This window comes from Nocardiopsis ansamitocini (assembly GCF_030268225.1).
GTDB lineage: Bacteria > Actinomycetota > Actinomycetes > Streptosporangiales > Streptosporangiaceae > Nocardiopsis_D > Nocardiopsis_D ansamitocini.
In genome coordinates, this window is sequence record NZ_BSQG01000003.1 from 112,607 (window position 1) to 158,892 (window position 46,286).

The following is a 46,286-nucleotide window of genomic DNA, read 5'->3' on the forward strand; positions in this document are numbered from 1 at the left end:
CGGAATCCAAGATCAGCCGGGTCGAACTCGGTCGGGTCGGTTTCAAGATCCGCGATGTCGAAGACCTGCTCACCTTCTACGGTGTCACGGACCAGTCCTTGCGCGAGGCGTATGTCAGCCTGGCCAAGGAGGCCAACGAACCCGGTTGGTGGCAGAAGTACGGCGACGCCCTGCCCGGCTGGTTCCAGTCCTACGTCGGGCTGGAAGAGGCCGCCACCCAGCTCCGCGTCTACGAGAGCCAGTTCGTGCCCGGCCTGTTGCAGACCGAGGACTACGCGCGTCAGGTCATCACGCGCGCGGGCAAAGTGCGCCTCGACCACGTGGCCCACGGCCGGATCGCCACCCGTATGCGGCGACAGCACAGGATTCGGGACAACTCCAAGGTCAAACTCTGGGTCATCATCGACGAGCCGGCGGTCCGTCGTCCCGTCGGCGATGCCGAGGTGATGCGCGGTCAGTTGGAGCACCTGAAGAAGCTCAGTCAGGAACCCAACATCACGTTGCAGATCGTGCCGTTCAGCCAGGGAGTGTTCGCCGCGGAGACCGGGTCGTTCACCATCCTGCGCTATCCCGAGTACGACCTGCCCGACGCCGTGTACCTGGAGCAGCTCACCGGGGGCAATCTCCAGGACCGGCGCGACGACGTAGAGGCCTACACCATGGCCTTCGAGTGGCTCGCCGTGGTGGCCGACCATCCCGAGCTGAGCCGGGCGCGGCTCGATCAGTTCATCGCTGAACTGGGCTGACCTCAAAGCGGGACAGCGTTCTCGCCAGCCGATCGGGAAGGGCCCCGTCGTTGTCAATGGCGGAGCCCGGTGTCGGCGTTAACCCAGCAGGTTGTCGAAGTCGCCGTCTTTGGCGCCGAGGATGAGGGCGTCGATCTCGGCCTGTGTGTAGACCAGTGCCGGGCCGTTGGGGAAGCGCGAGTTGCGCATCGCGATCGCGCCGTCGGGCAGCTTCGCCATCTCGACGCAGTTGCCGATCGAGTTGCTGCGGCGGCTCTTCTGCCAGGCCACGTCACCGAGCTCAGTGGCCGAAATGCCGTTGTACGTGCTCATGTACAAGCTCCCTCTTGCAGCCCTGTGTGGAACAGTACTTCGCGCGTGCTTTTGCATTCTCGAATGCACGTGCATGCGCACTGTAGTTTGGAGGATAGCGTATGTCTCTGGGAAAAATCCGAGAGGGCGGGAGCATGTAGGCGCTATGTAAGCAAGGCGGATTGATCCGACGCACGTACGCGAAAGGGTCCCGCCGAAAAACATCCGGGCGGGACCCTTCGGGCGGACTCAGGAGCAGTCGAGGGCGCTCCGCAGCGTTTCCAGGTTGGCGCGCATGACCGAGGGGTAATCCGTTCCGGACGACTCGTCGGTGATGCCTTCCAGTGGATCCAGTACCGCCGTCTGCACCCCTGCCTCCTCGGCGATGGTCTGTGCAACGGCCGGACTGACCAGCGTCTCGGTGAAGACGGTCGAGACGTCGCGTTCCTTGACCAGGCGGGCGACCTCGGCCATGCGGGCCGGAGAAGGTTCGGTATCGGGTTCGATCCCGGTGATAGCGGTCTGCTGAAGGTCGTAGTTGTCGGCCAGGTAGCCGAACGCCGCGTGGCTGACGACCATGTCCCGGGTCGCGCACTGTGCGAGGCCGCTCCGGTAGTCCGCGTCTATTTCGGTCAGTTCGGTCGCCACGCCGGCCGCGTTGGAGCGGTAGGTGTCAGCGTTGTCCGGGTCCACCTCTGCCAGCCGCTCGCCCAGTCCTTCGGCCACGGTCGACAGTCGATTCGGATCCAACCACATGTGCGGGTCGAGGCCGCCGCCGTTCTCCTCCGGGACCTCGCGCAACTCCACCAGATCGTTGACCGCCAAAGCGGCGTCGGCCGCTTGTTGGTGTACCGCGTCGTCCACTGCCGGCTGCATACCGTCGATGAAGAAGACGATGTCGGCCGAGCCCAATGAGCCGACCTGGCGGGCGGTCAGCTCCAGATCGTGCGGGTCGACCCCCGGCTGGGTGAGGTTGCTCAGCGCCACGGAGTCGCCGCCCACCCGCTCGGCCAGCCATTCCAGCGGATAGACGGTCGTGATCACGGACACGCCGTCGGAAGATTCTCCGCCGGTGGCCGAACAGCCGCCGACCGTACCGGCGGCCAGTATTCCGACCGCGCCGACCGCGGCCGCCCTCAATATCCCAGATCGCATGCCGTCCATCATGTGGACGGTGAAAACGATTGTCAATTCAGGATGGTTCGTCCGCTACCGCCCGTTCCCGGCGGTGGCGTTCAGCCCAACTCGGCAAAGCGTTCCACGGCGTCGGTCTTTCCGGCCACGATGATGATGTCGCCCTTCTGGGGAACCGTGTCCGTCGTCGCGTAGGTGAACGCCTCGCCGTGGCGCTTGATGGAGACCACGGTGATGCCGTGGGCCGAGCGCACCCTCGTCTCGCCGAGCCTGCGTCCGATGATCTCCTTGGGGGCGCGTGTCTTCCCCAGGGCGAAGTTCTCCTCGATCTCCACATAGTCGAGCATGCGACCGGAGACCAGGTGTGCTACGCGCTCGCCCATGTCGTGCTCGGGCAGCACCACGTTGTGGGCCCCGATCTGCTGCAGGATCCGCCCGTGGCGTCGGCTGATCGCCTTCGCCCAGATGTGCGGCACGCCCATGTCCACCAGCAGGGAAGTGGTGAGGATGCTCTCCTCCAGGTGAGTGCCGATGGCCACTACCGCGCGGGTGAATTCGTGCGCACCCAATTGGCGCAGGGCCTCGTCGTCAGTGGTGTCGGCGACCACGGTGTGGGTCAGTGAGTCGGCGTACGCCTGGACCCGGCGCGGATTGTTGTCCACCCCCAGTACCTCCCAGCCGTGGGTGACCAATTCTTCCGACAGGGAGCCACCGAACCGGCCGAGCCCGATCACCAGGACCCGTTTGTCATTTGTCTTGTTACGCGGCACTGCGTCCTCCTGGCGGGGCGGGGTCACCCGATGATCGGTCGGGCCTCGGGCAGGTCATAGCGCCGGGTCCGCTCGCGCAGGGCCAGGGCGGAGGCAAAGGTGATGGGGCCGATCCGGCCGGCGAACATCAGTATCACGAGCAGTACCTGGACGTCTTCTGGAAGGTGGGGGGTGATGCCGGTCGACAGGCCCACCACTCCCGAGGCCGAGACCACCTCGAACATTACTTGTTCGAGTCCGTAGGAGGTCCGGATCAGCAGGTAGATGGTGGCGGTGGCGATCACGGTCATGGACAGGAAGGTCAGGCTGAGTGCCTGGCGGATCGCCCCGGAGGAGACCCGGCGTCCGAAGGCGTGCACGTTCGGGTGGCCGCGGATCTCGGCCCACACCACCAGTCCGATCACCGCGAAAGTGGCGGCCTTGATGCCGCCCGCCGTTCCGGCGCTGCCACCGCCCACGAACATCAGCATGATGGTGCAGAAGAGGGTGGAGCTCTCCATCGCGCCCACGTCGACCACGTTGAAGCCCCCACTGCGCGGCATGATTCCGTGGAAGGCCCCGTCGAGGAGCTTCTGCTGCCAGGGCATCGGTCCCAAGGTGTGCGGATTGCTCCACTCCAGCGCGGTCACCGCGATCATGCCGCCACCGAACAGGAGGGCGGAGGCGCAGACGGTCATCTTGGCGTGCAGGCTCCAGCGCTGCGGTGACGTCAGGTGCCGCCGCAGTTCCAACAGGACGGGGAAGCCCAGCCCGCCCAGCACGCTGGCCACAGCGGTGGGGACGAGGATCAGAGGATCCCCCGCGAACCGCGTCAGGCTGTCGCCGTAGAGGGACAGCCCCGCGTTGTTGAAGGCCGAGACCGCGTGAAAGGTTCCGCTGTACAGCGCGGTGTCCAGCGCCATGTCGTGGCCCAGCCACATCTGCGGTACGAGGATCGCCGCGGTGACCGCCTCGCACGCCAGGCTCACCTTGAGAATGCGCACGACTATGCCGCGGGCGTCGCCGACGTTGAGCGTGCGCGACTCGGTCTGCACGCTCAATTGCATTCGCAGGCCGAACCGCCGAATGACCACGAGCCCCAGGACCGAGGCCAGCGTCATGATTCCCAACCCGCCGATCTGGATCAGCGTCAGGATGACGAGCTCGCCGAAGACCGACCAGTGCGCGCCGATGTCCACCACCGCCAGTCCCGCGACGCACAGGGCGGACACGGCGGTGAACAGCGCCTGCACCACGGTGGCGCCGTTCTCCTCCCCGTGGGCGATCGGCAGCAGCAACAGTCCGGTGCCGATGAGGGCGACGGTGCCGAAGAGCATCACGAAGACCCGTCCCGGTTTGCTCCAGGACGAGCGGTGCCCCACGATTCCGGGCGGGGTCTCCGCACGCTCTCGGTGCAGTAATCGCATCAGCCAGCTGCGCAGGCCGTGCAGTCGGTCCCGCATGATCAGTCCGCCATCCCTCGTGTCGCGGCCCCCCGGCCAACCGGTCCACGGATGTCGAAGTTAGCGTCGGGGCGTTCGACACGCGAGCCGAACTGCGGAACCGAGTCGCTCTCGGGAGATCATCGCGGGTGCGAGGTGAAGATTCGGTCAGCCGGTCGGTGTGTGCGCGGTGCCGGCGTGCTTCCTGCGGTAGTGGGCGTTGCGGGTCAGAAGTACGCCGGAGGCGAGAACGGTGGCGATCAGCGAAGCGATCAACACCCCGCTCTTGGCGTGTTCCAGCACTGCTCCATCGGTGAAGGAAAGCTCGGTGATCAGCAGGGAGACGGTGAAGCCGATTCCGGCGAGCAGCGACATCCCGGCCAGGTCGATCCAGCTCAGAGCGGGGTTCAGTTCGGCCCGGGTGACCTTCGTGGTGATCCAGGATCCGCCGAGGATACCGATGAGTTTGCCCAACACCAGCCCGAGGATGATCCCGATGGCCGCGGTGTCGGTGAACACCGTGCCCAGTCCGTTGAAGACGACTCCGGCGGACATGAGCGCGAAGACCGGCAGGGCGATCCCGGCCGACCACGGGCGCAGCAGGTGCTCGACCCGATGGCTCGGCGACTCGGAGGCTCCGTCGAGTGGCACGGTACGCATCAGCATGCCCATGGCCACACCCGCGATGGTGGCGTGCACGCCACTGGCGTGCATGAGCGCCCAGATGGTGAAGGCGAGAGGGAGATAGACGACCCAGTTGGGCAGCACCGAACGGTCGAGGGCTGCGGCCAGGCCCCGGCCCCGTTGGAGGTAACCGAACACCGCCAGAAGCGCGAGGGCGCCCAACAACGGGAGAAAGGAGAGGCCGCTGGTGTAGAAGACGGCGATGACGACGATAGCGCCGAGGTCGTCGACGATGGCAAGGGTGAGGAGGAAGGTGCGCAGCGCGGGAGGCAGGTGTCGTCCGATCACCGCGAGGATCGCAACAGCGAAGGCGATGTCGGTCGCCATGGGGATCCCCCACCCCTGAAGCGTCTCGGGGTGGTTGATGTTGACCAGGGCGTAGATGATCGCGGGGACGGCCATTCCGCAGATCGCGGCGATGATGGGGAGCATGGCCCGGCGGGGGTCGCGCAGCTCCCCGTGGGTGAACTCCTGTTTGAGCTCGTTGCCCACGATGAAGAAGAAGACCGCCAGCAGCCCGTCGGCCGCCCACGCCTGTACCGACAGGTTCAGGTGCAGTGAATCGGGTCCGAAGGTGAAGGACCGTACGGCCTCGTAGGTCGCGCCGAACGCGGAGTTGGCCCAGAGGAGGGCGACCACTGCGGCGGCGATGAGGAGGAATCCGCCGACCACGTCCCTGCGCAGCAGGTCGGGGATCGTACGAAGGCCGTACTGCTTGTGCTCGGTCATGGTGCTCCTGGAGAAGGGCATGGGCGATCCAATCGCCGACCAGACTTCCCGGCACACCAGGTGCGTGATGGCACGATCGCGGCCACCTGCGCAAAGGTCCGTGATCGGACCCTCAGGAGACTATGCCAGGCGTGCTCCTCGCTGTCCACGTCGGCCCCGGACCGACGGCATTCCGTGGTGCGTGACGCCGGATCACGTGTGCCGGGCGCCCTCGTGCGCATCGTGCCCGGCGGGCTCCAGCTGGAGGGTGGAGTGTTCGACGTCGAAGTGCCCGGAAAGGCACTCGTGCAACTCGTCCAGGATGCGGCCGGTGTCGGTGAGCCGTTCGTCCTCGACCACGACGTGTGCGGAGAGCACCGGCACACCCGAGGTGATCGTCCAGGCGTGCAGGTCGTGCACGCCCAGCACTCCCGGCTGCTTCAGCAGATGGTCGCGCACCTCGTCGAGGTTCATGCCGCGCGGCACGGCTTCCAACAGGATGTGCAGCGCCTCGTTCAGCAGGTTCCAGGCGCGCGGCACGATGAAGGCGGCGATGGCCAGCGACACGACGGAGTCCGCCCGCTCCCAGCCGGTGGTCCAGATGATGGCGCCGGCGACGAGGACACCCACCGACGACAGCATGTCGCTGAACACCTCCAGGTAGGCGCCGCGCATGTTGAGGCTCTCGCCCTGCGCCCGTTGGAGCACGACCAGGCCCACCACGTTCACCGCGAGACCCAGCGCGGCCACGACCAGCACGATCGGTCCGGACACGGGGTGCGGGTCGAGGAGACGGTTGATCGCCTCGTAGGCGATGTAACCGCAAAGGACGAAGAGCAGGATCGCGTTGGCCGCCGCGGCCAGGATCTCCGCGCGCTGGAAACCGAAGGTGCGCGTGGAATTGGAGGGCCGGGCGGCGATCCACACGGCGAACAGCGCCAGCACGATACCGAACGAGTCGGCCGCCATGTGCCCGGCGTCGGCCAGCAGCGCCAGACTGCCCGCGCTCACCCCACCGATGACCTGGACGACCATCACGCTGACAGTCAGGCACAGGACGAGTACGAGTCGTCCGCGATGTTTGGCCGCGGCTGTCTGGTGCCCGTGTCCGTGGTCGCCCATGGGTCCTCCCGAAGTGGCCGCCGGGAACGTCCTGTACCCGTGACTGTTCAGCCTCCACTGTTTATACAGCCCCGACTGTCAATACAGCAATTCGTGTACAATGATTTTCATGTTGACCTCCGAGCAGCGTCTCTCCGCGATCCAGCGTCTCGGCCGGGCCCTGGCCGATCCCACGCGGTGTCGTCTGTTGTTGGCGCTCTTGGACGGGCCCGCCTACCCGGCCCAGCTGGCGGACCAGCTCGGCCTCACCCGCCAGAACGTCTCCAACCACCTCGCCTGTCTGCGTGAATGCGGGCTAGTCAGCACGGCGGCGCACGGCCGGCAGACGAGTTATACCCTCGTGGACGATTCGTTGCGCCACGCGTTGGATGATCTGCTTCGCGTGGTCTGGGGCGTGGCGGCCGAGCACGTGCCGCCGGGGGAGGCGGAACCGGTCGTCACCGGTTGAACGGTCCGCCCGGCTCCGGCGTGCGGCAAGGATGCGGCGACCCGCTTCGGTACCGTCTGCCCGCTCCGCGTGGCCTGGCCTTTCCGCCGGGCCGGTAGTCGCCGGACGCGTCGGGGGAGACCTCAGGACGGCAGGTCGTCCCCGGTGCACTGGGCCTCCATGGCAGCGTGCAGCGCCGCTACGCCGCGGACCAGTCCGCGCAGCGTCTCCACGTCGAGCGCACTGAGCGCGCTCCAACTCCGTTCCTGGCCGGTGCCCCACATCTCCGCGATCAGTGCGCGTCCCTCCTCGGTCAGGTCGATGCGGCGCACCCGTCGGTCCCTGGCATCCTCGCGTCGGACGACCAGCGACCGTGCGGCGAGCCTGTCGACTATCCCGGTCAGTGTGGCGACCCCCACACCGATGCCCTCGGCGAGTTCGTGTGCGGGCATGTCCCCGTCGATGGAGAGCAGGACCAGCACCTTCAGCTGCTGGATGGTCAGGGTCGTGGTCAGCAGGGGAAGCGACCGGTCCCGTGCGAACCTGCGGACCTGACGCAGCTCCAAGTCCCTGAGCTGGGAAATCAGCTCGTTCTTGATTGCAGCGGCGTCGTTGCCCGTGGTCATCTTTGTCGCGCTCATCCCTGATATGTCGGCGGTTGTCCCTGACTTACCCCTGATTTCTATCATTCAGGTCAGAAGTTCAATGTGACACGAAGTATTCTGAGTGATGCGTGCCCGGCAAATCACCACGAACATCCGTAAAAGGACTGCGTGGAACGCGGCGTTCCCCACCGCTCTGCCGCTCGTCGAAGCGGCGCCGCGTCCACCGCGAACACTCTTGTTGAGGAGCACACTCTCATGTCCAGATTGGCCAAGCTCAGCCTTGGCAACCGGGCGCTCATCCTGTTGATCACCCTCTCCTCGATCGTCTTCGGCGTCATCGCCGCGGGATCGATGAAGCGTGAGCTGCTGCCGTCGCTCGAACTGCCCATGGCCGTCGTGGCCGCCCAGTACCAGGGCGCCTCGCCCGAGGTCGTGGAAACCGAGATCACCCAGACACTGGAACAAGCGGTCAAGGGCGTCTCCGGGGTCACCGGCTACACCTCGACCTCCAGCACCGGGTCGGCCCAGGTGATCGCCGAGTTCGACTACGGAGATTCCACCGACGACGTCATCCGCTCCCTGCAGCAGGCCGTCGACCAGGTCCAGCCGATGCTGCCCGACGACGTGGACCCCGTCGTCCGCGCCTTCAGCATCGACGACTTCCCGGTCGTCACCCTGGCCGCAGGGGCGGGGGACGGTGATGAACAGGCCCTCGCCGAGCCGATCCAGGAACAACTCGTCCCCGAGCTCGAGTCCATCCCCGGCGTGCGTGGCGTCGACGTCTCCGGTGTGCGCGACTCCACCGTCGTCATCACCCCCGACGAAGACGAGTTGACCGACGCGGGTTACACCGTCAACGACCTCACTTCTGCTCTCCAGGCCAGCGGTTCGCTCTCTCCGGGCGGGCAGCTGACCGAGGACGGCAGCACCCTCAGCGTCACCACCGGGGGGAAACTGAACTCGGTCGAGGACGTCGAGAACATTTGGTTGGCCCCCACGTCCGCACCCGCACCCGCGATGCCCGGAGCGCCTCCCGCAGCGGCTCCCGACCCGGTCCGGCTCGCCGACGTCGCCGACATCGACCTCGTTCTCGACGAGGTCACCAGCATCACCAGGACCGACGGGCAGCCCAGCCTGGGTGTGTCCATCACCAAAACCCCCGAAGGCAACACCGTCGAGATCTCCGAGGCGGTCCGGGACAAGATCGACCAGCTTCAGGAGCAACTCGGTTCCGAGGCGACCATCACCGTCGTCTTCGACCAGGCCCCGTTCATCAACGACTCCATCGTCGCCATGGCAGAGGAAGGGCTCCTGGGCCTGGCCTTCGCGGTCATCGTCATCCTGGTGTTCCTGCTGTCGATCCGTTCCACGGTCGTGACGGCAGTGTCCATCCCGGTTTCGCTGCTGATGGCGCTGCTGGGGATGCAGTTGTTCGGCTACAGCCTCAACATCTTCACCCTGGGCGCGCTCACCGTCGCCGTGGGGCGGGTCGTGGATGACTCGATCGTCGTTCTGGAGAACATCAAACGCCACCTCGGCTACGGCGAGGAAAAGTACACAGCGGTGTTCACCGGCGTGCGCGAGGTCGCGGTGGCCATTACCTCGGCCACGCTGACCACGATCGCCGTCTTCCTGCCGGTCGGCTTCGTGGGCGGTCAGGTCGGTGAGCTGTTCCGACCCTTCGCGGTCACCGTGAGCATCGCACTCGCCGCCTCCCTGCTGGTCTCGCTCACCATCATCCCGGTGCTGGCCTACTGGTTCATGCGTCCCAAGGTCGTTCCGCCCGAGGATCTGGAGCGGGTCAAGGCCGAGGAGTACCAGCGCGAACTGCGCAGCCCGATGCAGCGCGCCTACCTCCCGGTGATCCGATGGGTCACCCGCCACCGGGTCGTCACCCTGGCGGTCTCGGTGCTGCTGCTCGCAGGAACGCTGGCGATGGTCCCCTATCTCAAGACCAGCTTCCTGGACGACCAGGGCGAGAACTCCATCAACGTGACACAGGAGCTCCCGGTCGGCACGTCGCTGGACGACGCCGACGCCGAGGCCGCCAAGGTCGAGGAGCAACTGGCCGAACTCCCCTGGATCGAGTCCTACCAGGCGTCCTTCGGCGCGGGGGACTCCGTCGCAGCGATGTTCGGTGGCGGGGGATCGGACTCGGTCTCCTACACGGTCACCACGGACCCCGACGGCGACCAGGAGGAGTACCGCACCAAGCTGCGCGAGACCCTCGACGGTATCGACACCGACTCCGAACTGCAGTTGCAGAGTGCACAGGGAATGGGCGGGACGTCCCTGTCGGTCGAAGTCCGGGCCGACGACCCCGCGACCCTTCAGGATGCCGCGGTCCTGGTCGAAGAGGCCGTCCGCGACGTTCCCGGCGCGGCCGACGTGACGAGCAGCGTTGCCGCCGAGCAGCCCGCCGTCGAAGTCCGGGTCGACGGTGAGAAAGCCGCGGACGAGGGAATGAGCGAGGGCCAGGTCGCACAGGCCGTGACCGCTGCCTTCCAGGGCTCCAACGTGGGCACTGCCACGATCGACAGTGTCGAGCGCGACATGGTGGTCCGTGTGGAGGACGCCCCCGGCAGCCTCAAGGCACTGCGCGAACTCGCCATTGCCACTCCCATGGGTGACGAGGTCGAACTCGCCGACATCGCCGACGTCGAGAAGGTGCTCCAGGCGCCCTCCCTGAGCCGTGACGGAGGGTTCCGCAGCGCCACGATCTCGGCCGTGCCGACCGAGGGCGACCTCGGCCAGGTCACCAGGGACCTCACCACGACAGTGGAGGAACTCGACCTGCCCGACGGTGCCACCGCCTCCATCGGTGGTGTCAGCCAGGAGCAGAACGAGGCGTTCGTGCAGATGGGCATCGCCATGCTGGTGGCCATCGCGATCGTCTACCTCGTCATGGTGGCGACCTTCAAGAGCCTCATGCAGCCCCTGGTCCTGCTGGTCTCCATCCCGTTCGCGGCGACCGGAGCGCTGGGACTGCTGCTGGTGACCGGGATCGCGCTGAGCCTTCCCGCGCTGATCGGCATGCTCATGCTGATCGGGGTGGTGGTGACGAACGCGATCGTCCTGATCGACCTGATCAACCAGTACCGCGAGGAGGGGATGGGCCTGAACGAGGCCGTCGTCGAGGGATCTCGGCACCGGCTCCGTCCGATCCTGATGACCGCCCTGGCCACGATCGGCGCGCTCACACCGATGGCGTTGGGCGTCACCGGTGGCGGTGCGTTCATCTCCCAGCCGCTGGCAGTGGTGGTCATCGGTGGCCTGGTCAGCTCCACGCTGCTCACCCTGATCCTGGTCCCGGTGCTCTACACCATGACCGAAAGCGCCAAGGAACGCCGAGGCGCGCGCCGCAACGCCAAGCGCGAGGCCAAGTTGGCACAGGCGCGCAAGCAGCAGTCCGCGGTCGGCGATGGGGAGAAGGACTCCGCCGAGGTCCAATAGCGAAGAAACGAATCACGGTGCCGTGTCCGCTTCCCAGCGGGCACGGCACCGCCGTTCCCGGGCGCGGTGCCCGAATCGTTCTCATGAACGCTGCCCGACGACCGTGCTTTGACGCACGACGGTGGGCGCGCCGATTTGTTAGAAGCAGGTAACGGAGGGCAAGCTTCGCCATATGGATAGTAACCATACTGACCTTGACGAGCTGGTTCGCGAGGAGCTCGGCGAGGAGCCGTCGCAGGAAGCCAAGGACTACGCCCGCCGGCTCTACGAGAAGTACCGCCTGCCCGACGGTCCGGTCGTCCCGGCGTCGCCGGGTGAGACAGCCGGCTGACACCCTGTGGTCCTCAATGGGGCCTCCCGCCGGGAGGTCCCATTCCTGTCCTGTCCTGTCCGGGAGACGGTCAGGGCGGGGAAGAGGAGATCTCCCAGATGAGCTCGAACCAGACCATCCTGCCCATGCCGTCCCTGCGGGGTTCGGTGCCCCACTTGGCGGCCAGCGCCTCGACGAGGTCCAGACCTCGGCCGTGCTCGTTGGTGTCGTAGGGGTCGCGGTGCTGCGGACACGGCAGCTCGGGGCTTCCCAGATCCCGAACCTCCACGCGGCTCCAGCCGACAGCGGTATACACCGTCACCTCGAATTTTCCGCCAGGAGTGCCCGAGGAGCTGTGTGTGACGGCGTTCGTGGCGATTTCGCTGGTCAACAAGGTGGCGGTGGGGGTCTCGGGTGAGGTGCCCAACTGTCGTTCCACGAAGCGCCGGGCGTGCTTGATCTGACTCGCCCGACCGGGGAATCGACGCCGCACCGGATCGCCACGGGAGTCGGAGTGTTGCGGTGCGCTGTGCTCGTTCATGGGACTCGCCGGGACTTCGGAGGGCGGATGGGCGGCAGTGGCCGCGCGTGACGGGGGGACCGGGGCAAGCACAAGGGGCCTGGCCGGGTACCGCGCAGGAGGGGCATCGGTCATGGTGATCACTCCCCGGCGGGATGAGTGAGGACTCATTTCCGCCGATCAAGCCGCTGTGACGTACGAGGAGACCAGCCGCCATGGTGTCCATGCCCTGCCAGGGTCACGGCGCGGGAAACACGGCGGATCTCTTCGGGGCAGTGCGTGCGCTTGCGGTGGTGAGTGTCGCGGCTGTCGGAATCGGGTTGTCCACGGCAAGGATACGCGCGCCGACAAGTCTTCGACCAGGTGGGGGGCGAACTGTGCCGAAACTGTGGAAAACCTGCCGGACCTGCTTTTTCGGCATCCCGGTTGCCCAGAGGCCCCACGCGATTGGCCGCAGAGCGGATTCGCCGTGTTCACCATGCATTCACGGCGTGGTCGAGCTGCTCCGGGAAGGTCGCGGGACCAGGCCGCCCCGTTGCCCGCGAATCCAGAGGCCAGGCCCCCTTTCGCCTGATACCGCGCCCCGCTCGGGAGCGGCACGACCGCCGCTTCCAGCTCACGTTCAGGAGGACCAGTGACCGACCCCGCACGCCGACGCCTGCTCCCGCTCATCGGGCACCCCGGTGGCCGCTCCCGTGCCACCTGCCGGTTCCGCTGCGGCGACGCCTGCTTCCACGACGCCCCCAACACCAGCGACAACCCCTACTTCGGGGACGTCTATTCGGGCGTGCTCTCCAGGCGCGGCGCCCTCGCAGCGGGCCTCGTGACCGCGGGCGTCTCCGCACTCGTCGCCGTCCCGGCCGCTCCGGTCCTCGCCGGAGCCGACCGGGGTGCGTCCCGGGGCCGTCCCGGTTTCGTCCCGGTCGCCCCCAACATCGACGACGTCGTGACCGTCCCCGCCGGATACGACCAACGCGTGGTCGTCCGCTGGGGCGACCCCGTCGTCCCGGGAGCACCGGCCTTCGACTTCACCGCGCAGACCGCCGAGGCGCAGGCCAAGCAGTTCGGCTACAACGCCGACTACGTGACCTTCGTCAAGATCGACGGGCGTCGCGGCCTGCTGTGGGTCAACCACGAGTACACCAATGAGAACCTGATGTTCTCCGGTTACACCGACGGGGCCGACGCGGACTTGGAACAGATCAAGATCGCCATGGCCGCGCACGGCGGCTCCGTCGTGGAGGTCGAGCGGGTCGGGCGCACCGGTGCCTGGAAGCTGGTCACCAAGGGGCGCCGCCCCTTCAACCGGCGCATCACCGCCACCACCCGCATGCAACTGACCGGTCCGGCCGCGGGGGACCGTCTGCTGCGCACCCACGCCGACCCCAGGGGCACCACGGTGCTCGGCATGCTCAACAACTGCTCGGGCGGTACGACACCGTGGGGCACCATCCTGACCGCGGAAGAGAACTTCAACCAGTACTTCGTCGGTGGCGAGGGGGTCGCGGAGCAGGCCAAGCCCGCGCTGAAGCGGTACGGCATCGCCACGTCGGGAGACACCCGCTCCCACAACCGTCGCTTCGACCGGGTGGACGAGCGCTTCGACCTGTCCAAGCATCCCAACGAGGCCAACCGGTTCGGCTACATCGTCGAGATCGACCCCTTCGACGCCTCCTACGTCCCCCGCAAGCGCACCATGCTCGGCCGCTTCAAGCACGAGGCCGCCAACACCAGGACCACCACCGATGGCCGGGTCGCGGTCTACATGGGGGACGACGAGCGTTTCGACTACATCTACAAGTTCGTCACCGCGAAGAAGCCCCGCAAGGGATCGCGTCGGCACAACGACACCCTGCTCGACTCGGGAACCCTCTACGTCGCCCGGCTCACCGGGAACAGTCCGGCCGAGGAGATCGACGGCTCGGGTGCGCTTCCCTTTGACGGAGACTTCGACGGCTCGGGGGAGTGGGTGCGGCTCTGCGACTCCACCCGCAGTTACGTGAAGGGCTTCACCGTCGCCGAAGTGCTGGTGCACACGCGTCTGGCCGCCGATGCCGTCGGCGCGACCAAGATGGACCGTCCCGAGGACTTCGAGGCCAGCCCGGTGACCGGCAAGGTGTACTGCGCACTCACCAACAACTCTGCCCGCACCCCCGAACAGGCCGATGAGCCCAATCCCCGTGCGGCCAACAAGTTCGGCCACATCCTGGAGCTCACCGAGCGCAGGGGCGACGCCGGTGCCACCAGCTTCGGCTGGAAGGTCCCCCTGGTCTGCGGTGACCCCGAAGACCCGGCCACCTACTACGCCGGCTACGACAAGTCCGAGGTCGCGGCCATCTCCTCCCCGGACAACCTCACCTTCGACCGGCACGGCAACCTCTGGATCTCCACGGACGGACAGCCCGGCACCATCGGTACCAACGACGCCCTGCACGTGATGCCGGTGGAAGGACACGCCCGCGGCGCGCTCACGACCTTCGCGACCGTCCCGGTCGAAGCGGAGTGCTGTGGCCCCTTCATCACCCCCGACCAGAAGACCGTGTTCCTGGCTCCCCAGCACCCGGGGGAGGACGGAACGGTCGAGGCGCCGACCAGCACCTGGCCGGACGGGGACTTCCCCCGCCCGGCGGTGGTCTCGATCTGGCACAAGGGCGGCAAGGACATCGGTTCCCGGTAGCCGGCCGCCCCCGGCGGCACCCCGGCCCGGGGTGCCGCCCCACCGCACCGACGCCCTGTTCCGTCCCTGTCGTGCCGTGTGCGAGGATCACGTTCATGGTGCACAGAGGCGATGTTCCCCGGATCGACGTCCCAGCGGCGGGGGTCTACGCGGCCGATCCCGACCGCTACGACCAGCGGATGCCCTACCGCAGGACCGGACGCAGCGGGCTGCTCCTTCCGGCGGTCTCGCTGGGGCTGTGGCACAACTTCGGCGACGATCGCGCACTGTCCACCCAGCGCGCCATCCTGCGCCGCGCCTTCGACCTCGGCCTGACCCACTTCGACCTGGCCAACAACTACGGCCCGCCCGCCGGATCGGCGGAGTTGAACTTCGGCCGGATCATGCGCGAGGACTTCCGGGCCCACCGCGACGAATTGGTGATCTCCACCAAGGCCGGCTGGACGATGGCACCCGGTCCCTACGGCAGCGGCGGGTCGCGCAAGTACCTGCTGGCCAGTCTCGACCAGTCGCTCGCCCGGATGGGCCTCGACCACGTCGATATCTTCTACAGCCACCGTTTCGACCCCGACACCCCCGTCGAAGAGACAATGTCGGCACTGGACCAGGCGGTGCGATCGGGCAAGGCGCTGTACGCGGGGATCTCCTCCTACTCTCCGGAGAACACCCGAAAGGCCGCCGCCATCCTGCGGGAGATGGGCACGCCGCTGCTCATCCACCAGCCTTCCTACTCCATGGTCAACCGGTGGATCGAAGAGGACGGTCTGCTGGACGTCCTGGCGGACGAGGGCGCGGGGTGCATCGCCTTCTCCCCGTTGGCCCAGGGCATGCTGACCGACAAGTACCTGGACGGGATCCCCGAGGGTTCCAGGGCCGGTGCCGGCAAGTCGCTGTCGCCGGCCTGGCTCAACGAGGACAACCTGGCCCGCATCCGTTCCCTTGACGGGGTGGCCCAGCGGCGTGGCCAGTCCCTGGCCCAACTCGCCCTGACCTGGGCACTGCGTGATCCCCGGGTCACCTCTGTGCTCATCGGGGCCAGCAGTGTCGCCCAATTGGAGGACAGCCTGGCAGCCACGCGCGCCCAGCAGCTGACCGACGAAGAACTGGCCGAGATCGACACGCTCTCCGCCGACCTGGGCATCGACATCTGGCGCAGCTCCAGTCGCCCGTGATCCCGAACCGGCACGCAGTGCCGACCGGCCGGGATGGGACGATGAACCGGTGACGACAATACGGGCGGCCCGGCAGTCCGACGCCGAGTCGATGGGAAGAATCTTCCACGCGGCCGCGATGGCCGGATGGTCGGGTTTCCTGCCCGTGGAGGAGCTGGCTGCCCGGAAACCGGACGGCACGCCCTACGTCCAGGCGATCCGCGCCCTGGAGACCACGGTGTTCGTCGCCGAGAACACCGACGGAGAGGTCGTCGGGTTCGCGATCACCCGACAGTCCCTGGACGCCGACGCGGCCCGGGGAACCGCAGAGCTGCACATGTTCTACGTGCACCCCGACCACTGGGGACAGGGGGCCGCGCGGCACCTCATGGCCGAGGTCCTGCGGTCCTTCCAGGAGCAGGGCTACCGTGAGGCCACCCTGTGGACCGCCCTGGACAATCATCGCCCGCGTGCCTTCTACCGAACCAGCGGGTGGTCGCTCGACGGCCGGCGCCGCTCGACCACCCGCTACGGGGTGACGTTCACCGAGTTGCGCCATCGAATCCACTGCGTGGCCTGACGGGAGAGCGCACCCTGGGCAACCCCGCGGGAGCGAGCACGCATGGGTCCTGCCCCCTCCGCGGGGCCATCTCCGGGGCGGCGAAAGCACATACGCGGCCCTGACCGCCGGATCACCCGGTGTCCGTCACTGATTGTGGCTACTCTGCACGTGAGGTCTCCGTCCGTAGTGTCCAAAGAAGTCCCGTGACGCTTTCTTGACATCTCGGTAACCGGTTGGTGTCGGAAAGTGCGCAAACTCGTGGACATTGGGCTTGCTGACCGTGGGCCGATAATCACAATACGTCTCAGTAGCTCATCGCAAATCCCATCAAAATGTCACTCTCCGTAATTAAATGGTGTGATCTGCTCGGGGATGGTGGTGAGGGCCGAGACCACTGAAGCGCCCAACAGGCGAAGGCGGGAGGCCCCACATGGGGATGTTCCTGGTCAGGCGACTAGCGAACTACGTGGTTCTGGTGTTCTTGGCGACCACATTCGCCTACCTGCTGGCCGCGACCACGCTCGATCCGCGCGCCAACTTCGAGCAGATGCAGCCGCCGCCCTCGCCGGAGTCGGTCGACGCCCGGCTCTACCAGCTCAACCTCAACGACAAGACCCCGTTGGCGGAGCGCTACACGACATGGGTCACCGGCGTCGCCACCGGCGACTTCGGGCAGACCATCCAGGGCAAACCGGTCAACACCGAGATCGCCCGCAAAGCCGGGGTGACCCTGCGCCTGATCATCGCCGGCACGATCATCGGCTGCACCACCGGAGTCGCCATCGGCGCCTACTCCGCGGTGCGCCAGTACCGGAAATTCGACAAGACGGCCACGGCTGCCGCGTTCTTCGTGCTCGCCGTGCCCACGGTCGTCATCGCGGTGACCCTCCAGGTCGCGGCGGCCTCGATCAACCAGGCGACCGGTGTGCAGATATTCCAGTACGGCGGTGAGTACACCTCAGGCCTGGACGCGGGGTTCTGGGGGACACTGGGCAACCGCCTGCAACACATGGTCCTGCCGACGCTCACCCTGGCCATCGCCCTCTTCGCGGCGTTCAGCCGCTACCAGCGCAACATGATGCTCGACGTCCTCGGGTCGGACTTCGTGCGCACCGCCATGGCCAAGGGGCTCACCCGCCGGGCCGCTTTGTTCAAACACGCGCTGCGCACCGCACTCATCCCCACCGTCACCTACTTCACCTTCACGTTCGGCATCCTGTTGGCCGGGACGACCTTCACCGAGAAGGTCTACGGCTGGAACGGGATGGGGGCCTGGGTCGTCGACTCGATCTTCACCAACGACGTCCACGCCGTCGCCGCAGTCTCCTGTTTCATGGCCGTGTGCGTCATGGCGGCCTCTTTCTTCTCCGACATCCTCTACGCCTGGCTCGACCCGCGGGTGAGGGTGGGCTGATGGCCGATCAGGCGCAGCCCGCCACCGTTTCCTGCGCGACTGTCCGCACCACGTTGGAGAAGAACCGATGAGCATGTCCGCTGAGCGCGTAGCGCTCGAAACCTCGACCGGACACGAAGGCGGCAGTGACGAGACCCGGGTCCCCGGCCGCTGGTCCGGGGTCCTGTCCCAGATGCTGCGCACCCGCCGCGTGGTCGTGGGACTGGTCATCCTGGCGCTCATGGCCGCCGCCGCGTGGCTGGGGCCGCTGATCAGCCCCTGGGAATTCGGAGAACGGGACTTCTCCAGCTTCCTCAAACCGCCCTCGCCCGAACACTGGCTCGGCACCGACAACACCGGTCGCGACATCTTCACCATCACGATGTCCGGTCTGCAGAAGTCGCTGATCATCGGCTTGCTCGTCGCGGTCATCACCACCACGTTCGCCGCCGTCGTCGGAGCGTTCGCCGGCTATTTCACGGGCGTCAGCGACCGGGCGCTCATGTGGATCACCGACCTCGCCCTGGTGCTGCCCAGCTTCCTGATCCTCGCCATCCTCTCCCCGGTACTGCGGACCAGCGGCTGGCTCGTCTTCGTCCTCCTGCTCGCCGCGTTCGGCTGGATGGTCACCGCCAAGATGATCCGGGGCATGACCATCTCGCTCAAGGAACGCGAGTACGTGCACGCCGCGCGCTTCATGGGCGTCCCGGCCTGGAAGATCATCTTCCGCCACATCATTCCCAACATGTCGTCGCTGCTCATCGTGGACGCCACCATCAACGTCAGCTCCGCGATCATCGCCGAGACGGCCCTGTCCTACTTCGGATTCGGTGTCCAGCCGCCCGACGTCACCCTGGGCTCCCTCATCGCCGTGGGCGCGCGCCAGGCCGTCACCCACCCGTGGACCTTCGTCTTCTGCACCGGCCTACTGGTCCTGCTCGTCCTGGCCGTCAACATGATCGGCGACGGGCTGCGGGACGCACTCGACCCCCAGTCCAAGTCCCGCCGGGCCTAAGGGAGGGAACCCCGATGAACAACACCGAGACCACGACCGCGCCCGACCCGGCCCCGACCCGGTCCGGCGACGTTCCCGTGCTCGAAGTCGACAACCTGCACGTCACCTTCCCCGGGGTGAACAAGGCCCCCGACATCAAGGCCGTGCGCGGTGTCAGCTACCGGCTCAACCGCGGCGAGATCCTCGGGATCGTCGGCGAATCCGGTTCCGGGAAGTCGGTGTCGTCCCTGGCGGCGATGGGGCTGCTCCCCGAGTACGCCGAGGTGACCGGTTCGGTCCGGCTCAAAGGCCAGGAACTGCTCGGCCTCGACGACCAGCGCCTTGCCAAGGTCCGCGGCAAGGTCATCTCGATGGTCTTCCAGGACCCCCTCTCGGCGCTGACCCCGGTCTACACCGTCGGCGACCAGCTCGCCGAGGCCGTCCGGGTGCACGACTCCACGGTCTCCAAACAGCAGGCGCTGACCCGGGCGGCCGAACTGCTCGCCCTCGTGGGCATCCCCAACGCGGCCCAGCGCCTCAAGGCGTTCCCGCACGAATTCTCCGGCGGTATGCGCCAACGGGTCATGATCGCCATGGCCATGGCCAACGACCCCGACGTCATCATCTGCGACGAGCCCACGACCGCACTCGACGTCACCATCCAGGCCCAGGTCCTCGAACTGCTCAAGACCGCGCAGCGCGAGACCGGCGCCGCCATCGTCATGATCACCCACGACCTCGGCGTCGTGGCGGGCTTCGTGGACCGCGTCCTGGTCATGTACGCAGGGCGCCCGGTCGAGATGGGAACCGTCGACGAGGTCTACTACCGCACGCGCATGCCCTACACGATGGGTCTGCTCGGAGCGATCCCCAGGCTCGACCTGGAGGAGAAGACCCCGCTGGTGCCCATCAAGGGCAACCCGCCCTCGCTGGCCGCGTTGCCCCCGGGCTGCCCCTTCGCTCCGCGGTGCCCGATCGCCCTGCCCCAGTGCTCCGCCGGAGAGCCCCAGCTTCTCACCATCGGAGCCCAGCCCAGCACCGCGGAGATCGACGCGGTCGGCCAGTCCCAGGCCGCCGCGTCCGAGCCGGCACGGAGCAGTACGGTCGAACACCGTTCGGCCTGTATCCGTTCCGGGGAGATCGACACCGAGAACTGGACCGCCGCCGACATCTACCCCCTGCCCGAGATCCCCGCTGACGCCGTCGCCCGGCTCCCCCGCGCGGACCGTCCGGTGGTGCTGGAGGTCGACGACCTCATCAAGCACCACCCCCTGCTCAAGGGAGCGCTGTTCAAGCGTCGTGTCGGCACGGTGTACGCCGTCGACGGCATCAGCTTCGACATCCGCGAGCGCGAGACCCTCGGCCTCGTCGGGGAGTCGGGGTGCGGCAAGTCCACCACGCTGATGGAGATCCTCAGCCTGGACCGACCCGCGCGCGGGAAGGTCGTGGTCCTTGGCAAGGAGTCGGGACGGCTGTCCAGGCGTGAGCGCTTCAAGATCCGCCGCGACATGCAGGTCGTCTTCCAGGACCCCATGTCCTCGCTGGACCCGCGGATGCCGGTCTTCGAGATCATCGCCGAGCCCCTGCGCACCCACTCCTACCCCAGGAGCAGGCTCAACGCGCGGGTCCGCGAACTCCTGGCCCTGGTGGGCCTCGACCCCGCGCACGCCTCCCGTTACCCGGCGGAATTCTCCGGCGGCCAGCGCCAGCGCATCGGCATCGCCCGCGCGCTCGCCCTGGAGCCGAAGGTCCTCGTCCTGGACGAGCCCGTCTCGGCACTGGACGTGTCCATCCAGGCCGGTGTGGTCAACCTGCTGGAGGAACTCCAGGCCAGGCTCGGCCTCGCCTACCTCTTCGTCGCCCACGACCTGTCGGTCATCCGGCACCTGGCCGACCGGGTCGCCGTCATGTACCTCGGCAAGATCGTCGAGATCGGCGACGTCCACTCCATCTACACCGAACCGGCCCACCCCTACACCCAGGCGCTCCTGTCGGCGATCCCCATCCCCGACCCGGAGAAGGAGCGGAGCCGGACCCACATCGTGCTGGAGGGTGACCTGCCCAGCCCGGCGAACCCGCCATCGGGATGCAGCTTCCGCACCCGCTGCCCGAAGTTCCAGGCGCTCCCGGAGAGCGACCGGCGGCGCTGCCTCTCCGAAGAGCCCGCCATCCGGCCCTTGACCGGAGACGACCACGCCACCGCGTGTCACTACGCGCAAAAACGCGTCGTCGTCTGACCCCACTCCCGGTTCCCGCGTGTACGCGGTGGACCGGTAACCCCCGAGGAGGAACTGCATGCGATTCAGGAAGAGCGCGGCGCTGACCGCACCGGTGCTGGCACTGGCGCTTCTCGCCAGCGCCTGTTCCGGCAGCGGCGACGGCAACGAGAACGGTGGCTCCGAGGAGACCCTCGCCGACATCCCCGCCCAGGACATGAACCCCCAGGAGCGCGACGCCGTGCAGGACGGCGGGACGTTCAAGTGGGGCCTCAACGAGTACCCCGCTCAGTACAACATGTGGCACCCCGACGGCAACCTCGCCAACGTCCGCAGGATCGTGTCCGGGGTCATGCCCATCGCCACCCTCTACGACGAGGCGGGTGCGTTCAGCGCCAACACCGACTACATCGAGGAGTACGGGGTCAGCGAGGACGGCCTCACGGTCGACTACACGCTTAACCCCGACGCCGTGTGGTCCGACGGCGAGCCCATCACCTGGGAAGACTACAAGGAGCAGGCCGAGGCGGTCGGCGGCGCGAAGGGCGACGACTACCTGGTCGGCAGCACCGACGGCTACGAGCAGGTCAAGGAGGTTCGCAAGGGCGACGACGAGTACTCCTTCTCGCTCGTCTTCGACGAGCCCTACGGCGAGTGGCCCAAGCTGTTCGACCCGCTGTACCCCAAGGAGTACATGACCGACCCCGACAAGTTCAACGAGGGCTACGTCAGCGAGCTCCCCGTGACCGCCGGGCCCTTCGGCGATGTCGAGTTCGACGACACGGCCGAGACCGTCACGGTCACCCGCGACGAGGACTGGTGGGGCGAGCCGGCCAAGCTGGACAGCATCATCTTCCACAACTACGCCAACGACGCTCTCGCCCAGGTCTTCAACAACGACGAGCTCGACGGGTTCTACCTCGGTACCGACGCGGCCGGCTACGCGCTGCTCAAGGACAAGGAGAACACCCGTCTCACCAAGGCCGTCAACAACGGCTACCGCTTCATCCAGCTCAACGGCGCCAGCCCCAAGCTGGAAGACGTCCGGGTCCGTCAGGCCGTCGTGCACGGCATCGACCGCTCCGCCCTGGCCCAGGCCTCGCTCGAAGCCGTCGAATGGACCACCGACCCGCTGGTGAACCGACTGCTGCGTTCCAGCCAGAACGGCTTCCAGGACAACAGCGAAGGTTTCGGCGAGTACGACCCCGAGAAGGCCGGGCAACTTCTCGACGACGCGGGCTGGGTCCAGGAGTCCGAGGGCGCAACGCGCACCAAGGACGGCGAGCCCCTGGAGATCCGCTGGGTCGCCTCCGCCGACCTGCAGGTCGCCAAGGACGAGGCCGAGATCGCCCAGGCCATGCTCAAGGACATCGGCGTGGACGTCAAGATCGAGGCGGTCCCGGGCAACTCGCTGTTCACCGAGTACGTCATCCCCGGAAACTACGAGGCGGCCACGTACGTCCTCACCGGAACCAACCCGTTCGCCGGCGACTCCTACGGCAACTACGGCGGACCGTTCGGTGAAACCGAGGAGGGCGAGCCCAACTGGGGCAACAACACCGCCAAGATCACCACCGACGAGGTCAACGAGAAGTTCGACGCGTTGAAGAAGGAGACCGACCCCGAGCGCTACGCCGAACTCGCCAACGAGATCGACCGCGCCCTGTGGGAGAACGGCCAGGCAGTGCCGTTCTTCCAGCGTCCCGGCCTCTACGCGGTCAACGCCGACATCGCCAACTGGGGCGAGCACGGACTCGCCTCCCTCATCTACACCGACATCGGCTGGGTCCAGGAGTAACCGAAAAGACCATCCGCAGCCGGACGACGAAGGGCCCCGCGCGACGAGCCTCGCGCGGGGCCCTTCCGCGTTACGACCGGCGTGCCGCGCGCACCAGCAGCCATCCCGCTACGGCTCCGAGCAGGGAGATCACCGCGCAGGCAAGGAACAGGGCCGGGTCGGGGTCGGGAGCGACCGCCGTCAGCGCCCCGTCCAACAGGGTCAACAGAACCGGTGCGCCCAGTACCGCCAGCGCGTTGCGCCCGAGACGGCGCCGTTCCGGAGCACGGTGCGCGAGGCCGGCCACCACCGCGACCAGCAGATAGCACACGAAGCCGATGCCGCCGTTCCACAGCACCGCCCCCTCGAAACTGCTCAGTTCCTCGGGAGAGGCGAGCCACACCACCGCCACGGTGCCGGCCACCTTGAGGGCGAACCACGACACCGATCCCACCAGCCACGAGACAATGACGTCCATTCCGTTTCTCCTTGCTCACGCACACTCGGTGTAGTCGACGTACTGGCGCTCGTCACCGTTCGGGGCCCCCAGGTACTCGGCGTCGGTGACGGTCATCGAGGTGTCCCCCCAGGTCCCGCCCAACCCCAGGCCCACCCCGACCTTCACGCTGGCCGCCACCTCCTGGATGTTGTTCTCGTTGGCGTACTCCGTGCGCGATGTCCGCCCGTTCTCGAACACCCACCGTTCGAACGGGCTCGGATCGGTCCCCAACTCGGTGGGGGCCATGGAGTCCCAGGTCAGCGGAATCACCTGATCGTCCACGATGAGCCCGATCCAGGACTCCACCATCGCGCGCTCCTGCGCCGTCTCGACCGGGAGTTCGGTCGTGGTCACCGTCGACCCGCTGCCTTCCGTCGCGACCTGTGACAGCGTCAGACCGGTGATCCGGCCCTCGGCATCGCGGGTCACGCTCATCAACCCGGTCCGCCCGCCGACCGGTTTCCAGCGACCGACCACCCAGTTCGCGCCCACACTCGCCGAGCCGTTCAACTCGTAGGTGGTCGTGACGCTGCCGTCGCGGTGGTCGGTGGACTCGTTGAGCGCGGCGGTCACACCGACGGCACCGTCGACCTTGAGCTTCGGGCTGATCGACCACCCCTCGATCCCGTCGTCACCGGTGGAGCCGGTGCCGCCACCGTCCGTCCCGGACCGTTCTCGGTCGTTGCCGATGCTCAGACCGGCCTCCGCGGTCGCCCGCACCCCCGACTCGATCCCGGAACGGGTGATGTGCGGGTCGGGGATGTCCGGCCCGGCGACCCAGTCCGTGATCCATCCGGCGATCGGACTGACGCGTTTGGTGAGGTCGATCTTCTGCTTGGTCCGGAGGTCCTCGGCGAGTTGGGCAGCCTCCTCCGGGGAGTCGAAGACCCAGGTCGAACCGTTGGGAAAACTGAGGTTTCCGGTAACGCCGACTTCGGCGCCCAGATTGAACGCCTTGGTGACGTTGATGCTGGCCCCGGCGCCGAGAGTCGCCTCCAACCTGGCCGTGTCGACGAGAGTCAACTGCGTGCGGCCGTCGGAGAAGGTCTCGGTGATGAAGGAGAACTCCTCGCCGAGGGTGATGAGCACCTCGACGCTCATCCCGCCCATCTCGGTTATACGGCTCTGCAGGCAGCGCTCCGGCCGGTAATCGGCATCGGCGGAGGGAGCCGGCTCCGGGTCGCAGCCACCGAGGTCGAGTGCCAGGCACACCGACCGCCGGATCGAGTCGGTGATCGGTCCCGGGGCGAGGGCGACCACGAGCGCGGACAGGACGAGGGCGGCGAGCAGGATGACGGCGACGTACTCGATGAGGCTGCCCCCGGCGTCGTCGCCCCGTAGGCGTTGCATACCGTGGACGCTAAGGAATCGGACCGCCGGGCGAACAGAAACCTACGACCCCATCCGGACCGGGCCCCAGGGCCCAAGCGCCTCAAAGGGCGCGGCTCACCCGAACCCTCCGGCGACCTCGGCCGCCAGTTCCAGGTAGGCCAGCCGGGTCGCCGGGCGCAGCCGCTCCAGTTCGATCGACGAACCCTGCTCCAGGTGCGGATCCTCCGGGACGCGCACCACTCTGCGGCACCGTCCGGCGAAGTGTCCCTCCAACTGGCCGATGTCCACGGTCGCGCCCTTGCCCGCTCGGGAGATCACCACGACGGCGTTCTTGGCCAGCAAGCCGTGGTCGTGCGCCTCCAGCCAGTCCAGGGTTGCCGAAGCGCTGCGCGCCCCGTCGACGGACGGCGGGCTGACCAGCACCATCTGGTCGGCCAGGGCCAGGATCTCGTTCATCGCGGCGTGCAGCATCCCGGTGCCGCAGTCGGTGATGCAGATGGAGTAGAACCGCTCGACGATCGCCGCGACATCGCGGTAGTCCGTCCCGCTGAACGCCTCGCTCACCGCGGGGTCCACGTCGGAGGCCAGGAACTCCAGCCGCGACACGGCCTGGCTGGTGTAGCCCCGTACGTCGGCGTAGCGGCGTACGTCCTGCTGGTTGTTGAGGAGGTCACGGACGGTGCGTTCGGTTCGCAGTTCGGCCGGGAGGCGGTCGGTGAGGGTGCCCCGGTCGGGGTTGGCGTCCACGGCGATCACCCGGTCGCCCCGTTCGGAGGCCAGTACCGATCCCAGGCCCACGGCCGTGGTGGTCTTGCCGACCCCGCCCTTCAGGCTCAGGACGGCGACCCGGTGGTGTCCACCGGCGATGGGGGACCGCGCCTGGCCGCGAAGTGCCCGCCGGTGCAGTTCGGCTTTGGAGTCCCCCGGGTTGATCAGTCCCCTGCTGGCGGTGAACAACGCCCGCCGCCATCCGCCACTGGGAGGCCTCTTGGCCGGTTTGAGCAGGTTCTCCGGGGTCAGGTCCGCCGTCGAACCGACGAAGAAGGCCGACGCGGGTGCCTGGTGCGGATTCGGGCGAGGAGCGGGGGAGGAGAAAGACACCGTTGCGCTTCCTAACACTGCTGTCGGCAAAGCGTGGGCATTGGACGCCGACCTGAATCCTACGCAGCGAGATGGGCCTGACACGAACCGAGCGGAGATTGGGCCCGGCAAGGAACCATTGGGCCCAACGCAGGGCCCTAAAAAGCTGGGCCCCCTTTGAGAAAGAAACATCGAAATTACCCCGCCGCCCCCGCCCCACACCCACCGCGAGGTAGTCGCATGTCGTTCCTCCGGCCGTCGCGTCCACGGCGAGAGACGGGAGCTGGGTTTCTGGAGTACACCGGCATTGCCATCGTCGTGGCCGAGATCGCCGCGGCCGTCATCTTCGCGGGCGGAGGCACCGTCGCCACGATGATCGGCGACGGTGCCCAGGGAGCTGCGTGCACCGCACTGGACCTTGAGGGCTGTGACACTGCCGAGCCGATGGGCGGTGTTGCAGAGACCCTGGACCTCGACTCCAGCCCGGCGGCCCCGGAGAAGGCATTGTCATGCTGGCCGTTCATTCGGCCCCCCCTGGACGATTGCGATCCAGGCGGGAACGGAGCCTTTTTCATTCTGAAGGTGCAGGTCGCAGCCCCGTACCGGTCTCCCCGCGCCTCTTCCGAACAGCAAGAAGCCCCTGGCAGGTGGGTTAACAACCACGAAAACCTGCCACACCAAGGGCTCTGCATGCTGTTCTACCGCTCCGCGCTGCCGTTGTCACGCCGCACCCTCAACCTGACCGCCCGCACCATCCGCACCCACCGCGCCACGACCGGGCCCCGACGGCGGTGCCCAGACCCGGCGCAACAGGCCCTGCTGGTCCTGGTCCACCTGTACAAGGGTGAGCCCTTCGCCCCCTCGCGGCCGGGTTCGGCCTCGACACCACGACCGCCTGGAGGTACGTGCGCCAGACCACGGCCCTGCTCGCCGAGCAAGCGCCCACCCCAAAACAAGGGCTGCGCCGCGCCCGCCGGAAAGGCTGGGGGTACACGATCGTGGAGGGCACCCTCATCGCCTGCGACCGGGTGGGGGCCGACCGGCCCTTCTACCCCGGCAAGCACAAGCAACACGGCATGAACATCCAGGTCGTCGCAGCCCCGGAGGGCGAACCCCTGTGGACGTCGTGGTCGCTGCCCGGCGCGGTGCACGACACCCGCGCCGCCCGGGGCTAAAAGATCGCCGAGCGGATCGAGGCCGTGGGCCTCCTCGGGCTGGGCGACAAGGGCTGCGTCGGGCTCTGGGACGTGGTGTTCTGCCCGTTCAAAGGGCGCGGCAAGCCGCGGTGGAAGAAGGACGCCAACTCCGCCCACGCCAAGCTCCGCTCACCGGGCGAACGCGTGATCGCCCAGCTCAAACAGTGGGACATCCTGCGCCGCCCGCGCTGCTGCGCGCAGCGGGCCGGCCAGATCACCCGCGCTGTTCTGGTCCTCCAGCTCCGAGAAACAGGATGAAAAAGGCTCACTTGGTTGCGCAAGGTTCGTTGCCCGTGAATCCGACGCACCGAACGGTCATCGAGGGTGATGGGCTTCCCATCGGCCCGGATTCTCTGATCGTCACCCGACTTGCCTCCTATGAGGTCGATGGCCGTGGCGAAAACGCCGGTCCCACGTTTTCTACCTTCTCTGGCGGGCCCGACGTCCTTTTTACAGCTGCAGACTTCGCTGCTGTCTTTTCCGGTGCTGGTGATGTAGGTAACGACTGGAAGAACGGGACCAGACTGATTGCGTCAGGATCTGGTCCACCGGTTTCCGGGGAGGGTTCCTCTAGTCAGGACACTGCGACCGTGCACGTTCTCGACATCCTTGACCACTATGTGGCTGGCCAGACCGTCCCAGGTGAACAGGTTGAGTCGGCCGGCGCCCTCTCCGGTGTGGACGTCACCGATAACAGGCACCCCAAAACCGTTTCGACAGAAAATCCTGTTCCTGAACAACTGGAGGCAATCACTCTCATCGAAGGAGGTGGAGAGCCGGTCAGGGATGGCGATCGGATCGTTGTCCAGTTCGCGGGTGTCACGTGGACTACCGGAGAGGTCTTCGGCAGCACCTGGAAGTGGAATGGCCGCCCCAGTGCCTACTCCATCGGTACCGGACAGATTCTTCCCGGATGGGATGAGGCCCTTCCCGGTGTCCCGCCGGCAGCAGGGTCCTGTTGATCCTTCCTCCGGAACTGGCGTTCGGTGACGCCGGAAATCCGGATATCGGAGTCCCGGCCGATGAGCCGGTCCTGTTCACCGTCGACATCCTTGGCCGACATTGACGAGGAGCCGCGTGCTGTGTCTGGCTATTCGCCCTCCGCCCAGGGAAGCGGACCACTGCCGAACTCGTAGCACGGAGCCTCGTACATGGTGACCGGTTCCGGGTACGACTTTCCGCCGTCGGTGCTCTCCGTGCAGCGCCACGGTTGGTAGCTCGCGCTCTCCGGATCGAACCGGTGGAAGAACTTCACGTACCGCTGCGCCCAGTCGGGGTTGTCGCCGCCGAGATATCCCACGATCTCCGTATCGCCATCGTCGTCCAGGTCCTCTGTCTCCACGCTGCGCTGTCCGGCTGTGGGGGGCCCGACGAGGCCGAAACCCTCGATGCTCTCGGGGAGGTCCGGTTTCAACCAGGACACCTGCTGCATTCCGGCGACCCCGCTGTACCTGGTCAGTAGTAGGAAGGTGCCGTCGTCGGCCAGGGTCCAGCTGTCGTCGAACTCGGCTGGGGGAAGGGGGACGAAGCCGGTCGGTGCCTCGTTGAGGTTGCTGGCCACGACTTCGTCGTCACTGTCGCGCACCAGGAAGACCCGGGTGGTCCGGGTGGCTCCGCTGACCGGATGCGCCTCGAGTTCGGCCTGGGCGATGAGCAGGCTCGCCGCGGCACCGTCGTGGGTCAGTCCCGGGACGACGTGGACGTCCTCGGCGCAGCTGCCGCAGCCGAGGTCCCTGACCCGTTGCGCTTCGGGGGACAGCGGTGCTGCGGACCGCTCCTGGGAGGCCGGGCCGCTCGAAGCGGAGCATCCGGTCAGGACGGCGAGGAATACTGCCGCGGCGGCGACGTGCGAACGGGAGGAGACCATGGGCTTTCTCGGGACGGTGGGTGGCTCGGGCAAAGACCGCGGACAGGGGATTTCCGCATCACCCCTGCTCCGTTCACGAAAGAGCGCCTGTCCGGTGGGCCGACGGATCACTTCTGGGGAACGCGGCCTGCCCCCACCCACCGGGACTCCCAGTAGGGGTTGCCCAGGACCTGGGCCACGTTCACCGGGTTTCCCGCGTGCACCATCTTTCCCTCACCGATGTACATGCCGACGTGGGTGGGCGGCGGTCCGGGGATGGTCTGGAAGAAGATCAGGTCGCCGGGCAGCAGTTCGGCCTTGCTCACGGCGGGCAGCGCCGCGTGCTGCGGCCAGGTCGTGCGCGGGATCTGCACACCCGCTGCCGCCCAGGCTCCTTGCACGAGGCCGGAGCAGTCGTAGCCGTTGGGGCCGGTTCCGCCCCAGACGTAGGGCAGGCCCTGTTTGGACAGTGCCCACTCGATGGCGACCCGGGCCTCGCCCGAGCCCAGCACCTCCCCGCCGTAGTAGCCGGCGAAGTTGAACTCGTACTCTTCCGGCTCCTCGGGGCGCTCGATCTCCGTCCAGGTCTCGCCCTCGCATTCGGGGCCGTCCACGAGGCAGACCATCTCGCGGACGTTGTCATGGAAGGTTGCGCCGACGGGGGACTGCAGGACCGCGGTGATGATCCCGGCCGCGAGCATCGTCACGACCGAGACCTCGATGAACGACGCGCCACGGTCGTCCGTCGATCCGTCCCGGGAGGGGGTGTTCGGGATTCTCGCCACCGGAAAGCTCCTTGTGCCTCTGGCAGTTCAGCTGACGGGAACATCCTTGATCGGCAGGAAACCGGGGATCTCCACCGTCACTTTCTCGGTTTCGGCGGAGAGTCGGTAGGAGGCCCAGTAGGTGTTCTGGAATTCAGGGTAAGTAATTAGATGGAACATGGTTGGAAGATGGTCGGCTCCGGCGCACATGCAATCCTGATCGGAGTCGATGTAGGGGTTGAATCGGACCCCCTGTTTTTCATCGATCAATACAAGACCGCTTCCCGTCGATGAGCCGGGATAAATGTATGTCGTGTTTTCCAGTTCGACCAGGCTTATATTGGCATTGCTGTTATTTTTTAGTGTCCAGACGAGTTGGGCGTATTCGCCTGTTTTGCTGCGCTTTAATTCTCTGATCTCGACAATCGCCCCGTCCCAGGTGCTTTTGCTGGCCTCGCTCGTTCCCAGTATGGGGCGCGATTCGGAAGGTGTAGGAGAAGTAGAAGATGAGGCCTCTCCGGCGTATGAGGCGGATCCAGTCAGCAGGGCTGTCGTCAAGGCCGCCAGAATGCCTGCCATTGAACGGGACGTGAATCGGTGCAAGACGGTGCCCCCTATTTGGCGAAAGTGATCGTGACGCGACGGTTTTTCTCTCGGCCCTCGTTGGTGGCGTTGTCTCCTACTGGATCGCTGGAACCGTGGCCGGTGGCTTTGAAAGTGATCCCATTTCGTGTGACAAGTCGGTCGAGCTTCTCTTCGACTGCCGAAGCGCGGTCTTTTGAAAGGGGCCCGTTGATGGAATCGTTTCCACTGTTGTCGGTGTAGCCGTCGATCTGCACGTTTGTTGCTGAGGAGGCGTCGATCTCTTCGGCCACCAGGGACAGTGCCTCGTCCGCGTCGGGAGTCAGAGCCGATTCGTTCAGCTCGAAGAGGACGTCGGAGGAGAGGAGGACCTGGGTTTCGTCACCCGATTCCGAGCGGGAGGAACCGCCGTCGATGTCGTCCTCGAACGCCCTGATGTCCAGGATCCGTGGCTCGGCCACCGGCGCCTCCGCAATCGCGTCGTCGGGGGCGGCCGCAGTGGTGATCGGGACGTCCAGGAAGTCCGGGGTGACCGGGGTGGTGACGACGACCTGCTCCACCTCCGGGGGCGGGGCGGGAAACGCCACCCAGGTCTCGATCGTCGCGCCGGGGGCCAATGACTCGCTCCCCGCCCAGGACGAGCAGTGGCAGGTCGTGCCGTCGGTGAGTTTCAGCGGCATGTAGCGCTTCTGGGCCTCGGTGTCGACCAGCGAGACGCCGTCGGGGGCGCTGGCCTGGCCACCGAGCTCGGTGAGGCTGTGCATCACGAAGGCGTTCTCGGAGCCGTCGTTGGTGACCGCCAGGCTCAGTACGGCCATCGCGTCGCCGTGGCGTTCCAGCGAATAGAGGTCGAACCGCAGATCGCTGCCTTCGGCACTGGCGTTGTACGACGAAGTGGCGATGGGGTCCCGTGCCTCTGTCGGGGCCTCGCCGTCGGGAGCGGCGCTTCCCTCGGATTCGGGTGGGGGCGTGGGGTCGTCCGTACCGGACACGCAGCCGGAGAGCAGGATCGCGCTCAGCGCGATCGGCAGGCACAGCCCGGCCGCGCGGAGAGCACCGGGGGCGGGGGGCGGACGGTCCACGGTACAGCCTTCCGAATGGGGGTGCGTCAACCGGTCAGCCTAGCCAACCGCGTGGAATGCGGTCTATAGCGGATGCGCGGTGAGAAAAACGGCGACCGGTGCCGGCCACGATAAAAGAGGTGGGAAAACGGTGCGGTGTCGATTCCACGATAGCGAGTGTCATGGGGACGGTGAAGCGGTCGGTTCCGGTTGGAATTCCTCCGCCGCACCGAAGGGTTTGTAGATGTACTGTCCCTCTTCTCCGGTGAGCCTGATCGTGATCAGCCGGCGGGCGTGCTGCTCGCTCTGGATGACCTGGCCGTCGCACTCCACCCCGACCACCCGGTATTCCACCCCGAAGACGTAGCTGCAGTCCGGCATCACCATCTCGGCGATCGCCGACGCGTTACCCATGCTCCCCAGGCCCTCGTCCGCGTCGGGGTCCCGCTCCTCCTCCGGCGGGCAGAACAGGTCCGACCAGGCCCGGCTGCCGTCCTCGAGGAGTTCCTGACGGCACTCGGCGCCGCGGGTCTCCACCCGCACGAAGTTGCCCAATTGGCCCAGGGCGTTGTCGCTGGCCCGGATGTTCTCCAGGACCGCGCCGTTCCTGCGGGCGTACCGCTCGGCCGAGGTGCGCCCCCGAGCGGGCTCGTAGAGCCGGGCGGCCGGGATCTGGTTGCCGGCCAGCATCTCCGCCGCGTTGTCGCGGGCGACGGTCACCGCGGCCAACGCGGCGGCGTCGGCCGCGGTCTGCGATCGTCCACGCCACTGGTTCGCGTCGCCCAGCCGGACGAAGAGCATGGTCAGGGCGAGGAGCGACAGCGTCAGGCCGATGAGCAGGAACAGGTTGGCCTGTCCGCGCTCATCGGCTGGAACCGCTCGGGGTCGAGACTGCATAGGGCAAGGACCGTCCAGAAAAAGGAGACCCGATTAGAGGAAAAGCCTTCCAGCTGCTACTGAGGCAAATTTGGATTAGTGGGAGTCGCGGGAGTTCCCCCGCCGAGGATTTGCGCGACGGTAGTGGTAAGACTGCCTGCAATCGTCTGTCCGATGTTCGTGGCGAAGATCGCCGCGGCGATGGCCGCGACCAGGACGATGACGGCGGCATACTCCACGAAGCCCGCACCCCGGTCGCCGCGCCCGCGCAGGGAGTCGATCCGGTTCGCGACAGCGGACCGGGTGGTGAAGTAGAGGGAGATCATCGGGTTCTTCATGCGTCCTCCTGGGGAAACGATCCCCTGCGCTGATCGCGTCTTCGGTGTCGAGTATCAATCTAGGCAATGGCGGATCGGGCGGATAGGGTCCGCGGGCCCAATTCGGTGGGCCCAACCGGACACCGGTGGAAACGGTTCGGCTAGGCGGACGAAAGGGGAGTTCCGTGCCCGTTCCAACGGGCGATCGCCGCCGAACGGGTGCTGACGTCGAGTTTCCGGAAAATTCGGTTGATGTGGTTTTTCACGGTCTTTTCGGAAAGGAATAGGTCCTTGGCAATGGCGGCGTTGGACAATCCACGCGCGGCGGCCCCGAGCACTTCGGCCTCCCGTTCGGTCAGTCCGAGGTCGGTCGCACCGACCGCGCCCTGACTGGTCGGCGCCGACCGCATGAAGGTGAGCAGCGCGGTCGCCGCGACGGGGGACAGGGGACTGCCGTCGCGGTGCACGACCTCGTGCAGTGCCCGGGTGAGTTCGTCCAGGGTGAAATGGCCGTGCACCAGGTAGCCGCAGGCGCCCCTGCGCAGTGCCGTCTCGATGGTCCGCGCGTCCTCGGTGTGGGTGAGCATGACGACCTTGGTGATCGCGGCGAGCTCCTCGACCGAGCTGACCCCGTCGCGGACCGGCATCCGGACGTCGAGGAGGACGACGTCGGGACGCAGCCGGTGGGCCTGCTCGACCGCTTCGACACCGTCGCCCGCCTCGCCGACGACCCGGATGCTGTCGGACGCCTCCAGGAGGGAGATGAGACCGGCGCGCACGACGATGTTGTCGTCGACGGCGAGGACGGTGATCGGGGGCATCAGGCGTGGCCCTTTCCGTGTGCGGGGTGGGATTTCCCCGAGGTTTCGTGGGCGGGGCCGGCGAGCGGGACGCGCAGGGTAAGGACAGTGCCCGCGCCCGGGGCCGAGGCCAGGGTCAGGTGGCCGCCCGCGCGGGCGGCGCGCTCGCGCATACCGACCAGGCCGTAGTGTCCTGGGATCGCAACGGTCGTGTCGAAGCCCGATCCGTCGTCGCGCACGACCACGACCAGGTGGTGCGCTTCCTCGGCGAGGTCCACGGTGACGGTGCCGGCAGCCGCGTGGCGGTCGATGTTGGTGAGTGCCTCACGCAGGACGGCGACCGTCTCGTGCCGGGCGATCACCAGCAGCGGCAACGAGCCGTCCGGGGCGTTCAGCACGGTCTCGACCCCGGTCTCCGCCGACCAATCGCGCAGTACCTCCGCCACGCTGGCCGCGATGGGTGACTCGGAGGTGTCCTCGCGAAGGTCGGCGATGAGCTCCCTGGCCTCCTGCGCGGCCACCCGGGTGGCCGCGGCGACCTGCGCCGCGGTGGCCACCGCGCGCTCGGGGTTCTTCTCCAGCCAGAGGGGGAGCGCCTGGGCGGCCATGGCCGCGCCCTGCAGGGTTTTGGCCACCGAGTCGTGCATGTCCCGGGCCAAGCGGGAACGCTCCTCGGCGGTCGCGGCCGCATGTTCGGCGAGACGGCGTTTCTCCTGTTCCAGGGCGAGCTCGGTGAACAGTCCGCGCAGTCGGCGGCCGATGGAGCCGGCGACCGGGTACAGCAGCGGTTGCACGAGGACGATCTGGAAGCCCACCTGGATGCTGCCGGTGGAGGTGCCGGGCAGCGACAGATAGGCCAGCAGCGCCACCAGGTAGCCGATGATCTGCATGCAGGAGACCCCGATCAGGCCCCTGGTGCCGTACAGCACCCCGGCGGTGGTGCTGGTGAGGACCGTGGCCAGGAAGAAGGCCCCCGAGGGCCCGTCCACCGCCAGGATCGAGGAGGCCACGGCCACGTCCGCGACCACCAGTAACGGGTGGCGCAGGATGTAGGGCGACAGCCGGTCCCAGTATCTGGCGAGCAGTCCGGAGAGCACCGCGTAACAGGCCAGCATGACGATGACGTTCGGCGACAGCCGTTCGGCGGGCAGGAGGAGCAGCGCGATCCCGGTCAGCAGGAAGCGCAGTTGGATCAGCAGCCGGGCCAGCCGGGTGAGCCGCTCCAGCGCGGTGTCGCCGTGCGCGTTCACCGGCTCACCCCAGAATCGCCGAGAGGTCGATGTCGGACCCGAAGAACATGCCGCCGCCGATGAGCAGCAGCAGACCGGGCAGCATGGTCGCCGCGGTGATCCCGGTGACCCGGGGGTTCAGCCGTTGCGCCCGGCGTCGCAGGTATTGGGCGTCCTCGCGGCGCATGTCCTGGCCGATGCTTTGCAGTGTCTGGGTGAGCGGTGCTCCGAGTTCCTCGGCCTGCTGCAGGGCGGTGACGAAGCGCCCCAGCGACTCGTTGGAGTTGCGCCTGCGCATCGCGGAGAACGCCTCGCGCCGGCTGGTGCCCAGCTCCATCTGGTGCAGGGTGAGGCGGAACTCCGCGGCCAGCACCCCCGGCATGGAGTCGGAGACCCTGGACAGCGCCTGCCGGAAGGCCAGCCCCGACCCGACCGTCACCGCGAGCACGTCCAGGAAGTCGGGGAGCTGCTTCTGGATCTCCTCCTGTCGCTGCCGGGTGGCGCTGTACAGGGAGAGGTCGGTGAGCAGACCGAACGCAAGGATCACCGCGGCGAAGATCGGTGAGCCGTCGACGAGGAAGAACAGGCCGATGCCCCCGTAGAGCAGAACCTCCCCGGCCTTGCGTTGCGCGTACCGTTGCACGGTGAGCCCTTCGGGGCGTCCCGCCGATTCGATCCTGAGCTGGATCTTGGCCTGTCGCTCCTCCCCGAGCCACTCCACCACCACGGGGCCGAACGGCCGCCCGATCAGTTCGGTGATCCGGTGCAGGATGAAGGTCTCGTCCGCCTTCTTCTTCGGGGGTTCGATGATGAACTCCCCGGTCATGTCGCTCTTGCGGGTCACCAGGTGCGCGCCCCAGAAGAACAGGGCGACGGACAGCGCGCCGGCCAGGCCCACCACCAGGGTGAGCGCGGGGCTGAGGACGATGTTCATGGAACTCCAGGCTTCTCGGCGCGATCCGCTAGAAGTCGATCCGGGACATGCGGCGGATCGTCACGAAACCGATGGTGAACAGGGAGAGCGAGACACCCAGGATCGCGAGCCCCGCCGGGCTGGCGGTCATCCGGCCGACTGCTCCCGGCATCATCAGGTTCAGGAGGAACAGCGACCCCACCCCCATCGTGAGCAGCGCCCACGCGGTGTTCGTGGTCTCGCTGAGGATGGTGCGGACCTCGCGCCTGGTCTCCTTGCGGTTCTCCAGGGTCTCGGAGATGGAACGCAGGGCCGTCACCAGGGCTCCACCGGAGCGGGCGGAGACCAGCAGGGTGGAGATCAGCACGCCGATCTCGCGCGAGGGCATCCGGTCGCGGAGGTCGGACACGGCACTCTCGAAGGACTGGCCGACCTTCATGGACCGGGCGACCCGGCGTAGTTCGGAGCCGGCAGGGTCGTCGAGTTCGTCGGCGGCCATGTCGATGGCGGTCGGCAGGGCCAGGCCGGCCTGGGTGGCGTTGGAGAGGACCCGGGCGAGTTCGGGGAGCTGGGCGGTGAACGCCTCCTTGCGCTTCTCCTCCTGCTGACGCAGATAGGCCAGGAACAAGAACCCCACCAGACCGGCCGCGAGGACGCCCAGGATCGGGGCGAGGATCTGCCAGACCAGGACCACCGCGCACACCGCCGTCGCGCTCAGGGCGACCACGAACGTGGACACCTTGACCTTCACTCCCGCGCGCGCCAGACGGATCTCCATGCGTCTGCCCAGTTCCGAGCGGCGCAGCCACACGTCCAACCGGGCCATCGGCGTGTTGGCGCGGCGCTCCACCTCGGACAGCGTGCCGCGCGCGGCCAGCAGCCGCCGCTGTCCCACCCCGTCCATGTAGACGACGAAGCCCCACACGGCCACGATCAGTGACGCCATGGTGACGAGCAGGATGACCAGCGTGTAGTTCACAGCGATCCTCCCGGGTACTGGTGGCCGGTGGGGGAGTGCGCGGCGTGTGCGGCCTTGACGACGCCGAAGGTCGCGGGGACGGTTTCGCCCGCGCTGTGGACGCGGGCGGCGATGTGGCGGGGCAACGGGAACCGGTGGAAGTCGCCGGTGACCGCCTGGTCGACCTCGTAACGGTGCGCTTCGAACTTCAGGAGCGGGTCGAGCCGGAACTCTTCGCGCCGGTTCGAGGCGACCACCGCGACTTCCGCCACCCGTCGGGACCCGTCGGGGTAGCGGGACAGGTGCACGATCACGTCGATCGCCGCGTTGATCTGGTCACGGATCGCCTCGAACGGGATGGTGATCTCGCTCATCGAGGCCAGGGTCAGGAGTCGGTGCACCGCGTCCTCCGCGGAGTTGGCGTGCACGGTGGCCAGGGAGCCGTCGTGGCCGGTGTTCATGGCCTGCAGCATGTCCAGGGTCTCGGCCCCCCGGACCTCGCCGACGATGATCCGGTCGGGACGCATACGCAGGGAGTTGCGCACGAGGTCGCGGATGGTGATGGCACCGGCCCCCTCGATGTTGGGCGGGCGCGATTCCAGCCTCAGCACGTGCTCCTGGCGGAGTTGCAGTTCTGCCGAGTCCTCGATCGTGACGATGCGCTCATGGGAGGGGACGAACGCCGACAAAGCATTGAGGAACGTGGTCTTCCCGGTACCGGTTCCACCAGAGATGACCACGTTGAACCGGGCCCGGACCAGAGCGGACAGCAGCACGCCGGTCGCCTCGTCGAGGCTGCCCTTGGCCACCAGCTGTTCGACACTGAACGGTTTGGGGAACCGCCGGATCGTGATGATGGGTCCCGACAGGGACAACGGAGGGACGATCACGTTGACGCGTTCGCCGGTGGGCAGCCGGGCGTCGACCATCGGGCTCGACTCGTCCACCCGCCGGTTGACCGTGGAGACGATGCGGTCGATGGTCTGGTACAGCTGTTCCTCGCTGGCGAAGGTGGTCTCGATGCGTTCGACGCGGCCGCGGCGCTCGACGAAGACGTTGTCGGGACCGTTGACCATGATCTCGGTGATGCTCTCGTCCGCCAGGAGCGGTTCGAGGACCCCGAGGCCGAGCGCCTCGTCGACCACCCGCCGGATCATGTTCCCGCGTTCGCGGTCGGACAGGACCGGCCCCTCGCGCGAGATGAGGTGGCCGACGACCTTCTCCAGGCGGATGCGGCGCTGTTCGAGGCTGAGCATGGCGAGGTCGTCGAGGTTGACCTCGGTGAGCAGACGCTGGCGCCAGTGGGCGACACTGCCGCGGTCGGAGTGCTGGTCGGTGAGGCGATCCTCGTTGAGGCGGTCTTTGAGAGCCATGGGCCTTACCTGGTGCGGTCGTCGGGGGTGTCGGGTCTGTACTCGGGGTGCCGGGGGACTAGACGGCCATCTCCACCCGGCGGACGACGGTGTAGTCCAGGGCGGCGATCGTGAAGACGACGGGAACTCCGATACTGACCTCGGAGAAGACGCCGCCGTCCTCGGTGTAGCCGGTGCTGACCCGGGCAGCGCCCATCCAGGTCGGAAGCGCTCCCTCGGCCGCGGACAGCGCTGTCGCCGGGCCCTGCTGCTCGGCGACCCGGGCTCCGATCCTGGCCGCGTTCTCGGCCTGTTCGACTGCGACGAACGAGATGAAGACCTCCAACGTGATCACTGCCATCAGCAGGAACAACGGCAGGTAGGTGGCGAACTCCAGGATCTGTGATCCGCGGTCGTCACGACGGGCCCATCGATTCCGGCCGTCTGGCCGCGGCCGGGCGGGTGCCGGTGGATCCACGCTCATGCCTCACCCCTCGCGAAGGACCTGGGACTGGCTGCTGATGTTCCACGGACTGTCCATGCCGGGCAGCACCGCGGGCATCGCGATGGTCACCCGGATGTAGCGGCGGCCGTCCTCCACCAGGTTCTCCAGGGTGAAGGTCTCCTCCTCGTCCCAGGGGGCGCGCACCCGTTTGGCCGCCTCCTCCCGGATCCGCTCCTCGTCGCTCGGGGTGATCGACGCCTGGCGTGCGCCTTCGCTGGCCGCGTGGGAGGCGTACATCCCGGTGAGTCCGATCAGTACGATCTGCCAGGTCAACAGCAGTGCCAGGCCGAGGAACGGGACGAGTGCGGCGAATTCGACGATCGAGGCACCGGAGTCGCCGCGGGTGCTGCGCGAGCGGCGACTCTGGGCGATCATCGCCGCGGCGGCTTCTTTCGTTGAGGAGCCGTTGCCCTGCTGCTCCTCATCGGGTGTCGCCGCGGTGATGCCCAGTTCCGCGGCCAGCCGGCTGAATGCTTTGAGCAGGGCCTCGTCGGTGAGCCTGCCGGGGACCCCGGTGTTGGACGCCTCCTCCAGGGCACGATAGGCGGCCGGTACGGCCGTGCGCAGCGTTTCCGTGCCGAGCAGTTTGCGGGCGAAGTCCGGCTGGATCTCGTTCCTCCGGCTGTGCCGGGTGATCAGCGAGGTCACGTTCTTGGCCTCGCGGACGTGCAGCCGCTCCCACATGGCGATGAGGCGCTGTGCGCCGCGCAGGGCCGGAAGGTCCGGGGTGACCAGCACGATGGCTGTGTCGGAGAGTTCCACGGCCACCGCGGTGGCGTCGTTGATCGCCGAACCGCAGTCCACGATCACCTGGTCGTAACGTGACCGCAGCGCCCCGAGGATCTGTCGGGCCGCACGCGCGTTGACGTCCTCGCTGTGCTCGCCGTGTTCGGGGGCGAGCAGGATGTGCGGACCGTCGTGGTGGACGTAGAGGGTGTCGGCGAGCATGGCCGCACTGATGTCGTCGGCGGCCTCCACCAGGTCCACGATGCTGCGGCGGTGCTTGAGGTCGTAATATCCGGGGACGTCGCCGGACTGCAGGTCCAGGTCGACGAGGCAGACGGTACGTCCGGCCTTGGCCGCGATCCGGGACAGTTGGATGGCGGTCGTGGTGGTTCCGACACCGCCCTTGGCGCCGGTCAGTGTGATGATCTGGCCGCGGCGCCCCGAAACCGGAACGTCGAGGGAGGCGGCCTCCAGGTGGCGGCGCAGGGTCCGCGACCAGTCCGCCGCCGTGGTGACCCTGGCGCTGAGCTGTTCGATGGTGGCGTCTGCCTGGAGCAGTCCGCGTGCGCCCGCCTCCATGGTGTTGGTGAAGGTGTCGGGTTCCACCTCGGACACGATCAGGATGATCGCCAGTTGCGGCTGGTTCCGGGAGATGTCGCGGATCAGGTCCAGGACCGGGAGCGGCCCGAGGTCCTCGTGGATCAGTACGACGTCGAGGCCGGGCAGTTTGCCGACGGTCTCGCTGACCTCGCGGGAGGTGCGGTGCACGCTCACGACCTCGGCCTCGGCCAGTTCCTCGAACCTGGCCGTGAGCGCGTTCTCCAACTCGTCGGTGGGGGCGCCGATCAGGACCTGGTAAGTGCTCATCTGTTGCCGCCCCGACGGAGGAGAGGAGTGGGAGGGGTGTCCATCAGTTGCCGCCGCCCTGGCCGGAGAGGGCGGCGGCGAGCTGGTCCTCGGCGCAGAACCGCGCCTCGCCGGGGTTGCCCGACCCCTCCGCGCTGATCAGGGCCAGGCGCAGCTTGGTGGCGAACGCCTCGGCGTAGCTCAGCTCGAGGGCCTGCTCGGTGGTGAGTTTGAAGGTCACCGGGACCACGGAGTTGGTACCACCGGTCTGGGCGTCGACCTGTGCTCCGATGTCGCCGATCTCCAGCACCTCCACGTCGGTGAGGACCCGGATCGTGCACGCGTCGGAGGAGTCGTTGGGCTGGAAGGAGGCGTAGATGTCCACGCGGGACTGGCGGGCCACCTTGCCGGCCACGCCCGTCTCGGCGTTGACCATGATCGCGATCTCCCGCTCGCCCGTCTCCAGGGCCGGGGCGGGCACGACCATGCTCTTCTGGAGAAGCGTGCCCGCCTGCAGGAAGGTGGCGGAGACGGCGCGGCTGCCCGGGTTCGCCAGCGCCTCGTTGGCGTCCTCCAGACTGCTCAGGAAGGTCTCCTCGTCGAAGAACCTCGCCGGGACCTCCTGGGACTCCACCATCTCCGCGGTGATCGGCTGGTAGGGGTCGACGTCCTGGGTCAGCCGCAACACCGTTCGGTAGGTGCCCATCTCGCTGTTCAGCGTGTTCACGTAGGAGACCACCGTGAAGAAGACGGTGACGGCGCCGAACGCGGCGATGATCATGAGCAGAACACCGCGCCGTTGACGGGGGTTCATGACGCTCCATTTCTAGCCGTGCGATGGGGAGACGGCGGCGGCACCGAGCGGCCAGGCCTCAGCGGCGGGTCGGGTGGTGGGGACGGGTTTCTCCAGGGTCGGTGCCGTCGCCAAGGGAAGGGGAGAACGATTCTGGAGCCTGTGGATAACTGGTGATTCCGGACACCGAGCCGTAGCCGGGAGGAGGAGTTCCCCGGGCCGGTGTCCCGGCGGGTCGGGGGGCTTCGGGAGGCGCTGCCCGGGGGGCCGGACGGGCAGGGGGGCCGGAGCCCTGTGCGGGCGGGGGGACGAGGGCCGTCGGTGTCGGCACCTGGACGGCCCGGGAGTACGTGGGCGGGCGTCCGACCGGAGGCTGGTTGGCCGCGCCGCAGAACGGGCAGTGCGTCTCGGCCACGGGTTCACGGCACCACGCGCAGGTGGTCGGCCGGATCGCCCGTACCGGTTGGGTGAGTGCGTCCTGGTGGGCGCTGAAGACCACGAACTCGACGTACTTCGTGGTCCCCCAGTAGGCCGGGCCCAGCGGCTGGTCGGGGAGGTCGTGCGAGGAGACCGGCTGTATCGCCGGTATGAACTGGGCGTCGAAGTGCGACTGGTCGGCGTCCCGGCCGGCCGAGACCAGTACCTGCACCGGGTTCACCGGGTGGAAGGGGATGTTGGGCGCGGGGTTGGACCGGCGTACCCGTCCGACGCGCTGCACGGGCGCGCAGAAGGCGAGGAAGGCCGTTCCGGGAACGAGCGACCCCATGTGCTGGCGGACCGAGATTGGGATGGTCGCCAGGCTCGCCACGCTCTTGACCCAACCGCCTGCCAGCATGTGCTCGGGCAGTTCGGCGGCCAGTGCCGCCACGAGCCCCGACGGCAGGTAGGGCGCGAGATAGGCCATCTGGTCGGCCACCAGGGACAGCGCCAGGGGGGACAGGTCCATGGGCACGGCCGCGACGTGATCGGTCCGCAGCGCTCCGCGGGCGAACTGGACCGCCCGCTCGGCCCGGCCGGATCGCCACCGGGGGTACAGGGCCACGACCTTCTTCCCCTGTGCGATGTTCTCCCGCGCGAAGTCGAGGAAGCCCGCGGACTGTCCGGCGAGGTCATCGCCGTCCAGGGCGAAGCGCCGTGCCCGGGCGTTGCCGAGGTGGCCCGTGCTCGGCACATCGGCGAGCAGGGCGACGACGCTCACGGACCTCGGGCGGTCACTGGACACGGGGCAAGCTCCCTGGGGGTGAGACGCTTGGGGGTCGGCTGCGGTTCGTGGTCACGGCCAGCAGGTGATTCTATGCGGACGTATCGTAACGAGTCTGCGCTGGGTCTGGAGTGTCCACGCCCCCAAATTTCCCAGGACCGTCACCCTGTTCTACGTTGCGTTATCCCGATCGGTACTAAGGTCCCGATTTTTAGCGGAACGTAATCGCTATTGGCAGTTGGCCGATATCGGACAGCTGGCTCGGGGGACACACCTGATCGCCCCACGCCGCACGTCCGACGCTCTTCGGCGGGAGGGGAACGATCGGTGGAGCGGGTGCGTCCCAGCGTCCGGGCGGGACCCGGCTACCGGTGACATCCGCCGACCGCTCCGTGACTCGCCCCGGGGGGTCGGCGGCGATGGGAAGAGACATGGTCCTCAAGCGTTTGCTGGCGGGAATCGGTTTCGGCGGGGCGTCGGTGGAGACCGTCCTGCACGTTGCCGAGGTCCCGCCGGGCGGAGCGGTGCGCGGGGTCGTGCGCATCCAGGGCGGCGACGTCGACCAGCAGATCGAAATGCTCACCGTCGGTCTCCAGGCGCGGGTCGAGGTCGAGTCCGGCGACAGCGAGCACGCGCAGGACGTCGAATTCCACCGCAGCACCCTCGGCGGACGCCTGCACCTGCCGCCCGCCGAGCGCATCGAGGTCCCCTTCGAGCTGGCGGTTCCCTGGGAGACGCCCATCACCGGCTGCTACGGGCATCCCCTCCCGGGGATGAACATCGGGATCAATACCCGGCTGCACATCGCCGGTGCCGTCGACCCCGGTGACCTCGACCCGGTGGGGGTGCTGCCGCTTCCCGCCCACCAGGCCGTCCTCGATGCCCTGTTCCGGTTGGGATTCCGCTTCAAGCACGCCGATATGGAGCGCGGTCGGCTGTCCCGTACCCGCCAGCGCCTGCCCTTCTACCAGGAGATCGAGTTCCATGCGCCGAGTCGCTACCAGGGGCTCGGCGAGTTGGAGCTCTCGTTCGTCACCGACGAGCGAGGCGTGGACGTGGTCCTGGAGATGGACAAGAAGCCCGGCCTGCTGTTCAGCGAGGGAAGCGACACCTTCCACTCCTTCAGCGTCGACCACCGCGCGGCAGCCGGTACGGACTGGGCGGACTACCTCCACCGGTGGATCGACGCGACCGCGGGCCGCCGCCGGTGGCTGTGAGCACGGCGGACCGGACGTGGTCGGGAGACGGGCCTGCCTCCCAACGCGTTGGAGGGCCCCGAAGGTGACGAGGCCCCGGTCCGTACTTTCGATCTGGAGTGAGTGCCGGGACTTGAGCTCGCCGGGCAGAAAAATCTGAACTGCGTTTTTGCTTCCCCGGGCTGGCTGTCTGCGGTTGTGGGTTCCGGGTTCGGTCGTGATGGTCCGCTGCTTCAGGACGGGGTGGGCCACCGGGGCCCACCCCGTCTCGACTGTGCAACGGGCGCGGCCAAGACCTGAAGGGTGGGCCGGCGGGTCACAGTGTTCGTCGAGGCCGTCGCAACTCGCCCATCGCCTCTGGTCCCGAGGGCGCACTCTCACCGCGCTCAACGCCACCGTCACCTGGCGAGGACACATCCCCTCTGCATCACCGCCTCTACCGCCTCCGACGACATCGTGCTGCGCTCCGCCGAGGCGATCAGACCGGCCGGGTCATGTGCAGCGCCGAAACGTCACTGTGGTGGCACGCACCTCATCGAACTGCAGCCGCTGCCTACGAGGGGACGTCTGTCCTCAAGTCATCCACCGCCACTGCCACCGGCCCCGTCGTCACCGAGCAACCCCTGCCCGGTAGGTGAAGCCGGACGGACGCGTCCCGGGCCCCGATGGCGGTCGGGGCGCCTGCGATCGTCGTTGTCCCGGCCTTCGGGCCGTTCATGGCCGGCCGCTTCCACCGCCAGTTCGGAGGACACGGCCCTGTTGCGGTCGGTGAAGGTCTCGCACTCACGGGCCGTAGCGGTTTCCGTCCGGGCGCTACTTGATGCGGTGGCGCTTGGTCTCGCCGCTCAAGGTGCGGGGTCCGATCTGCGTCGTGCGCGACATCATCACTGGATGTGGTGCGGCCTAGGGAAGGCGCGGTGACCTCCGCAACGACGAAGCCCCGGCCCGCGGAAGTCGTCCGCAGGCCGGGGCCTGTTTTCATCTGGGGTGAGTGACGGGACTTGAACCCGCGACATCTTGGACCACAACCAAGTGCTCTACCGGCTGAGCTACACCCACCATGACCGCCGGGCTGAAAACCATCAGCGCCTGCGTTCAGAAATGATACTACCGGTTCCCGCGAGTGATTCGCGCCTTCATTTCCGGGGTGTGGACTCGGGGGCGTCGAGTTGTCCGGTTCCACCGGAGACGACATCGGCGGCGATGGCACGCGCGGTGGGGGTGTCCGGACCGGGGGCGGCGACGAAGGCGGCCGCCCGGAAGTACCGGAGTTCCTGGATGCTCTCGACGATGTCGGCCAGCGCGCGGTGGCCCCCGTGCTTCTCCGGACTCGCGAAGTACACCCGCGGGTACCAGCGGCGCAGGAGTTCCTTGATGCTGGAGACATCCACCATCCGGTAGTGCAGGTGCTCGTCGATGAGCGGCATGTCGCGGGCGAGGAAGGCACGGTCCGTGGCGATGGAGTTCCCGCACAACGGGGTCTTCTTCGGCTCGGGGACGTAGCGCCTGATGTGGTCGAGGACCATCTCCTCGGCCTCGGACAGCGTCACCCCGTTGTCCAGTTCCGTGAGGAGGCCGGACGTCGTGTGCATCTGGGTGACGAAGTCGCCCATCTGGTCGAGTGCCGCCTGCGGTGGTTTGACGACGACGTCGATGCCCTCGTCGATCTGGTTGAGGTCGCCGTCGGTGATGACACAGGCCACCTCGATCAGCGCGTCTTTGTCGAGGTCGAGCCCCGTCATCTCACAGTCGATCCACACCAGGCTGTCGTTCATGGGGCTAGCTTAGGGCGCTTTGCGCACCTGCAACGTCTTCACGGGCGGCGGGACGCCGGGCAGGGGCGCCGGTGGACGGGGCGCAGGGCCCCGTCCACCGGCGTCTGCCGAACGTCGAGCGGCTAGAAGGGGGGCGGGCCGAAGATCGCGACCATGAGTGTGGAGTAGTCCAACCAGAGGTACGTCACCACACCCACGAGCGCCAGGATGACGAGCAGGAAGAACAGGCAGCCACAGCCACAGCCGCTCTTCTTCTTGCGGGGTCTGGGCGGAGGCGCGGGGTAAGGGGGGCGTCCAGGGCCACCCTGGTGGGGCCCCCAGGGGGACTGCCCGCCGGTGCCGGGGTAACCGCCCGGCTGGCCGTGGCCTCCACGGACCTGGGGTGGCGGTTGGCCGCCCTGCTGCGGGTAGCCGCCGGGATAGCCCTGAGGAACGGGCGGCTGGGCGGCGGCCCGCCGTTGCCGCCGTGACTTCGGTGGAGCCGGCGGCTGGGCCGGGCGCTGCTGGTACTGCGGGGGGTAGGGCTGCCCCGGGTAGCCGGGGGCGGCGCTGTGCTGGGGGCCGGTCGGCGGCATGTAGGGCGGCGGCGCCTGTTGCGGCTGTCCTGGACGGAGGGCCTGGTGCGGGGGCTGCGGATAGCCGGTCCCTGCCTGCCCCGGAAACGCTGCGGGTCCGGCCGGGTTCGCGCCCGTTCCCGGTTGAGCGGGGTGGGCGGAACCGGGGTCGCCCGGCCACGGGCGGCCGGGGTTCTCCGCCTCCCAGGCGCGGCGCTCCTGTTCCTGCCGTTCCGCGCGCTCCTTGAGCTCCTGTGCTTCCCGCTCCTCGCGCTCGCGCCGCTCCTCGGCTTCCTTCGCCTGCTGCTCGGCCCGGATCCGGGCTTCTTCCGCGGCCTTGGCGCGCTGCTCCTCCTGGCGTTTCTTCCGTTCCTCGGCCAGTTCGGACCGGTATTCCTGGAGCCCTTCCCTGAAGTTGCCGAGGAACTTGTTGAACTTGCCGTCTTCCCCGCCCTCTTGCCCTTCGCCGCCTCCGGAAGGAATCGCCCCGGTGAACCCAGGGTCGTCGGGGTTGAAGACCGCGGTCCGTGGGGCATCGTCCCCGCCGGGGGAAGCGGGGGCGCGCGTTGCGGGTGCGTCGTCCCCGGTCCGGGGAGTGATACGCATGGTCGCGTCCGGCGGGCCCGGTGCGTCGAGATCGGGCTGGGTGCGGTCGGTGGGTGCGGGGCCGGTGCCCAGGTTGACGGTCGCGCCGTCGGGGGCCGCGTGGTCGCTGAGGTCCGCGGTGGGTTCGTCGTCCAGGTCGGGCTGGGTTCGATCAGCAGGGGAGGGAGGAGCACCGAGGTTGACGGTCGCGCCATCGGGGGCCGCGTGGTCGCTGAGGTCCGCGGTGGGTTCGTCGTCCTCGGGTGTGGTGGGGCGGGAACGGCTCGGCGGGTCGATGCGCGTGGTGGCGCCCGCGGGGCCGGTGCCCAGGTTGACGGT

At 67.7% G+C, this 46,286-nt stretch carries 40 protein-coding genes, 1 tRNA gene and 2 pseudogenes (1 of these 43 cut by a window edge); 14 read left to right on the plus strand and 29 right to left on the minus strand.

The features are described from left to right. Positions 1–746 carry the 3' portion of a Sco1979 family transcriptional regulator gene (locus QSJ59_RS10230; RefSeq protein ID WP_285758959.1) on the plus strand. It extends 130 nt beyond the left edge of the window, so the window shows 746 of its 876 coding nt (coding positions 131–876); its start codon lies off the left edge, out of view; it ends in the stop codon at positions 744–746. Positions 747–824: 78 nt separating this feature from the next. Here QSJ59_RS10230 and QSJ59_RS10235 read toward each other — a convergent pair whose 3' ends face one another. From QSJ59_RS10235 to QSJ59_RS10260, 6 genes are all read right to left on the minus strand, one after another. Continuing rightward, positions 825–1,058, minus strand: coding sequence for a DUF397 domain-containing protein (locus QSJ59_RS10235; RefSeq protein ID WP_285758960.1), 234 nt, complete (start codon positions 1,056–1,058; stop codon positions 825–827). 228 nt (positions 1,059–1,286) lie between these two features. Then, on the minus strand, positions 1,287–2,192 hold the full coding sequence (locus QSJ59_RS10240; protein WP_285758961.1) for a metal ABC transporter substrate-binding protein: 906 nt from the start codon (positions 2,190–2,192) through the stop codon (positions 1,287–1,289). A gap of 80 nt (positions 2,193–2,272) precedes the next feature. Then, entirely contained in the window at positions 2,273–2,941 is a 669-nt protein-coding gene (locus QSJ59_RS10245; protein WP_285758963.1) for a potassium channel family protein, read from the minus strand. A 23-nt stretch (positions 2,942–2,964) separates the two neighbouring features. Next, positions 2,965–4,383 (minus strand): TrkH family potassium uptake protein, encoded by a 1,419-nt coding sequence (locus QSJ59_RS10250; protein ID WP_285758964.1) that lies wholly within the window; start codon positions 4,381–4,383, stop codon positions 2,965–2,967. Positions 4,384–4,530: 147 nt separating this feature from the next. Further along, positions 4,531–5,775, minus strand: coding sequence for a Na+/H+ antiporter NhaA (nhaA, locus tag QSJ59_RS10255; protein ID WP_285758966.1), 1,245 nt, complete (start codon positions 5,773–5,775; stop codon positions 4,531–4,533). A gap of 192 nt (positions 5,776–5,967) precedes the next feature. Then, entirely contained in the window at positions 5,968–6,876 is a 909-nt protein-coding gene (locus tag QSJ59_RS10260; RefSeq protein WP_285758968.1) for a cation diffusion facilitator family transporter, read from the minus strand. Positions 6,877–6,985: 109 nt separating this feature from the next. Here QSJ59_RS10260 and cmtR point away from each other — a divergent pair, with 109 nt between their 5' ends. Further along, complete coding sequence (gene cmtR / locus QSJ59_RS10265) at positions 6,986–7,324, plus strand: Cd(II)/Pb(II)-sensing metalloregulatory transcriptional regulator CmtR (protein WP_285758970.1); 339 nt, start codon at positions 6,986–6,988, stop codon at positions 7,322–7,324. Positions 7,325–7,446: 122 nt separating this feature from the next. On the opposite strand, the gene QSJ59_RS10270 is transcribed toward cmtR, so the two are convergent. After that, a complete protein-coding gene (locus QSJ59_RS10270; protein ID WP_285758971.1) occupies positions 7,447–7,944 on the minus strand; it encodes a MarR family winged helix-turn-helix transcriptional regulator in 498 nt (165 codons plus the stop codon). A gap of 219 nt (positions 7,945–8,163) precedes the next feature. On the opposite strand from QSJ59_RS10270, the gene QSJ59_RS10275 reads away from it, so the two are divergent. Further along, positions 8,164–11,361 carry an efflux RND transporter permease subunit gene (locus QSJ59_RS10275; RefSeq protein ID WP_285758973.1) on the plus strand — a complete coding sequence of 1,066 codons (3,198 nt, stop codon included), beginning with the start codon at positions 8,164–8,166 and terminating at the stop codon, positions 11,359–11,361. 172 nt (positions 11,362–11,533) lie between these two features. Beyond that, positions 11,534–11,692, plus strand: coding sequence for a hypothetical protein (locus QSJ59_RS10280; protein WP_285758975.1), 159 nt, complete (start codon positions 11,534–11,536; stop codon positions 11,690–11,692). A gap of 70 nt (positions 11,693–11,762) precedes the next feature. Here QSJ59_RS10280 and QSJ59_RS10285 read toward each other — a convergent pair whose 3' ends face one another. Then, positions 11,763–12,212 (minus strand): ATP-binding protein, encoded by a 450-nt coding sequence (locus QSJ59_RS10285; protein WP_285758977.1) that lies wholly within the window; start codon positions 12,210–12,212, stop codon positions 11,763–11,765. 613 nt (positions 12,213–12,825) lie between these two features. Here QSJ59_RS10285 and QSJ59_RS10290 point away from each other — a divergent pair. From QSJ59_RS10290 to QSJ59_RS10320, 7 genes are all read left to right on the plus strand, one after another. After that, positions 12,826–14,868 (plus strand): PhoX family protein, encoded by a 2,043-nt coding sequence (locus QSJ59_RS10290; RefSeq protein WP_285758978.1) that lies wholly within the window; start codon positions 12,826–12,828, stop codon positions 14,866–14,868. Between the two features lie 95 nt (positions 14,869–14,963). Then, positions 14,964–16,040: an L-glyceraldehyde 3-phosphate reductase gene (gene mgrA / locus QSJ59_RS10295; RefSeq protein ID WP_285758979.1), complete on the plus strand. Its 1,077-nt coding sequence runs from the start codon at positions 14,964–14,966 to the stop codon at positions 16,038–16,040. 49 nt (positions 16,041–16,089) lie between these two features. Then, a complete protein-coding gene (locus tag QSJ59_RS10300; protein ID WP_285758981.1) occupies positions 16,090–16,599 on the plus strand; it encodes a GNAT family N-acetyltransferase in 510 nt (169 codons plus the stop codon). Between the two features lie 412 nt (positions 16,600–17,011). Beyond that, positions 17,012–17,995, plus strand: a complete 984-nt coding sequence (locus QSJ59_RS10305; protein ID WP_285758982.1) for an ABC transporter permease — start codon at positions 17,012–17,014, stop codon at positions 17,993–17,995. A 67-nt stretch (positions 17,996–18,062) separates the two neighbouring features. Continuing rightward, positions 18,063–18,989, plus strand: coding sequence for an ABC transporter permease (locus tag QSJ59_RS10310; RefSeq protein ID WP_285758983.1), 927 nt, complete (start codon positions 18,063–18,065; stop codon positions 18,987–18,989). 14 nt (positions 18,990–19,003) lie between these two features. Continuing rightward, positions 19,004–21,205: an ABC transporter ATP-binding protein gene (locus QSJ59_RS10315; protein ID WP_285758985.1), complete on the plus strand. Its 2,202-nt coding sequence runs from the start codon at positions 19,004–19,006 to the stop codon at positions 21,203–21,205. A 58-nt stretch (positions 21,206–21,263) separates the two neighbouring features. Next, positions 21,264–22,982, plus strand: a complete 1,719-nt coding sequence (locus QSJ59_RS10320; RefSeq protein ID WP_285758986.1) for an ABC transporter family substrate-binding protein — start codon at positions 21,264–21,266, stop codon at positions 22,980–22,982. Between the two features lie 70 nt (positions 22,983–23,052). Here the strand turns inward: QSJ59_RS10320 and QSJ59_RS10325 are convergent, their stop codons facing one another. The 3 genes from QSJ59_RS10325 to QSJ59_RS10335 all read right to left on the minus strand — a co-directional run bounded on the left by QSJ59_RS10325 (position 23,053) and on the right by QSJ59_RS10335 (position 25,893). Further along, positions 23,053–23,439, minus strand: a complete 387-nt coding sequence (locus tag QSJ59_RS10325) for a hypothetical protein (RefSeq protein ID WP_285758987.1) — start codon at positions 23,437–23,439, stop codon at positions 23,053–23,055. A 15-nt stretch (positions 23,440–23,454) separates the two neighbouring features. Further along, positions 23,455–24,810 (minus strand): hypothetical protein, encoded by a 1,356-nt coding sequence (locus QSJ59_RS10330; RefSeq protein ID WP_285758989.1) that lies wholly within the window; start codon positions 24,808–24,810, stop codon positions 23,455–23,457. Between the two features lie 96 nt (positions 24,811–24,906). Further along, positions 24,907–25,893 (minus strand): MinD/ParA family ATP-binding protein, encoded by a 987-nt coding sequence (locus QSJ59_RS10335; RefSeq protein WP_285758991.1) that lies wholly within the window; start codon positions 25,891–25,893, stop codon positions 24,907–24,909. Positions 25,894–26,562: 669 nt separating this feature from the next. Between QSJ59_RS10335 and QSJ59_RS10340 the strand changes: the two are divergent. After that, positions 26,563–27,326 (plus strand): annotated as a pseudogene (locus QSJ59_RS10340) (transposase family protein). Continuing rightward, positions 27,323–28,134 (plus strand): annotated as a pseudogene (locus QSJ59_RS10345) (FKBP-type peptidyl-prolyl cis-trans isomerase). The pseudogenes QSJ59_RS10340 and QSJ59_RS10345 overlap by 4 nt, the downstream one beginning before the upstream one ends. A 24-nt stretch (positions 28,135–28,158) precedes the next feature. On the opposite strand, the gene QSJ59_RS10350 reads toward QSJ59_RS10345, so the two are convergent. From QSJ59_RS10350 to QSJ59_RS10420, 15 genes are all read right to left on the minus strand, one after another. Next, entirely contained in the window at positions 28,159–28,935 is a 777-nt protein-coding gene (locus QSJ59_RS10350) for a hypothetical protein (RefSeq protein WP_285758994.1), read from the minus strand. A 107-nt stretch (positions 28,936–29,042) separates the two neighbouring features. After that, positions 29,043–29,699: a C40 family peptidase gene (locus QSJ59_RS10355; protein WP_285758997.1), complete on the minus strand. Its 657-nt coding sequence runs from the start codon at positions 29,697–29,699 to the stop codon at positions 29,043–29,045. A 27-nt stretch (positions 29,700–29,726) separates the two neighbouring features. Then, a complete protein-coding gene (locus tag QSJ59_RS10360; protein ID WP_285758999.1) occupies positions 29,727–30,257 on the minus strand; it encodes a hypothetical protein in 531 nt (176 codons plus the stop codon). A 35-nt stretch (positions 30,258–30,292) separates the two neighbouring features. Continuing rightward, positions 30,293–31,342 carry an OmpA family protein gene (locus QSJ59_RS10365; RefSeq protein WP_285759000.1) on the minus strand — a complete coding sequence of 350 codons (1,050 nt, stop codon included), beginning with the start codon at positions 31,340–31,342 and terminating at the stop codon, positions 30,293–30,295. Positions 31,343–31,501: 159 nt separating this feature from the next. Continuing rightward, positions 31,502–32,218, minus strand: coding sequence for a pilus assembly protein TadG-related protein (locus QSJ59_RS10370; protein ID WP_285759002.1), 717 nt, complete (start codon positions 32,216–32,218; stop codon positions 31,502–31,504). Between the two features lie 56 nt (positions 32,219–32,274). Then, on the minus strand, positions 32,275–32,535 hold the full coding sequence (locus QSJ59_RS10375; RefSeq protein ID WP_285759004.1) for a hypothetical protein: 261 nt from the start codon (positions 32,533–32,535) through the stop codon (positions 32,275–32,277). 140 nt (positions 32,536–32,675) lie between these two features. Beyond that, on the minus strand, positions 32,676–33,335 hold the full coding sequence (locus QSJ59_RS10380) for a response regulator (RefSeq protein WP_285759005.1): 660 nt from the start codon (positions 33,333–33,335) through the stop codon (positions 32,676–32,678). Beyond that, positions 33,335–34,564, minus strand: coding sequence for a sensor histidine kinase (locus tag QSJ59_RS10385; protein ID WP_285759006.1), 1,230 nt, complete (start codon positions 34,562–34,564; stop codon positions 33,335–33,337). Before QSJ59_RS10385 ends, QSJ59_RS10380 begins: the two co-directional genes overlap by 1 nt. A 4-nt stretch (positions 34,565–34,568) precedes the next feature. Continuing rightward, the gene (locus tag QSJ59_RS10390; RefSeq protein WP_285759008.1) at positions 34,569–35,477 is read right to left on the minus strand and encodes a type II secretion system F family protein; all 909 of its coding nucleotides are present in this window, start codon (positions 35,475–35,477) and stop codon (positions 34,569–34,571) included. 28 nt (positions 35,478–35,505) lie between these two features. Next, entirely contained in the window at positions 35,506–36,435 is a 930-nt protein-coding gene (locus tag QSJ59_RS10395; RefSeq protein WP_285759010.1) for a type II secretion system F family protein, read from the minus strand. Next, positions 36,432–37,787: a TadA family conjugal transfer-associated ATPase gene (locus QSJ59_RS10400; RefSeq protein ID WP_285759011.1), complete on the minus strand. Its 1,356-nt coding sequence runs from the start codon at positions 37,785–37,787 to the stop codon at positions 36,432–36,434. Before QSJ59_RS10400 ends, QSJ59_RS10395 begins: the two co-directional genes overlap by 4 nt. 58 nt (positions 37,788–37,845) lie before the next feature. Beyond that, positions 37,846–38,250 (minus strand): TadE/TadG family type IV pilus assembly protein, encoded by a 405-nt coding sequence (locus QSJ59_RS10405; RefSeq protein WP_285759012.1) that lies wholly within the window; start codon positions 38,248–38,250, stop codon positions 37,846–37,848. Positions 38,251–38,253: 3 nt separating this feature from the next. Next, positions 38,254–39,864 carry a CpaE/TadZ family protein gene (locus tag QSJ59_RS10410; protein ID WP_285759013.1) on the minus strand — a complete coding sequence of 537 codons (1,611 nt, stop codon included), beginning with the start codon at positions 39,862–39,864 and terminating at the stop codon, positions 38,254–38,256. 43 nt (positions 39,865–39,907) lie between these two features. Continuing rightward, positions 39,908–40,657, minus strand: coding sequence for a Flp pilus assembly protein CpaB (cpaB, locus tag QSJ59_RS10415; protein WP_285759014.1), 750 nt, complete (start codon positions 40,655–40,657; stop codon positions 39,908–39,910). Positions 40,658–40,715: 58 nt separating this feature from the next. Then, positions 40,716–41,858 (minus strand): hypothetical protein, encoded by a 1,143-nt coding sequence (locus QSJ59_RS10420; RefSeq protein ID WP_285759016.1) that lies wholly within the window; start codon positions 41,856–41,858, stop codon positions 40,716–40,718. A 410-nt stretch (positions 41,859–42,268) separates the two neighbouring features. Here QSJ59_RS10420 and QSJ59_RS10425 point away from each other — a divergent pair, with 410 nt between their 5' ends. After that, positions 42,269–43,054 (plus strand): sporulation protein, encoded by a 786-nt coding sequence (locus QSJ59_RS10425; protein ID WP_285759017.1) that lies wholly within the window; start codon positions 42,269–42,271, stop codon positions 43,052–43,054. A gap of 962 nt (positions 43,055–44,016) precedes the next feature. Here QSJ59_RS10425 and QSJ59_RS10430 read toward each other — a convergent pair. The 3 genes from QSJ59_RS10430 to QSJ59_RS10440 all read right to left on the minus strand — a co-directional run. Beyond that, positions 44,017–44,092, minus strand: a tRNA-His gene (locus QSJ59_RS10430). Between the two features lie 77 nt (positions 44,093–44,169). After that, positions 44,170–44,808, minus strand: a complete 639-nt coding sequence (orn, locus tag QSJ59_RS10435; protein WP_285759019.1) for an oligoribonuclease — start codon at positions 44,806–44,808, stop codon at positions 44,170–44,172. 122 nt (positions 44,809–44,930) lie between these two features. After that, positions 44,931–46,286: hypothetical protein (locus QSJ59_RS10440; protein ID WP_285759021.1), on the minus strand; the 1,356-nt coding region annotated here is incomplete at its 5' end.

What these genes read in the sequence shown, in the direction of transcription:
- QSJ59_RS10315 (WP_285758985.1), top strand. Translation starts at nt 19,004, where the DNA reads ATGAACAACACCGAGACCACGACCGCGCCCGACCCGGCCCCGACCCGG.
- QSJ59_RS10275 (WP_285758973.1), top strand. Translation starts at nt 8,164, where the DNA reads ATGTCCAGATTGGCCAAGCTCAGCCTTGGCAACCGGGCGCTCATCCTG.
- cpaB (WP_285759014.1), bottom strand. Translation starts at nt 40,657, where the DNA reads ATGAACCCCCGTCAACGGCGCGGTGTTCTGCTCATGATCATCGCCGCG.
- QSJ59_RS10410 (WP_285759013.1), bottom strand. Translation starts at nt 39,864, where the DNA reads ATGAGCACTTACCAGGTCCTGATCGGCGCCCCCACCGACGAGTTGGAG.
- QSJ59_RS10235 (WP_285758960.1), bottom strand. Translation starts at nt 1,058, where the DNA reads ATGAGCACGTACAACGGCATTTCGGCCACTGAGCTCGGTGACGTGGCC.
- QSJ59_RS10390 (WP_285759008.1), bottom strand. Translation starts at nt 35,477, where the DNA reads ATGAACATCGTCCTCAGCCCCGCGCTCACCCTGGTGGTGGGCCTGGCC.
- QSJ59_RS10270 (WP_285758971.1), bottom strand. Translation starts at nt 7,944, where the DNA reads ATGAGCGCGACAAAGATGACCACGGGCAACGACGCCGCTGCAATCAAG.
- QSJ59_RS10240 (WP_285758961.1), bottom strand. Translation starts at nt 2,192, where the DNA reads ATGCGATCTGGGATATTGAGGGCGGCCGCGGTCGGCGCGGTCGGAATA.
- QSJ59_RS10380 (WP_285759005.1), bottom strand. Translation starts at nt 33,335, where the DNA reads ATGCCCCCGATCACCGTCCTCGCCGTCGACGACAACATCGTCGTGCGC.
- QSJ59_RS10375 (WP_285759004.1), bottom strand. Translation starts at nt 32,535, where the DNA reads ATGAAGAACCCGATGATCTCCCTCTACTTCACCACCCGGTCCGCTGTC.
- QSJ59_RS10320 (WP_285758986.1), top strand. Translation starts at nt 21,264, where the DNA reads ATGCGATTCAGGAAGAGCGCGGCGCTGACCGCACCGGTGCTGGCACTG.
- QSJ59_RS10285 (WP_285758977.1), bottom strand. Translation starts at nt 12,212, where the DNA reads ATGAACGAGCACAGCGCACCGCAACACTCCGACTCCCGTGGCGATCCG.
- mgrA (WP_285758979.1), top strand. Translation starts at nt 14,964, where the DNA reads ATGGTGCACAGAGGCGATGTTCCCCGGATCGACGTCCCAGCGGCGGGG.
- QSJ59_RS10260 (WP_285758968.1), bottom strand. Translation starts at nt 6,876, where the DNA reads ATGGGCGACCACGGACACGGGCACCAGACAGCCGCGGCCAAACATCGC.
- QSJ59_RS10400 (WP_285759011.1), bottom strand. Translation starts at nt 37,787, where the DNA reads ATGGCTCTCAAAGACCGCCTCAACGAGGATCGCCTCACCGACCAGCAC.
- cmtR (WP_285758970.1), top strand. Translation starts at nt 6,986, where the DNA reads ATGTTGACCTCCGAGCAGCGTCTCTCCGCGATCCAGCGTCTCGGCCGG.
- QSJ59_RS10250 (WP_285758964.1), bottom strand. Translation starts at nt 4,383, where the DNA reads ATGCGGGACCGACTGCACGGCCTGCGCAGCTGGCTGATGCGATTACTG.
- QSJ59_RS10330 (WP_285758989.1), bottom strand. Translation starts at nt 24,810, where the DNA reads ATGCAACGCCTACGGGGCGACGACGCCGGGGGCAGCCTCATCGAGTAC.
- QSJ59_RS10425 (WP_285759017.1), top strand. Translation starts at nt 42,269, where the DNA reads ATGGTCCTCAAGCGTTTGCTGGCGGGAATCGGTTTCGGCGGGGCGTCG.
- QSJ59_RS10370 (WP_285759002.1), bottom strand. Translation starts at nt 32,218, where the DNA reads ATGCAGTCTCGACCCCGAGCGGTTCCAGCCGATGAGCGCGGACAGGCC.
- QSJ59_RS10305 (WP_285758982.1), top strand. Translation starts at nt 17,012, where the DNA reads ATGGGGATGTTCCTGGTCAGGCGACTAGCGAACTACGTGGTTCTGGTG.
- QSJ59_RS10360 (WP_285758999.1), bottom strand. Translation starts at nt 30,257, where the DNA reads ATGGCAGGCATTCTGGCGGCCTTGACGACAGCCCTGCTGACTGGATCC.
- QSJ59_RS10325 (WP_285758987.1), bottom strand. Translation starts at nt 23,439, where the DNA reads ATGGACGTCATTGTCTCGTGGCTGGTGGGATCGGTGTCGTGGTTCGCC.
- nhaA (WP_285758966.1), bottom strand. Translation starts at nt 5,775, where the DNA reads ATGACCGAGCACAAGCAGTACGGCCTTCGTACGATCCCCGACCTGCTG.
- QSJ59_RS10405 (WP_285759012.1), bottom strand. Translation starts at nt 38,250, where the DNA reads ATGAGCGTGGATCCACCGGCACCCGCCCGGCCGCGGCCAGACGGCCGG.
- orn (WP_285759019.1), bottom strand. Translation starts at nt 44,808, where the DNA reads ATGAACGACAGCCTGGTGTGGATCGACTGTGAGATGACGGGGCTCGAC.
- QSJ59_RS10350 (WP_285758994.1), bottom strand. Translation starts at nt 28,935, where the DNA reads ATGGTCTCCTCCCGTTCGCACGTCGCCGCCGCGGCAGTATTCCTCGCC.
- QSJ59_RS10280 (WP_285758975.1), top strand. Translation starts at nt 11,534, where the DNA reads ATGGATAGTAACCATACTGACCTTGACGAGCTGGTTCGCGAGGAGCTC.
- QSJ59_RS10310 (WP_285758983.1), top strand. Translation starts at nt 18,063, where the DNA reads ATGAGCATGTCCGCTGAGCGCGTAGCGCTCGAAACCTCGACCGGACAC.